At 69.8% G+C, this 55,505-nt stretch carries 55 protein-coding genes and 2 pseudogenes (1 of these 57 only partly in view); 36 read left to right on the forward strand and 21 right to left on the reverse strand.

Going from position 1 to position 55,505, the window contains the following annotated elements; all coding sequences use genetic code 11:
• From hisS to F4559_RS36675, 6 genes and pseudogenes are all read left to right on the forward strand, one after another.
• A protein-coding gene (gene hisS / locus F4559_RS04190) for a histidine--tRNA ligase (protein WP_184666254.1) crosses the window boundary here: on the forward strand, window positions 1-222 show its end. Its footprint begins 1,053 nt before the window's first position; only the last 222 of its 1,275 coding nucleotides appear in the window; its start codon lies beyond the left edge, outside the window; it ends in the stop codon at window positions 220-222.
• 74 nt (window positions 223-296) lie between these two features.
• Window positions 297-1,313, forward strand: a complete 1,017-nt coding sequence (locus tag F4559_RS04195; protein WP_184666255.1) for a polyprenyl synthetase family protein — start codon at window positions 297-299, stop codon at window positions 1,311-1,313.
• Window positions 1,314-1,891: 578 nt separating this feature from the next.
• Window positions 1,892-2,941 (forward strand): Imm1 family immunity protein, encoded by a 1,050-nt coding sequence (locus tag F4559_RS34290; RefSeq protein WP_221447136.1) that lies wholly within the window; start codon window positions 1,892-1,894, stop codon window positions 2,939-2,941.
• 105 nt (window positions 2,942-3,046) lie between these two features.
• On the forward strand, window positions 3,047-3,229 hold the full coding sequence (locus F4559_RS04205; protein ID WP_184666256.1) for a hypothetical protein: 183 nt from the start codon (window positions 3,047-3,049) through the stop codon (window positions 3,227-3,229).
• Window positions 3,229-3,774, forward strand: a complete 546-nt coding sequence (locus F4559_RS04210; protein ID WP_184666257.1) for a hypothetical protein — start codon at window positions 3,229-3,231, stop codon at window positions 3,772-3,774. Before F4559_RS04205 ends, F4559_RS04210 begins: the two co-directional genes overlap by 1 nt.
• Window positions 3,775-3,976: 202 nt before the next feature.
• Window positions 3,977-4,525: pseudogene (locus tag F4559_RS36675) on the forward strand (TniQ family protein); the annotation flags it as partial.
• Between the two features lie 550 nt (window positions 4,526-5,075).
• Here F4559_RS36675 and F4559_RS34780 read toward each other — a convergent pair.
• From F4559_RS34780 to F4559_RS04225, 3 genes are all read right to left on the reverse strand, one after another.
• Entirely contained in the window at window positions 5,076-5,696 is a 621-nt protein-coding gene (locus tag F4559_RS34780; RefSeq protein WP_246445074.1) for a hypothetical protein, read from the reverse strand.
• A 96-nt stretch (window positions 5,697-5,792) separates the two neighbouring features.
• Window positions 5,793-6,683 carry a phosphotransferase enzyme family protein gene (locus tag F4559_RS04220; protein ID WP_184666259.1) on the reverse strand — a complete coding sequence of 297 codons (891 nt, stop codon included), beginning with the start codon at window positions 6,681-6,683 and terminating at the stop codon, window positions 5,793-5,795.
• The gene (locus F4559_RS04225; protein ID WP_184666260.1) at window positions 6,680-7,993 is read right to left on the reverse strand and encodes a helix-turn-helix domain-containing protein; all 1,314 of its coding nucleotides are present in this window, start codon (window positions 7,991-7,993) and stop codon (window positions 6,680-6,682) included. The genes F4559_RS04220 and F4559_RS04225 overlap by 4 nt, the downstream gene beginning before the upstream one ends.
• A 165-nt stretch (window positions 7,994-8,158) precedes the next feature.
• Between F4559_RS04225 and F4559_RS04230 the strand changes: the two genes are divergently transcribed.
• The 6 genes from F4559_RS04230 (at window position 8,159) to fxlM (ending at window position 14,498) form a co-directional block, all read left to right on the forward strand.
• Window positions 8,159-8,305 carry a hypothetical protein gene (locus F4559_RS04230; protein ID WP_184666261.1) on the forward strand — a complete coding sequence of 49 codons (147 nt, stop codon included), beginning with the start codon at window positions 8,159-8,161 and terminating at the stop codon, window positions 8,303-8,305.
• 4 nt (window positions 8,306-8,309) lie between these two features.
• Complete coding sequence (locus F4559_RS04235; RefSeq protein ID WP_184666262.1) at window positions 8,310-8,537, forward strand: hypothetical protein; 228 nt, start codon at window positions 8,310-8,312, stop codon at window positions 8,535-8,537.
• A gap of 386 nt (window positions 8,538-8,923) precedes the next feature.
• Window positions 8,924-9,079 carry an FxLD family lanthipeptide gene (locus tag F4559_RS36200; protein ID WP_184666263.1) on the forward strand — a complete coding sequence of 52 codons (156 nt, stop codon included), beginning with the start codon at window positions 8,924-8,926 and terminating at the stop codon, window positions 9,077-9,079.
• Between the two features lie 58 nt (window positions 9,080-9,137).
• Complete coding sequence (locus F4559_RS04245) at window positions 9,138-12,107, forward strand: lantibiotic dehydratase (protein WP_184666264.1); 2,970 nt, start codon at window positions 9,138-9,140, stop codon at window positions 12,105-12,107.
• Window positions 12,104-13,243, forward strand: coding sequence for a lanthionine synthetase C family protein (locus F4559_RS04250; protein WP_184666265.1), 1,140 nt, complete (start codon window positions 12,104-12,106; stop codon window positions 13,241-13,243). Before F4559_RS04245 ends, F4559_RS04250 begins: the two co-directional genes overlap by 4 nt.
• Before the next feature lie 28 nt (window positions 13,244-13,271).
• Window positions 13,272-14,498, forward strand: coding sequence for a methyltransferase, FxLD system (gene fxlM / locus F4559_RS04255; protein WP_184666266.1), 1,227 nt, complete (start codon window positions 13,272-13,274; stop codon window positions 14,496-14,498).
• 201 nt (window positions 14,499-14,699) lie between these two features.
• On the opposite strand, the gene F4559_RS04260 is transcribed toward fxlM, so the two are convergent.
• Window positions 14,700-15,488, reverse strand: a complete 789-nt coding sequence (locus F4559_RS04260; RefSeq protein WP_184666267.1) for a hypothetical protein — start codon at window positions 15,486-15,488, stop codon at window positions 14,700-14,702.
• A gap of 95 nt (window positions 15,489-15,583) precedes the next feature.
• Here F4559_RS04260 and F4559_RS04265 point away from each other — a divergent pair, with 95 nt between their 5' ends.
• The 5 genes from F4559_RS04265 to F4559_RS04285 all read left to right on the forward strand — a co-directional run bounded on the left by F4559_RS04265 (window position 15,584) and on the right by F4559_RS04285 (window position 17,851).
• A complete protein-coding gene (locus F4559_RS04265) occupies window positions 15,584-15,790 on the forward strand; it encodes a hypothetical protein (protein WP_184666268.1) in 207 nt (68 codons plus the stop codon).
• Between the two features lie 493 nt (window positions 15,791-16,283).
• A complete protein-coding gene (locus F4559_RS04270) occupies window positions 16,284-16,526 on the forward strand; it encodes a hypothetical protein (protein ID WP_184666269.1) in 243 nt (80 codons plus the stop codon).
• A 2-nt stretch (window positions 16,527-16,528) separates the two neighbouring features.
• A complete protein-coding gene (locus F4559_RS04275; RefSeq protein ID WP_184666270.1) occupies window positions 16,529-16,933 on the forward strand; it encodes a hypothetical protein in 405 nt (134 codons plus the stop codon).
• A gap of 189 nt (window positions 16,934-17,122) precedes the next feature.
• The gene (locus F4559_RS04280; RefSeq protein WP_184666271.1) at window positions 17,123-17,314 is read left to right on the forward strand and encodes a hypothetical protein; all 192 of its coding nucleotides are present in this window, start codon (window positions 17,123-17,125) and stop codon (window positions 17,312-17,314) included.
• A gap of 48 nt (window positions 17,315-17,362) precedes the next feature.
• Window positions 17,363-17,851 carry an NUDIX hydrolase gene (locus F4559_RS04285; protein WP_184666272.1) on the forward strand — a complete coding sequence of 163 codons (489 nt, stop codon included), beginning with the start codon at window positions 17,363-17,365 and terminating at the stop codon, window positions 17,849-17,851.
• 19 nt (window positions 17,852-17,870) lie between these two features.
• Here F4559_RS04285 and F4559_RS04290 read toward each other — a convergent pair whose 3' ends face one another.
• The 4 genes from F4559_RS04290 to F4559_RS04310 form a co-directional block, all read right to left on the reverse strand.
• Window positions 17,871-18,380 (reverse strand): hypothetical protein, encoded by a 510-nt coding sequence (locus F4559_RS04290; RefSeq protein ID WP_184666273.1) that lies wholly within the window; start codon window positions 18,378-18,380, stop codon window positions 17,871-17,873.
• Between the two features lie 21 nt (window positions 18,381-18,401).
• Window positions 18,402-19,843, reverse strand: a protein-coding gene (locus F4559_RS04295) for an IS3 family transposase (protein WP_246445079.1) whose coding sequence is annotated in 2 segments (ribosomal slippage) — window positions 18,402-19,444 and window positions 19,444-19,843 — 1,443 coding nt in all. Because the reading frame shifts where the segments join, the coding sequence is not laid out codon by codon here.
• 355 nt (window positions 19,844-20,198) lie between these two features.
• On the reverse strand, window positions 20,199-22,433 hold the full coding sequence (locus F4559_RS04305) for an XRE family transcriptional regulator (protein ID WP_184666274.1): 2,235 nt from the start codon (window positions 22,431-22,433) through the stop codon (window positions 20,199-20,201).
• Window positions 22,434-22,580: 147 nt separating this feature from the next.
• On the reverse strand, window positions 22,581-23,801 hold the full coding sequence (locus F4559_RS04310; protein WP_312865473.1) for an FAD-binding protein: 1,221 nt from the start codon (window positions 23,799-23,801) through the stop codon (window positions 22,581-22,583).
• 186 nt (window positions 23,802-23,987) lie between these two features.
• On the opposite strand from F4559_RS04310, the gene F4559_RS36680 reads away from it, so the two are divergent.
• Window positions 23,988-24,278: a helix-turn-helix domain-containing protein gene (locus F4559_RS36680; protein ID WP_376774703.1), complete on the forward strand. Its 291-nt coding sequence runs from the start codon at window positions 23,988-23,990 to the stop codon at window positions 24,276-24,278.
• Here the strand turns inward: F4559_RS36680 and F4559_RS04320 are convergent.
• Window positions 24,233-24,793: a helix-turn-helix transcriptional regulator gene (locus tag F4559_RS04320; RefSeq protein WP_184666276.1), complete on the reverse strand. Its 561-nt coding sequence runs from the start codon at window positions 24,791-24,793 to the stop codon at window positions 24,233-24,235. The genes F4559_RS36680 and F4559_RS04320 overlap by 46 nt on opposite strands.
• A 195-nt stretch (window positions 24,794-24,988) precedes the next feature.
• Here F4559_RS04320 and F4559_RS04325 point away from each other — a divergent pair, with 195 nt between their 5' ends.
• The 10 genes from F4559_RS04325 to F4559_RS04370 all read left to right on the forward strand — a co-directional run bounded on the left by F4559_RS04325 (window position 24,989) and on the right by F4559_RS04370 (window position 34,841).
• The gene (locus F4559_RS04325; protein ID WP_184666277.1) at window positions 24,989-25,789 is read left to right on the forward strand and encodes a glutaminyl-peptide cyclotransferase; all 801 of its coding nucleotides are present in this window, start codon (window positions 24,989-24,991) and stop codon (window positions 25,787-25,789) included.
• Window positions 25,786-26,412: a C40 family peptidase gene (locus F4559_RS04330; RefSeq protein WP_184666278.1), complete on the forward strand. Its 627-nt coding sequence runs from the start codon at window positions 25,786-25,788 to the stop codon at window positions 26,410-26,412. The genes F4559_RS04325 and F4559_RS04330 overlap by 4 nt, the downstream gene beginning before the upstream one ends.
• Window positions 26,409-27,206, forward strand: a complete 798-nt coding sequence (locus F4559_RS04335) for a hypothetical protein (protein WP_184666279.1) — start codon at window positions 26,409-26,411, stop codon at window positions 27,204-27,206. Before F4559_RS04330 ends, F4559_RS04335 begins: the two co-directional genes overlap by 4 nt.
• A gap of 10 nt (window positions 27,207-27,216) precedes the next feature.
• A complete protein-coding gene (locus F4559_RS04340; protein WP_184666280.1) occupies window positions 27,217-27,516 on the forward strand; it encodes a hypothetical protein in 300 nt (99 codons plus the stop codon).
• Window positions 27,513-28,037: a hypothetical protein gene (locus tag F4559_RS04345; RefSeq protein WP_184666281.1), complete on the forward strand. Its 525-nt coding sequence runs from the start codon at window positions 27,513-27,515 to the stop codon at window positions 28,035-28,037. Before F4559_RS04340 ends, F4559_RS04345 begins: the two co-directional genes overlap by 4 nt.
• A complete protein-coding gene (locus F4559_RS04350; protein WP_184666282.1) occupies window positions 28,024-29,883 on the forward strand; it encodes a hypothetical protein in 1,860 nt (619 codons plus the stop codon). Before F4559_RS04345 ends, F4559_RS04350 begins: the two co-directional genes overlap by 14 nt.
• Entirely contained in the window at window positions 29,880-31,274 is a 1,395-nt protein-coding gene (locus tag F4559_RS36205) for an SCO6880 family protein (RefSeq protein WP_184666283.1), read from the forward strand. The genes F4559_RS04350 and F4559_RS36205 overlap by 4 nt, the downstream gene beginning before the upstream one ends.
• Window positions 31,275-31,339: 65 nt before the next feature.
• Entirely contained in the window at window positions 31,340-32,608 is a 1,269-nt protein-coding gene (locus F4559_RS04360) for a putative type IV secretion/conjugal transfer ATPase (protein WP_184666284.1), read from the forward strand.
• Window positions 32,605-34,323: a type IV secretory system conjugative DNA transfer family protein gene (locus F4559_RS04365; RefSeq protein ID WP_184666285.1), complete on the forward strand. Its 1,719-nt coding sequence runs from the start codon at window positions 32,605-32,607 to the stop codon at window positions 34,321-34,323. Before F4559_RS04360 ends, F4559_RS04365 begins: the two co-directional genes overlap by 4 nt.
• A complete protein-coding gene (locus tag F4559_RS04370; protein ID WP_184666286.1) occupies window positions 34,320-34,841 on the forward strand; it encodes a DUF4913 domain-containing protein in 522 nt (173 codons plus the stop codon). The genes F4559_RS04365 and F4559_RS04370 overlap by 4 nt, the downstream gene beginning before the upstream one ends.
• A 6-nt stretch (window positions 34,842-34,847) precedes the next feature.
• Here the strand turns inward: F4559_RS04370 and F4559_RS04375 are convergent, their stop codons facing one another.
• From F4559_RS04375 to F4559_RS04405, 7 genes are all read right to left on the reverse strand, one after another.
• The gene (locus tag F4559_RS04375; RefSeq protein ID WP_184666287.1) at window positions 34,848-35,180 is read right to left on the reverse strand and encodes a DUF6355 family natural product biosynthesis protein; all 333 of its coding nucleotides are present in this window, start codon (window positions 35,178-35,180) and stop codon (window positions 34,848-34,850) included.
• Window positions 35,181-35,464: 284 nt separating this feature from the next.
• Entirely contained in the window at window positions 35,465-35,860 is a 396-nt protein-coding gene (locus F4559_RS04380) for a hypothetical protein (RefSeq protein WP_184666288.1), read from the reverse strand.
• On the reverse strand, window positions 35,857-39,534 hold the full coding sequence (locus tag F4559_RS04385; protein ID WP_184666289.1) for a tetratricopeptide repeat protein: 3,678 nt from the start codon (window positions 39,532-39,534) through the stop codon (window positions 35,857-35,859). The genes F4559_RS04380 and F4559_RS04385 overlap by 4 nt, the downstream gene beginning before the upstream one ends.
• Before the next feature lie 193 nt (window positions 39,535-39,727).
• A complete protein-coding gene (locus tag F4559_RS04390) occupies window positions 39,728-39,919 on the reverse strand; it encodes a transcriptional regulator (RefSeq protein WP_221447137.1) in 192 nt (63 codons plus the stop codon).
• A gap of 26 nt (window positions 39,920-39,945) precedes the next feature.
• Entirely contained in the window at window positions 39,946-40,758 is an 813-nt protein-coding gene (locus F4559_RS04395; protein WP_184666291.1) for a hypothetical protein, read from the reverse strand.
• 402 nt (window positions 40,759-41,160) lie between these two features.
• Window positions 41,161-41,376 carry a hypothetical protein gene (locus F4559_RS04400; protein ID WP_184666292.1) on the reverse strand — a complete coding sequence of 72 codons (216 nt, stop codon included), beginning with the start codon at window positions 41,374-41,376 and terminating at the stop codon, window positions 41,161-41,163.
• A 97-nt stretch (window positions 41,377-41,473) separates the two neighbouring features.
• Window positions 41,474-41,845: a hypothetical protein gene (locus tag F4559_RS04405; protein WP_184666293.1), complete on the reverse strand. Its 372-nt coding sequence runs from the start codon at window positions 41,843-41,845 to the stop codon at window positions 41,474-41,476.
• Window positions 41,846-42,094: 249 nt separating this feature from the next.
• On the opposite strand from F4559_RS04405, the gene F4559_RS04410 reads away from it, so the two are divergent.
• The 7 genes and pseudogenes from F4559_RS04410 (at window position 42,095) to F4559_RS04440 (ending at window position 50,698) form a co-directional block, all read left to right on the forward strand.
• On the forward strand, window positions 42,095-42,937 hold the full coding sequence (locus F4559_RS04410; protein WP_184666294.1) for a helix-turn-helix domain-containing protein: 843 nt from the start codon (window positions 42,095-42,097) through the stop codon (window positions 42,935-42,937).
• Window positions 42,938-42,939: 2 nt separating this feature from the next.
• The gene (locus F4559_RS04415) at window positions 42,940-43,140 is read left to right on the forward strand and encodes a DUF397 domain-containing protein (protein WP_184666295.1); all 201 of its coding nucleotides are present in this window, start codon (window positions 42,940-42,942) and stop codon (window positions 43,138-43,140) included.
• Window positions 43,141-43,860: 720 nt separating this feature from the next.
• Window positions 43,861-44,304: a YbaB/EbfC family nucleoid-associated protein gene (locus tag F4559_RS04420; protein WP_184666296.1), complete on the forward strand. Its 444-nt coding sequence runs from the start codon at window positions 43,861-43,863 to the stop codon at window positions 44,302-44,304.
• A gap of 4 nt (window positions 44,305-44,308) precedes the next feature.
• The gene (locus F4559_RS04425; protein WP_184666297.1) at window positions 44,309-44,617 is read left to right on the forward strand and encodes a type VII secretion target; all 309 of its coding nucleotides are present in this window, start codon (window positions 44,309-44,311) and stop codon (window positions 44,615-44,617) included.
• Entirely contained in the window at window positions 44,614-49,092 is a 4,479-nt protein-coding gene (locus F4559_RS04430) for an RHS repeat-associated core domain-containing protein (RefSeq protein ID WP_184666298.1), read from the forward strand. Before F4559_RS04425 ends, F4559_RS04430 begins: the two co-directional genes overlap by 4 nt.
• Window positions 49,079-49,492 (forward strand): Imm32 family immunity protein, encoded by a 414-nt coding sequence (locus F4559_RS04435; RefSeq protein WP_184666299.1) that lies wholly within the window; start codon window positions 49,079-49,081, stop codon window positions 49,490-49,492. Before F4559_RS04430 ends, F4559_RS04435 begins: the two co-directional genes overlap by 14 nt.
• A 184-nt stretch (window positions 49,493-49,676) precedes the next feature.
• Window positions 49,677-50,698: pseudogene (locus F4559_RS04440) on the forward strand (IS5 family transposase).
• On the opposite strand, the gene F4559_RS04445 reads toward F4559_RS04440, so the two are convergent.
• Window positions 50,632-51,699 carry a hypothetical protein gene (locus tag F4559_RS04445; protein WP_184666300.1) on the reverse strand — a complete coding sequence of 356 codons (1,068 nt, stop codon included), beginning with the start codon at window positions 51,697-51,699 and terminating at the stop codon, window positions 50,632-50,634. The pseudogene F4559_RS04440 and the gene F4559_RS04445 overlap by 67 nt on opposite strands.
• Window positions 51,700-51,826: 127 nt before the next feature.
• Complete coding sequence (locus F4559_RS04450; RefSeq protein ID WP_184666301.1) at window positions 51,827-52,042, reverse strand: hypothetical protein; 216 nt, start codon at window positions 52,040-52,042, stop codon at window positions 51,827-51,829.
• Window positions 52,043-52,249: 207 nt separating this feature from the next.
• Here F4559_RS04450 and F4559_RS04455 point away from each other — a divergent pair, with 207 nt between their 5' ends.
• Window positions 52,250-52,912, forward strand: coding sequence for an HAD family hydrolase (locus F4559_RS04455; RefSeq protein WP_184666302.1), 663 nt, complete (start codon window positions 52,250-52,252; stop codon window positions 52,910-52,912).
• On the opposite strand, the gene F4559_RS04460 is transcribed toward F4559_RS04455, so the two are convergent.
• From F4559_RS04460 to F4559_RS04470, 3 genes are read right to left on the reverse strand one after another with little or no spacing between them, the layout of a single operon-like run.
• Window positions 52,904-54,331, reverse strand: coding sequence for a helix-turn-helix domain-containing protein (locus F4559_RS04460; RefSeq protein ID WP_486374938.1), 1,428 nt, complete (start codon window positions 54,329-54,331; stop codon window positions 52,904-52,906). The two genes, F4559_RS04455 and F4559_RS04460, sit on opposite strands and share 9 nt — an antisense overlap.
• A 2-nt stretch (window positions 54,332-54,333) precedes the next feature.
• The gene (locus F4559_RS04465; protein ID WP_184666304.1) at window positions 54,334-54,534 is read right to left on the reverse strand and encodes a DUF397 domain-containing protein; all 201 of its coding nucleotides are present in this window, start codon (window positions 54,532-54,534) and stop codon (window positions 54,334-54,336) included.
• Window positions 54,535-55,416 carry a helix-turn-helix domain-containing protein gene (locus tag F4559_RS04470; RefSeq protein WP_184666305.1) on the reverse strand — a complete coding sequence of 294 codons (882 nt, stop codon included), beginning with the start codon at window positions 55,414-55,416 and terminating at the stop codon, window positions 54,535-54,537.
• Window positions 55,417-55,505 lie beyond the last annotated feature (89 nt).

Below are 55,505 nucleotides of genomic sequence, written 5' to 3' on the forward strand. Positions count from 1 at the left end.
TCGGCGTTGGCGGTGCTGTTCGAGCCGGACGTGCCGATCTCGCACGCGTTGGAACGCGCGCGGCAATCGCGTGCCGAGGGCAGAGAGACCACGGTGGTCCGGCGCAGCGGAAAACTCCCCGCCCAACTCACCCGTCTCGAGGGGCAGGGGTTCACCGGGGTGGTCCATCTCAGGGACGCCGCGGCCGTCGAAGCGGAGCGTCCGTTGGGCGGGGTTCGTTAGATCCATCCGGGAGGCCGGCGGTGCCCGAGGCGTTCGACCGACTCAGCCCACGCTTGGCGGAGCTTTACTCTGCGGTGCTCGCCAGGGAGTTGGCGGACAGTCCCGAACTGGCGCCGCTGCACGACGCCTACACCGAGTACGCCCTGCGCGACCGGCACCTGCCGCGGCCTGTGCTGGCGTACTTCGGCTTCCACGCTTTCGCCGATGCGGTGGACTATTCCGACGTCGACCGCATCGGCGAGGCGTTGATCGTCCCGCAACTCCTGCGGGACGTGCTGGCCATCCACGACGACATCGTGGACGAGGACCTGGACAAGTTCGGTGCGCCACCACTGCCGGTGGCGCTGTCGGGTGCGGAAGGACGACTCACCCGACGGGGCAAGGACTTGGCGCTCTACTACGGGGACTTCCTGGTCGGCGTGCTCCACCGGGTGGCGTCGGGTGTTCCCGGTGAGGCCGGTCGTTCGTTGGTGCGGTTGATCGCGGACACGCTCTACGTGAATCAGCGCGGCCAACTCGCCGAACTGCTCGCCGAGACGAAGCCTCTGGCCGAGACCTCCGTCGACGACCTGCTGGTGATCGGGGAACGCAAAGCAGCGCACTACTGCTATTCGTTCCCGTTCCGCGTGGGAGCGGTGCTGGCCGGGCACGACGGGCGTCGGATCGAGCCGGTTTGCCGTGTACTGCTCAAGATCGGTACCGCGTCGCAGGTCGTGGACGACATCACCGGGACGTTCCCGGGAGTGGTCGACCACGACAAGGACACTCTCGGTGAGATCGCGAACCTCCGTCGCACTGTGCCCTTGGTCCTACTCGCGACGGGGCGGCATTCGGAGCGCGCGGCGGCGTTGCTCGCGGCTCCGACACCACTGCCGCCGGACGACGCCGCGAGGCTCCGGGAGGAATTGTGGTGCGGTGACGTGCCCGACCGGGCGTTGACGCTCGGGCGGGGATTGGTCGACGACATCACGACAGGACTGGCCCGGCTCGACCTGGGGCGCGCGGCGGCCCGCTACCTGGACGATCTTGTGGCGTACCGGCTGCGGGACAGCCTGGACAGGTTCGAACGCGCGATCGGTCGATCCCGTTGAGGGGAATCTCGTTTCGACAACATCTCGGGGTGATCTTAGCGCTGCTTTTGGTCGTCCTGTTCGGCTGTAGAAAGGCGCCGGAAGAAGGAGAGCCCGTTCCACCGCTCACCGGCCAGGTCTCCTCGTACGACTCGTATCCACCGAGCAGTCGGTGAGCTGGCCAGCGGACCGACTGTCGGCCTCCAACCCCGTTGCAGCGGTCGCGGATCACGAACCCACGTTGTTCCGCCACGTGCGGTCTACGCGACAGACCTTTGATGCGGATGTCCGTGCCTGATCCAGTGGAGGACTGATGCGTAGTTCGAGTGAACTTGTTGGTCGACCTGCGGCCTGTCAGTGCCTCGTCAGGTCTTTGACCTGGTCAAACGTGAGATTGCCGATCCGGCAATTGGGCATCGATGTGTCTTGAGTCACAACGTGATCCGCTTGGTTGATTATGGACTGCATGTGCAGTCAGCCTCTGCTCGTCGGGGGCGTGCTTCGTCAAGGAGCGTGCATGGGGCCAGGGGGTCTCTTTGTCTGTCCGCCGCATGGCGGCGCGTAGTTGGTCGCTGCGCGCCCTGAGTTGGTTCGTGTCGTTGGCGCTCGTCCTGGGGGCCTCGACGCTATTGTCGATCCGGTCGGCCGTGGCCGAGCCGGCGTGCACCACGGTCGAGCAGGACGCTGCCGTTGCCGTGGATGTGGCACGCCGTTGCGACGCCCGTGTCGAGATCGGGTCCGCCCGCACGGAGACGGCGCAGACCTTTGCCCGACCCGACGGCGGCTTCTCGACCGGGGAGTCCCCGACTCCCCGGTGGGCGCGGAAACCTGATGGTTCCTGGGCCGACGTCGACGTCACGTTGATGCCTTCGGCGGACGGCTCGATCTCACCGAAGGTGTCCGTGTTGCCGATTGTCTTCTCCGGCGGCGGCATGGGTCCCGTGGCGCTGGTCCGTGACAGCGACCGTGAGCTGGCGTTGACCTGGCCCGGTGGTGCTCTGCCGGAACCGGTGCTGTCCGGGGCGGACGACCTACCCCGAGGTGCTGCCCGGTGTCGATCTGCGATTCACCGCGTCAGTACCAGTTTGGTATGCGGGATCCGCGACCCCGATCGTTCTGAAAGGAGTGAGATGACGCCGATTCTCAATGTGGCCGTTCATGGCAAATATGAATACGCGGACTACTGGGGCGGAATGTCCGCGTTGATCACGGAGGTCGTCGAGAATTTGAAGTCCGAGCGAGTCGACATGCCGTGGATTGATCCCGGTGAACAGGCGTGCTTCATGTTCGCGGACGGTCGACACTTCGCCGATAATCGTGATTGGTGGCCTGACAACTACCTTTACGTGGCGGTCAACCGGTCGACCGGATATGGCGGTTTGACGTGGATGGCCGGTGGTGAACGCGCCCTCAACGGGAGTGATGGGATTTCGGATGGCATCTGGGTGAGTGATAACGCTTCGTTTCCGGATTTTGACCCGCGTGTGGTTTCCGATCCGGGATTTCCGCTCTTCTACGATCCGCGTAGTACGGTTCCGATTTCGCAGGTGCGCCTCGTTCTGGAGAATTTCTGCAGTGCCCGTACGGGGGATCGGCCTGACGGCATCGAATGGGTTCTCGGTGAATTGAACGGTCAGCGTGTAGAATAGAATCGCGCAACGATGTCGACCTCGAATATGCGAGGTTTCGCTGTTGTGCGAGCGCTGATGCGTTCTGCGGACGGGTAGGCCACTTGTTTGGCTCACTTACTGGCAGTGGGTGAAGACTTCGTGGAGGAAGGTTGGTACGTGTGGCGGGGGAGGCTGAATGTCGCGGGTAACGGTCAGGCGGGCTACTGGGGGGTCGACATTAACGGTAAGATTGGCCACTTCGGGCCTTTCGGTGGGAGTTTGCAGATCGGTATCGACGTGTTCGAGACAGCTGAAATCCGCTTCTGATGACACTTTTTGAAGATCTTTCCCCGCTTGACCTCCTCTCGCTGTCCCGTGCGTTGTTGTCGGAGGAATTTGCGGCTGCGGAGCTTACCCCTTTTGATTGGCTGGGCATCGTCGAAATGCTGGAGGGGAGTCTGGTCGATAAATGTCAAGATTTGACTCCGAGAGAGTGGTCCGTCTGCGTTCTGGCCCTTGCACGCTCCCATGCCTCGGCAGTTGATTCGGGAATTCTCGACGATCGTGAAGTACTCGTGCGCAGGTTGAATCTCGGCGCGGTCCTGACCCGCGGCGTCCCGGTCAGTCGCGAGTTCGAGATCCTGAACCCCGATGCTTTGATTGCCGAACTTTTCCGGAAATTGCCCATGACGATCGATGAAGCCAGGAGAATGTCGGCCGATTGGCGAAGTCTGGAAATTTCGCAGATTCGAGTACTGCGCTCTGTCAAGAATCTCGTGACGCCGGCTGTTCAGCTTGCACGCGTTGCTCCGGGTACTGCGTGGTTGCCGATGCTGCGGTTGTGGGCGGATATTCTGCCGGACTTGCCATGATGGCGGATAGGGATCAGAGCCCGTCCGCTCGTCGTGGTGATCAGGGTTGCTGGCCGTGTACGACGCGGGCACCTGTCGGGTGCCACTGAGGATTTCAGTACGGCACCACCACTTTTCAGTGGACATTGCAGTGGACGGCCAAGATTTCAGTACCCGGCGAGTCGCGACGAGCGGCTGACCCGGGCCGGGTATCTCTGCACCTGTGTTCGCCTGGCAACAGGACCGGCGTCGGCTTCACGAGGCCGCCGACCGGGCAGAGGCAGCTAAGGAGGTTCAGCGTGAACAGGAGGAGGCAGTCCGTGCGGCCTTGCCCCTGTGGGCTCGGGACGGGCGGCTGAGATCCGGGCGGTTGGCGTGCGTCCCGGTTCCACACGAAGGTGAGGCGTTCACTTCGTGGGTCGCTCGTTCGGCGGACACGCACATGATCGCGATCGACCGGATGTTGAGGAACCTGGGACTGCCGTCCTCGGTGTCCGCAGTACGTATGGGCGTGGAGCTGACCGCTGAGCGCTTGGAATCGGTGACGGCCGCGACCGGCCTCCAGGAGCAGCAGGTGCAGGCCATGCTGCTGACGAGCGCGGTGAAAACCCGTCGCCGCCTGCTGACCTGGAGCTGGAACCGGTCGAGTCGTCGTCCTCCGTGGCCGCTACGGGCGACCGGTTCGGCGGTATGCCCCGAGTGTGTCGCACAGGAGCCGACGATCTGGGAGCGGGACTGGAGGTTCCTGACCGTCGTTGCGTGCATCGAGCATCGGCTCTACCTGCACAGTTGGTGCCCTTCCTGTCGGGCACCCATCCAGATCGGCCACCAGTCGCGGTATCTGGACACCTGCGCGGTGCCGTCGGCCGACTTCGTACGGCGCCGATCGCTCGACGGAAGGTGGAGTCGACGGAACCCTCGGGTGAGGACTCGTAGTGTGGTCGGGTGCGGTGCGCGCTGGGACGAGTTGCCTCGCTACCCGGTCGCCAATGACCGGGTTCTGGCCTTGCAGGATGTGCTGACCGGGCGGTTGAGTGCGGCCGACCTGTCTCCTGGCTACGGATACGACCTGCACATGGCGCTGAGGCTGGCGGTGCAACTCGGTCAGCGTGGCACCGCAGGGTGTCGCGCCGACCGCGCACCTTTCCGAGGTGGACGGGACACCACAGTCCGCCGAGGCGGGTTGGCTGCCGTGGGGACGGGTCGACCGGCAGCGGCGGCGTTGGGAACTCCGGCGGAGAAACCTGCTGATGAGGCCGGTGTTCACGGTCGAACCAGGCGGTCGGGCATCACTGTGATGACCATCCTTCCGCCGGCCGCGGTCAGAGTTCGTCACCGCATCGGACGCAGAAGCCGAAGATGCCGTCGACGGCGACCCGTTGGCAGCCGACGCAGACTTCCCCGCCGCAGTGGTAGCAGGTCATGGAGGCGCTGTCGGCGAGATCGAAGTAGAGCCCCGGGTTCGCGCGTCGCATCGCCAGCTCGGTGGACTCGCAGGCGTCGGGGCAGCGGCCGTCCGGGCCCGCGTCGCGAAGAGGAGGGAACACGGTGCAGCGGGTGTAGCGGCTCAGGGGGGAGTGGTCGAGCTGGTCGGTGCAGCCGTTGGGACACGGCCAGTTCTGGGGTCGCAGGACGAGCGGGTCGCAGAGGTGGCACGAGCCGGCGGCCTGCCCGCGGCCGGGATGGGCCGGGCACTCCCGCTTGAGGGGGAAGTCCCGCCCGGAGGTGGGGCCGATGTAGCCCGGAGGGGTGTATCGGTACGCGCAGTTGTAGCAGTCGACCTGTTCGGCCCAGGCGGTTCCGTCGTCCGGGATCCTCGCCCGGTCGGGCCGGATAACGGACCCGCAGACTGTGGTGCGACCGTCGGTGCTGATGTGAATCCGGCCGCTGCGCCAGCGGACGAGGACGACGTCCGGCGGTCGTTGGTGTTCCTGGACTGCCATGTCGGACCTCGCTTCTTTCACGTGGCGATCAGACCACGGCCGACTCCGTGTGCGGGGTTGGTGCGCGTGTCTCGGTGGATCTGGCGTTGTCGGCGGTCATGGTGCCGGGGTCCAGGCCCAGGGGCGACTTCCCACGCGGTGGCGCAGGCAATCGACCCTCGATCGGGCTTCGTCGCGGGCGGCGGGGTGTTCGGTGGCCCGCTGGGCGAGGTAGCAGGTCATGCGGAGTTCGCGGATGTCGCGCAGCAGGGAGAACCCGGCCCAGGTAGTCACGTCGTGGCCGTAGCGGCGGCAGAAGTCGTGGTAGTCCGCGGCGGTGACCCACCCGAAGCTGGTGTGTTTGATCGCGGTGCTGACCAGGTCCCATTCGGGTGGTCCGACGGCGCAGCGTTCCAGGTCGAGCAACACGACCCGTCTGTCGGCGGTGGCGACGACGTTGCCGACCCAGGCATCGCCGTGCACCACGCGGGCCGGCAGCCCCGGAGGGAGGTCGAGGTAGCGGTCTTCGAGAGTGCGCAGGTGAGCGCGCAGCCAGTGCCGGTCCTGCGCGGGCAGGGTGAGGGCGGAATCGATCCGGTCGCGCAGCCGGACGAAGGGGTCCAGGTCCCCCAGCGGTAGGTCGTCGGGGACGGGCAGGTCGTGCAGGCGACGGATCGCCCCGGCGACTTCGGCGGGGGTGCCGTGGCGGTGCGGGGGAAGCTCTTCCCAGAACGTCGCCGCGCGGTCGCCGGACAGGATGGGCTGGGCCACGGAGTCGAGGGCGCGGACGGCGGGGACGTCGTGGTCGGCGAGCCAGCGGGCGATCCGGATCTCCTTCTCGGCTGCGTGGTGCTGGCCGGGACGGCTGATGCGGACGACGATGCCGCCGGGCAGGCGGTAGACCGCGTTCTCGCCCAACCGGACCGGTTCCGCTTCGGCGGGGTCGAGTCCGAGCCTCGCGCAGGCGTCGACGAGCGCGCGGCCGAGGTCGTCGGAAGTCGGGCTCACGAGGCCAGGACTGCGGCGGTGATCCGGTGTCTCAGCAGTCCGACTTCCGGGGTCGTCCGGTGCCGTAGGCCGTAGCGGGCGAGTTCGCGCAGGTCGTCGGCGGCGCGGCGGGATCGCAGGGCGCCGGCGGCGTCCAACGCCGAGGAGCCGATCGCGGCGGCCTCGCGGGGGTCGTCGGTGGCCATCGTCAGCGTGGCGAGCTTGATCCGCGACATGGTGCGGGACCGGGCGAAGGCGTCGGTGTGCCCGGCGACCGCGCTCGCCAGCCGTGCCGTGGCCTTGTCGGCGGAACGTCCGCCCACCGCGAGGTCGAACAGGGCGTGCCCGGTGTCCCCGTGGTGTTGGGCGGTGTCGTAGTAGGCCATCCACGGCGGGTCCTCGGCGGGGGCGGCGTGGGCGAAGTGGTCGTCGGCGGTTCCCACCGCGACCAGGGTGTCGCGCACGCGCCCCATCTTGGCCAGCGCACGGGCGTGTGCGGTGTGGAGCATCGCGCGTTCAGTGGGGGTGAGCCGGTCGGCGCGGACCAGGGCGTGTTCGGTCAGGGTCAGGCCCTCGTCGGGTTTGCCCAGCCAGATCGCCTGCCGGGCCATCGAGGACAGGATCTTGGCGCGCAGGTGCCAGTCGTCGGCCTCCTCCGCGCAGGCGAGCGCGAAGCCGAACACGCGACGGGCGTCGTCGTGGGCGTAGCCGTCGAAGGCCATGAACCCGCACGTGTGGGCGAGGTAGCCCACCGCGCTGTGCAGCGGGCCGTGCAGTCGTGCCGGGTAGGCGGTCTCCAACAGGCCGGCGGAGAAGCGGAGCTGGGCGAGCACGGCCTCGCGGGTCAGCCCGCCGCCGTAGGTGTGATCCCACCCGGCGAACACCCGGGCCGCGGTGTGGACCTGCTCGATCTCGGTCCGCCCGATCCGGGCGGGCACGGGAGTGGGCTCGTTGCCCTCCAGTAGCGCAGTCACCGGCGCCAGCGCGAGGGAACCGACTCCGAGGGCGGCGGTACGCAGGAACTGCTTGCGGTCCACGGTCGACAGCTTTACCACCGCCCGGCGGCGGTTGCCGAACCCCAACGCGGCGTCCGTCGGCGCACCCAGGACCGCGCGCAACGCTTCCCGGTACAGCGGGCCGGGCCACCGGATCACGCCGCGTTCGAGCTTGCCGACGTAGTTGGCGTCGATCTCCACGGTGGTGCCGTGCTGCCGCCAGACATGGGCGTTGACCAGCTCGGCGAGTTCCTGTCGAGACAGGCATTCGCCGGGATTGACCGGGGACTCGGTGCGTTCCCGCGCGGCCCGGAGTCGATCGTTCGCCGTGCGCATGGCCGACCCTTCCGGTGGTGTGACCGGCGCCATCGTGGCACAGGTCGTGGCCGCATCCGTACGGGTCGTGACGAGGGGAGGATCGCAACCCTCCCCGAACCCTCCCCTTGACCTCCCCGGAACCCTGGGCTGTCCGTGGGACGAATCGGGACGATCGTCGACGCCATGACCCGCATCGCGTTTCGGACCGGCGGAACCACCGCCGGACATCCCGGCGCGCCCACCGCTTCGTGCCCGACGGCGATGGTGCGTGTGTCCGACAACCCGTCCGAGGCCGGCGATCGCCTGCCGGTGCGCGGCGCCGCAGCGTGACCCGATGGACACCTCCCGCCGGATCGTCGCCGTCGTCGTCGCCGTCGACAGCCCTGCCGGGCGGGTCGTCGAGGCGATCGACGACCTGGCCGCCCACCTGCCCGGCACGGACCGACCGCAGGACTGCCCGCTGTGTTCCTGGCATCCACCGCCCACGTCTCGACCGTCCTCCCGGGTCGGGCCCGAGCGACGGACGGACCCCTGGTTCGCCGCCGGGTCCGCCGAGGGATGAGCGCCCGGTTTCCGCGGTGGAGATCGAGGTTGTCTTGGCGCCTCGACCGTCCGAGTCACCGACGACGGGCCTCCCGCGGCCGGTTCCGGCGGACCTGCGGCAGCCGCCGACCGGTCGACCGTCGCGGTGCCGGGGGCTTCATGACCGGGGAGGCGCGCCCCCGCATCCCGGCGCGTCTCCCCGGGACCCCTACGCGAACCTGCGCGGCCACCGCCGCCCGATCCCGGTTCGCCGCCGAATGCTCCGTCCGTGGGCACGGTGCCCGAACCGGCACCGGAGAGGAGTGCAGCGGGAACGATCACCACCACGACACCACGACGACCGGCGGGCCGATATACGGCCCCGCCACCGAACCGGCCTGTGCGGCCGACGAAGGAGTTGCACACGTGACCACCGCTGCAATCGACGCCCCCGCCACCGACGTGTTCGACCTGGACGTGCGGGTCGAGACCCGACGGGTGGAGACCGAGGCCGCCGCCTGCCAGACCGACGACGGATGCGGGCACACCTGCGAGCTGTCGGCCTGCCACTCGCAACGTTGACCAACCCCTCGGGACCGGGCGGCACGCCCGGTCCCGAGGACCGGGGGAGGAGGTGGGGATGCCCGCCGAAGACGACTACCGACACCACGGGACCGGTGTGCTGCGGGCGGCGGCACAGACCGTCGCCGTCGACCGCTGGCCCGATCCCGACGACGCGGACGACTGCCGATCGTGGCTGGCCGACGCCTGGACGCTGCCGGGCATCGCGGCGGCCGTCCGCCACGCCAGCCCCGTCCTGAGCCGACGCGTGGAGGCCATCCTGACCGCAGACACCGTCACCGCCCGGGACCTGAACCGGGCGACGTCTGCGGTGATCCGCTATGTGCTGCGCGCGGACGGCCGCTCGACCCCGTTCGGCACCTTCGCCGGGGTCGGCACGGTCTCGGTCGGCGACTCCGCCCACGTCGCCTGGCGCCCGGACCACCGCCCGGTCGTCCGCGCCGAGGCACGCTGGCTGCACGAAGTGGTACGTCGACTCGAACAGTGCCCGGAGCTGGTGGCCCGCCTGGACGTCACGGTCGACGACACGGCCGAGGTCCGCGCCGGACGGTGGATTTCCCCCGGTCCCGAGACCGTCAGCGTCCGCCTGACCTCCGCGGTCGAACTCGTGCGGGAACAGGCCCGCACGCCGGTGCGCTTCGGTGAACTGGCCGACGCGCTCCGACGTGCCTTCCCGACCGCCGGCGACCCGACCGGCGTGCTGTCGTCCTTGCTGCGCCACGGTTTCCTGCTGACCTCGCTGCGCGCCCCGGGCACGGTCACCGACCCGTTGGGCCACCTCGTGGACCGGTTGCGCCACGCCGACGCCGCCGGCTCGCCGATGGCGCGCCTGGCCGACGACCTGGTCCACATCCACCGGCAGATCCGCGCCCACAACGACGTGCCCGACGAACAGGCCCGCATCCGCCTGGCTGACCGGATGCGGCAGGTCGCCGACTCGGTGCGCACGCCGCTGTCGGTGGACCTGCGGTTGGACGCGCACGTGCGACTGCCGCACGCCGTCGCCGAGGAGATGTGCCGCGCCGCCGGGGTGCTGGCCCGGCTCGTCCGGCAGAACACCGGAAGCAGGGACTGGCGCGACTACTTCGCCGCGTTCGTCGAACGCCACGGAACAGGAACGCTCGTACCGGTGGCCGACGTCGTCGACCGGGACCACGGCATCGGGCTGCCCGGCGGCTATCCCGGCGGCGCCCCACAGTCCGGGCGGCACGTGTTCTCCGACCGCGACGCCCTGCTGCTGGCGGTGGCGACCGAAGCGACCGCCCGCGGCGACAGCGAGGTCAACCTGGACGACGCGTTGGTCGACCGGCTCGCCGCCGTGTGCGGGGGAAGGGAGGAGATCCCGCCCCACCTGGACCTGGGTGCCCAGGTCCACGCCACCGGACCCGACGCGCTCGACCGGGGCGAATTCACACTCACCGTCGCACCCGGCCGCGCCGCCGGCACCCTGACCTCCCGCTTCACCACCCTCCTCCCGGAGGCCGCACTCGACACGGTGTTCAGCGCGTTGCCGACCACCACCACCGACGCCGTCCCCGCGCAACTGTCGTTCACCCCGATCCACCCGTCGGCGGAGAACGTGTGCCGAGTGCCCGCCTACCTGCCGCAGCGGGTGTCGATCGGCGAGTACGCCGACGACGACGCGATCCGGCTGGACGACCTCGCGATCACCGCCGACCGGCACCGGCTGCACCTGGTCAGCCTGTCCCGGCGCAGGGTCGTGGAACCCCAGGTGCTGCACGCGCTGGCGCCCAAGCAGCAGCCGGTGGCCGCCCGCCTGGTCGGCGAGCTGGCCCGTGCGCTGGACCCGGGGTGGATCGGGTTCGACTGGGGACCGGTGGCCGAGACGCTGCCGTTCCGTCCGCGCGTGCGGTCGGGCCGCGCGATCCTGGCGGCGGCGAGCTGGCGGCTCACCGCGACGGACCTGCCCGAGGCACCCGACGCCCACGACGAGGCCCTGGCCCGCTGGCGGGCGACGTGGCGCTGCCCCGCACGCGTCCGACTCCGCGACTTCGACCAGTTGCTTCCCCTCGACCTCGACGTGCCGGCCCATCGGCGGATCGTGTACCGGCACCTGCGCCGCCACGACCACGCCGTGCTGCTCGAAGGCGTCGATCCGGCTGCCGACGGGTGGATCGGTGGCCACGCCCACAGCGTCGTGCTGCCGCTGACCACCACCAGGCCACCCGCACCGGCCGTGCCCGTGCACGCCCTGCCCGTCCTCACCGCCGGACACGGCCACCCGCCCGGCGCCCCCGGCTCGTCGTGGTTGTACGCCAAGCTGTTCGTACCGGCCGACCGGATGGACCACCTGCTCGCCCAGGAGTTCCCCGCACTGCTGGACGATCTCGCCGGCAGACCCTGGTGGTTCGTCCGCTACCCCCGCCCACGCGACGGCGAGGAACCGGACCACCTGCGGCTGCGAATCCGCGTCCACGACGACGCGACCGCGGTGTTCACCGCCGTCGCCGGGTGGGCCGCCGGGCTTCGCGCCCGAGGCCGGATCGGCCGGTTCGCCCTCGACACCTACTTCCCCGAGATCGGCCGCTACCACGCCATCACCGCCGCCGAGGACGTGTTCGCCACGGACTCCCGCGCGGTCCTCGCCGGGCTCGTCCACCCGCCCGACGACGACCTCGCGGCCACCGTGCCGACCGCGCTGACGATGTTCGACCTCGCCACAGCGTTCCTCGGCAGCCGCACCTCGGCAGCGGACTGGCTGCACCGGTCGAGTCCGGCCGCGTCGCCGGAACGCGCGGACGTCACCGCGATCACGCGCCTCGTCCGGGAAGGGCGCCCCGCCCCGGCCTCCCGGGACGTCACCGAAGCCCGCGAAGCACGGGCCGGGGCGCTCGCGCGCTACCGGCACGCCCTTCCCGAGACCGCCGACGTCGACGCGGTTCTGCACTCCCTGCTCCACATGCACCACAACCGCGCGCTCGGCGTCGACCGCGACCGCGAGGCGGTGTGCCTGAGACTGGCCCGGCAGGCAGCCGCCACCTGGCGCGCGACCGGGACGACGCGATGAGCGACCCGCACGCCTCCGTCGGGACGCGGGACACGCGGTGGGCGCAGTCGCTGGCCGACGGCGCGGCGGGCACCGCCCTGCTGCACCTGGAGCAGGGCGAGGAACCCCGCGCCCTGCTCCAGTCGATGGTCGCCGACCCGGTCCGGGCACACCCCGACCAGGCCACGCTGTTCGACGGCGCCCCCGCGGTGGCGTTCACCCTCGCCGCGACCCGGCACCACGGCCCCTTGGCCGTCCTCGACCGGCACGTGGACGCGATCACCCGGTCCCGCCTGGACGCGGCGCACCACCGGATCGACTCCGGCCGACTGCCCCACAAGCGGGAGTTCGACCTCGTCGCCGGCCTGACCGGACTGGGCGCCTACCTCCTCCGACGGCACACCCCCGACCGCCGGGACACGCCGTTGGCCGACGTGCTCGCCTACCTCGTGCGCCTGACCGAACCCCGCACGGACGGACTACCCGGCTGGTGGGCCGCCGACGGCCCCACCGGCCCCGGACCGGACTGGAGCGGCGGACACGGCAACCTCGGGATCGCGCACGGCATCGCCGGACCATTGGCGCTGCTCGCGCTCGCGATGCGCCGCAGCGTCACCGTGCCCGGCCAGGCCGAGGCCGTCGACCGGATCTGCCGGTGGCTGGACCTCTGGCGCTGCGGCACCGGGGACCGCGCGTGGTGGCCCGGCACCGTCACCCGCGCCGAACACACCGCTGGCACCGCACGCAACCACGGCCCGCATCGACCGAGCTGGTGCTACGGCACTCCCGGGCTGGCCCGCGCGCAACAACTCGCCGGCCTCGCACTCGACGACACCGCACGGTGGCGCTTCGCCGGGCGGGTCCTGGCGGAGTGCCTGTCCGACCAGACGCAGACGACCCGACTCGGTGACGTGTCGCTGTGCCACGGGTGGGCCGGGGTGCTGCACACTGCGTGGCGCGCGGGCGAGCACGACGAACGGGTACGAGATCATCTTCCCCGGCTCCGGGACACGCTCGCCGACCGGCTGCGCCACGACCGGCACCCACCGCACGGACTCCTGGTGGGGGAACCCGGCGCGCGGTTGGCGTTGCGCGCCGCCACCACCGACACCCCGCCCGGCACCCGCTGGGACGCCTGCCTGCTGCTCGACGACTGACCTCGCACCACCACACCGGAAGGACACGATGGACACCGACACCACCACCTCACCGGAGGCACGGCGCGCCGAGATGGTCGCCAAGGTCCGCAAGGCGGGGTACGCCCGACGCGCGGAGGTCGAACGGGTCCTGCTCGACACCCCGCGCCACGAGTTCGTGCCCGAGGCCGACCTCGACGCCGCCTACAACCCGTGGCAGGCGGTGATCACCCACCGGTTCTCCGACGGCCGGTCCCTGTCCTGCGCGTCCGCGCCGTTCGTGGTGGCGATGATGCTCGACCAGCTCGCCGTGAACCCCGGCGACACCGTCCTGGAGATCGGCGCCGGAACCGGCTACAACGCCTCCCTGCTCGCCCGCCTGACCGGCCGCGCGGACCTGGTCACCACGATCGACATCGACCCCGACGTCACCGACCAGGCCGTCCGCAACCTGACCGCCGCCGGACACGGCGACGTGCACGTGGTCACCGGCGACGGCACCGCGGGCCACGCCGACCGCGCCCCCTACGACCGGCTCATCGTCACCGTCTCCCCGTGGGACATCCCCGACCGGTGGTGGCGCCAACTCGCACCCGAGGCCCGACTGGTCGCCCCGCTGCGCTGGCGCGGCCAGTCCCGCGGCGTCGGCCTGCGCCACCTCGACGGACGCCTGGTGTCCGACTCGATGCACCTGAGCGGCTTCGTGTACCTGGTCACCGGGGACGAGGGCGAACGCGGCGCCCCCATCACCCCGGACGGGACGGTCAATCTCCACTGGGACACCGACCAGGCCGTCGACCCCGACCTGCTGCACGGCGTCCTCGACCTTCCCCGCGCCACCTCCTGGTCCGACGTCACGATCGCCGGCGACGAACCCCACGACGGGATCTGGCTGCGCCTGACCGTCACCGACCCCCGCGTGTGCCGCATCGACGCGCACCCCGACGTCGCACCCGAGGTGTGCGACCCGATCCAACGCTTCCGCGCCCCGACTCTGGTCGACGGATCGTCCCTGGCCTACCTCACGTCCCGACGTCGGGAGGAAGGCGACGACGTCCGCTGGGAACTCGGCGCGATCGGCCACGGCCCCGCCGCCGCCGAACTCGTCGAACGCCTGTGCGCCGAAGTCCGGGACTGGTCGGTCGAACGGGACGCTCGCAAGCCGACGCTCCTGATCTACCCGGCGGGCACGCCGGACGGCGACCTGGCCGACGGCACCGTCATCGACAAGACCCACAGCCGGTTCGTGCTGACCTACGACGAGGTGCCGGCCTGACACCACGCCGGTACGGGTGGGAGACCGTCCGGTGCCCCACCCGCACCGGCGTGGGTGCCGCAGGGTGAGCGGATTCCAGGCCGAGCCGGAGTGCACACCGTCACCGACAAGAGCGGTGTCCGACGGCCTCGCGGTGGTTCGTCGACCCGAAACCGGGCTCGGCGTCGAACCGGGGGTTCGCGCAATGTCCGATAGCGCGGATCAGGGCGTGGTCGGCCGCGTGTCTTGCCGCGTCCGTCGGTACAGATCCTTGGTCGCATCCACGAGGATGTCCCGCAACTCCAGGCTGGTGAGTTCTGCGATTTCCCACAACAGTTCCGTGTCGCTGAGCGTGTCGGCCGCACGCTGAGCCGGCTGCCCGGGTTCAGGCGCGGAGGTACAACCGCCGTGGCCTGCCCGACTATGCCGGGCCAGTTCCACCTCGACCCGGCGTTGCACCTCCTTCTCGATCGCGCCCTGGGAGTCCCGGTCTGCCGTGGCGACCAGGTCCGCGTATCGGCGCAGCCAGTCCCCGTCGGACGATTGCGTCGGGTCCAAGTGCACCGCGCGGTACCCCTGACCGGGATCGTCGGGATCGAAGACGACTGCGGATTCCATCGGTGGACGGCTGACGGTGGCCTTGCGGTAGCGCGACCCGAAATAGCGCAGAAGGTCGTTCTGCACGTCGTCCATCAGCTTGAGGTGCGCGAACAGCCTGTCCTCCACCGACCACGGAAGTGGCGTGGTCCCACGGCCCTCCCGACGCAGGCGCACCACGGCCATCTTCGTGCCCGCATAGTCCGTCGTCCGCTTCTCCGCCAGGCCACGCTCGACCAGGGTCCGCACCGCCCGTCTGGCCGAGTTCCACCGTGACATGTCCGCCTTTGTCGGCTCGCCGTCGTTCCAGGTCGGGTCCTGCCCGGCCAGGCTGCGCAGCAGCAACCACGCGTCCGGATGCTGCTCGTCGGCTTCGGTCAGCAGCCTCAGGACCCGACGCTGCTCGGTACCCAATCCCCGTCCCACGCGCCCGATCGTAAGTGTTCTCCGACACTGACATCCGGCCTCCGGATACGAACGCTTAGACCCCGGTGTGCAGCCTTCACGTCATGAACGACACGACCACCGCCGCGATCGCGGCGATGCTGATGGCCTTCGTCCTGGGGCTGGTCGGACTGCTGTCGACCCGACGGTCGACCACTGCCCGCCCCCGCCCACGACCTCGTGCCCGGAGGGTCAACTGGGGAACGGTGATCGTCGGGCTCGCGACTATCATCAGCACCGTGCTGGCCGCGGCGGCCTATCTCCGCGGCTGAACCCGGACCACGGGCGCACTCACGGCCGTCCTCCCGCCGCTGGCGGAGTGCTCGTGTTCGTCGTGCTCCGCACGACCAGGAGAGCGGCGTCGATGAACGACCACCACGGATGAGTCCTCGGCAACGGAAATCTTTGATGGCACCCGGCAGCTCCGGACGACCTGCCTACGGACGCGGCCTGGATGTGAGTCGACCTGGTGCCGCGCCGATCGCCCTGAGATCGGGTCCGCGTCCTCGCCGAACTGCACACGCACATGTTGCCCGGTGTCCTGGCCTTGCCCTCGGAAAGCTCCGCGAAGAAGTCCGCGAGGCAGTTCGGTTCGACCAACTGGAACAGGTCGGCAGGAACGCCGGTCCGGCGTCGTTCTCGGTGGCCCGGGGATCAGGTCGCCGTCGACTGCTTCGAGGTGGAGAAGCAGGTCGGATGCTTGGGGCAGGTGCGGAAACGACTGGGGCCACATGCGGACGTAGAGGCCGGTGGCGGTTCGCGTCAATGGCACGACCTGCCCGGCTCAACGCCGGCGCGGCACAGTTCGGCGGCGGTGGCCGAGCGGAGGCCTTCGACAACCTGCGGCACGCAGACATGTCCACAATGGACGATGATGCGGCGACGGACCTGTGGAATTCCGGCGGACGCCACGACTACGACCACATCCAGCGCACGACCGGGCGGTTCGGGAACGAGCACTACTTCCGGAATACGATCTACCACCTGTTCGCGAACACCAGGAGTTGACCATGCCCGACGATCGCATCGGTGAGTATCGGCTCAGGCGCCGGCATGCGGGCGTCGGCTACTTCGGCCAGGTCCGTGTCCGGTTGACGGCGGTGGGCGAGGGCACGTCGCCGGTCACGTGGGAGGTCGATCCCGACGACGGGTCCTCGCTCCAGCCCGGACCCGACCGCGAGTTCGTGGACGCGGCCGTCGCGGGCGCCGGGGACGGCCTCGACCTGGTGACCGGATGCGGCGTGGACCCCGCCGGCGCCGCCGTCGAGGTGGTCCACGCCCAACTCGACCTGACCGACATCGAGGTGTCCGCCGTCCGCACGGCGGCGGCGCTCGCGGTAGCGGACGCGTTCGGCGTGGCCGACCGGCTGCGACCGGTCTTCCGCCAGGGGTGGACCGTTGACGTCGCCTCTTGAGGTCCACACGATCCCTCGTGCCGTTTCGAGGGTTGGCACCGTCCGAGTGCTCTGATGATCTGCCGCCCGGTGGCCCGTTCCACGGGCCTGGCCGGAGGTCCTTCTCCTCCTGCCATTGGTCATTCCGACCGGGACGAATACAGTTGGGCCCGGCGTCCCGAGCTTGGCTATCGCTACGATCACGCACACGTGGACCCACGGCTCTTGGTCCACCTGACCGGATGCTCCTACCAGCACGAGACCCGCGAACCCGGCCCCGACGGCGACCGCCTGACGGATCACTCCGCGCTGGTCGTGCACCTGGCGATCGAGCCGGTGGACAGACTGCTAACCTCCGACCCCATCACGGTGGCCGCGCACGTCGAACCGACCCTGTTCTGACGCCGCCAGCCATCGGTCCGCAGTCCGGAATCCGAGGGATCTCGACGGATGGCCACTATCGGCACGGCGCCGCGTATCGGTGCTCGCGTGCTTTTGTTCGACGACGCTGATCGTGTTCTGCTCGTTCATGCCCGTGACCCCGATCAGCCTGACCAGCACTGGTGGGAGTTGCCCGGTGGAGGTCTGGACCCTGGCGAGTCGGCCGAGCAAGCTGCGGTGCGGGAGTTGCGTGAGGAGACCGGTATCGAGGTGGACGAGTTGGGTCCCTGTGTGTGGATCAGGGAGAGCCGCTTTCACTATCGGGGTCGGGACCATCACCGGCTCGACTACGCCTACCTGGCCTATGCGACTGGGGATTCCACGGGCGAGACCGAGTTGAGCGCGAACGAGCGTGTGGGTCTGGTCGAAGTGCGGTGGTGGACGGTCGGCGAGTTGCGGGCGACTGCGGACCGTCTGCTCCCTGCGTGTCTTCCCGGCCTGGTCGAGGACTTCGCCGTGGGAATGGTGCCTGCTGTTCCGCTGCTGTTGACGGTCTGAGTGTGGTGGTCACCGCCGTTCAGGCGGTGACGTCGGTCGCGTACCTGCACTTGGTCGGCTTGCCGTGGTGCAGTCCGGAGCACTCGACCGGTCCGAGGGTTCGGGTGGGGATGGACAGGGTGCGGCGATGGTGGGTTTCGAGATCGTCGATCCGGTCGCCGTCTACTGCTTCGAGGTGGGGAAGCAGGTCGGATGCGTGGGGTAGGTGTGGGAACGCCTGAGCCCACATGCGGAAGTAGAGACCGGTGGCGGCACGCGTCAGTGGAGCGATCTGGCTGGCTTCGCAGCTGGCGCAGCACAGTTCGGCGGCGGTGGCCGGGCGGGTATCGGTGCCGGCCGCGACGCGGTCGAGCAGGTCGCGGCAGTGTGAGCGGTGGACGAATTCCGTGGCCATGAGCGGGTGGGTCGGGGTCAGCAGGGCGAAGCTGTGGTGAAGGAGATCGGCCTTGGTCGGGTGGCGATGTGTCGCTTCGTCGATCTCGTCTTCGGCCCAGAGGAATTGAAGGCAGGTCGTGTCGGTAGTTGTCAAGTCAAGTGAGACACGTTGTGTCTATGGGGCCGGTTGTGGTTGGTCGAGGGGTTGGTTGATCCAGGCCACCTCGGGCAGCGCGGGTGGGCGGGGTCGGCGGGCGAATCGCTCCGGGTGTCGGGCGTGGGCGCGGTCGAGAGTGGCCTGGCGTTGATCGCGGATCCGTCCGGCCGTGCCGAAGTGCACCGAGGCCGGGGTGTGCATGCCGATGCCGGAGTGGCGGTGCTCGTGGTTGTAGGCCAGGAAGAATCCTTCGCAGAACAGGCGGGCGTCGGCGAGGGAGCCGAACCGGTCGGGGAAGTCGGGCATGTACTTCAGGGTCTTGAACTGCGCCTCGGAATAGGGGTTGTCGTTCGAGGTGCGGGGGCGGGAATGCGAACGCAGGACCCCGAGGTCGGTCAGGAGTTCGGAGACCGGTTTGGACACCATGGCGCCGCCTCTGTCGGCGTGGATCGTGTGCGGTTCGGTGCCGTTGCGGGCTATGGCCTCGGCGAGGAAGTCCTTCGCCAGGACGGCATCCTCGGCGGCGGCGACCAGCCAGCCGGTGACGTAGCGGGAGAAGATGTCCAGCACGACGTAGCACTTGTACCAGACGCCTTTGACCGGTCCTTTCAACGCGGTGATGTCCCAGGACCACACCTCGCCCGGGCCGCGGGCGGACAGCTCGGGCCGGGTCCGCGGCGGGTGGGTGGCGATCCGGCGGCGTTCGCGGACCTGGCCCTGGGCGCGGGCGATCCGGTACATCGTCGAGATCGAGCACCAGTAGCGGCCCTCGTCCAGTTCGCGCGCCCACATCTGCGGGATCGCCAGATCCCGGTAGGCCGGTGACGTCAGCACCTCCAGCACCCGGGCGCGCTCGTCGGCGTCCAGGGCCTGGGGTGGGGGTGTCCGCGCCGGCCGCGGCCCGTGCATCGGGCCTTTCCGGTTGGCGTGCCGGTAGTGCGTCGCCCGGGAGGTCCCGGTCAGCGTGCATGATTTCTTCACCGAGAGACCGGCCGCGCGCAGTTCGGTGAACGCGGTCGTCAGGATTTGCGAGGCGGCGTGTCGTCCTCCGCGCTCCCGGACAGTTCCTCCAAGAGCGCGTGTGCTTTTCCCATGATGTCCAGTGCCATTCGGGTCTTCGCGAGATCGGAGGCGAGTTTCTCGTTCTGGCGGCGCAGTCTCTCCAGTTCGATCTGTTCGGCGGATTTCCTCGCCGGTTTCGTCTGGGCGCCGGGCTCGGCGGGTTGGCCGGTCAGGCGTCCCGCGTCGCGTGCCCGGGTCCATTCGATGATGTGGGAGGAGTAGAGGCCCTCGCGTCGCAGGATCGCTCCCTTCTCCCCGGCGGGGGCGTTCTCGTACTCGGTGACCACGGCCAGTTTGTAGTCCGGGGTGAACACCCGGCGCGACGGACGCGGCGCCGGGTCGGCCTGGTCGTCGCGGGAGGGCCGGGACTGCTTGTCGGATGGCGAGGACACGGTCATCAGGATCTCCGATCCCGCCCTCGATCATGAACCCACCCTCACACAGGGTGTCTCACGTAAGTCTGACCAAGAGGGTGTCGAGGTCGGCCGCGTTGTGCAGCAGTAGAGCGGTGAGTGTACTTGAGGTGTTCTGAGTGGAAATGCGCATGAGCTGCTCCTGATCGCGCGGGGTGTGGGCACCACGCTTCGAGCAGGTCCCGCCTCGACGGGGCACGAGGTCGTCTGGGCAGGTGGAATCGTGACGGCTCGCGCCGTCGGGGCGGGGCATGCTGGTCTGGTGGTGCCGCAGACCGCGCGTCGGGTGAGTCCCGAGCCGCTTGGGTGGACGCTGTGGGTCCGGCTTGCCGGAGTCGGTCTATCGCCGGTACTCGGTGAGAGCGGCGAGTTGTGTCCGGATCGTGGCGGCGCGGGGGTCGTCGAGATGGTCGAACAGGGCGATGGCCTGGGTCCATGCCTCGTGGCAGCCGGGGTGGTCGTGGGTTTTCAGGCGTAGTTCTCCCAGGCGGTGGAGGATGTCGGCCTGGGTCCAGGGGTTGGCCGCGGTGAGGCTGGCGGTGTGGGCCTGTTGGAGGCGGGCCAGGGCGGTGGTGAGGTCGCCTTTGTCGTGGTGGATGGCGGCTATGTGTGCCCAGGTGCAGACGATGCTGTCGGTGTCGTTCGTGGTGGTGAAGGTGTCCAGTGCCTGGTGGAGGAGGGTGAGGGCGGCGTTGTGGTTGCCCAGGGCCCGTTGGACGTCGCCGCGGTAGGCGGTGGCGGTGGCTTTGGTCTTGTCGTCGCCGGTTTGTTCGCAGAGTCGTTGTGCGGTGGCGAAGTGGAGGTCGGCCATGGTGTGGTCGCCGGTGCGTGACGCGCATTTGCCCAGGCCGATGCGGCACCACTTCTGTTCGTCGAGGTTTCCGGTGTCCTCGTGGGATTCCAGGGCTTCGGCGTAGCGACGGCGGGCGTCGCCGGGGCGGTTGGAGGCGAAGTAGGCGTTGCCGAGGTTGCGCAGAATCCAGCCCGCTGCGTCCTGGTTGCCGACGCGGCGGGCCTCGTGCAGTGCGGTGGTGAGGGCGTCGAACCAGGTGGTCCAAGGGTTGCGCCAGTACAGGTGGTCGACGAGGACCTTGGGCAGGCCGAACGCGACCCGGTTGTGGCCGGTGCGGCTCGCGCACGCGGTGGCGGCGGCGAGATTGTCCATTTCGGACTCAAGCCAGTCGAGGGCTTCGGTGCGGGACATCGTCGGTGTGTCGTGGTTCTTCGGGTGCAGGGTTGTGCACGCGGTGGTGGCGCTGTCCAGATACCAGTCCAGGAGTCGGCGCTGGGCGCTCGTGGCCTCGGGTTCGTCGGTGGTGGCGCGTTCGGCGGCGTAGGCGCGCAGGAGGTCGTGGAAGCCGTAACGGCGGTAGGCGGTTTCGACGAGCAGGTGTGCGCGGACCAAGGCGTCGACGCCGAATTCGGCGTCGGCGGGTGAAAGGGCGGTCAGGGCGGCGGTGGCGTCGATGCCGAACTCGTGGCCGGGGTGCAGGCTCAGCAGGCGGAACAGGCGTGCGGCCGATGCGTCGAGGCGGTCGTAGGACCAGGAGAACACCGAGCGGACGGCGTCGGCGGGTTCCCCTACGGAAAGCACCGACAGGCGGCGGGTGTCGTCGGACAGTTCCGCGGCCAATGCCGTGAGAGTGAGGTGACGGCTCGCGGCGACGCGTTCGGCCGCGACGCGGATCGCGAGGGGTAGCGAGGAGCAGGAGTGTGCGATGCGCACGGCCGCGTCGGGTTCGGCGTGGACCCGGTCGGCGCCGGCGATCTCGGCGATGAGGTTGACGGCGTCGGGCTCGTCCAGGGGCGGGACGGTGACGCAGTGGGCGTCGTGGTGCACGGTCAGGCCGGGCAGGCGTTGGCGGCTGGTGGTGAGGACCAGGCAGTGGGTGCTCGCGGGGATCAACGGGCGGATCTGTTCGGTGCGGGCGACGTTGTCGACGACCAGCAGGGTTCGGGTGCCGTCGAGCAGGGTGCGCAGTAGTGCCGACCGGGCGTCGAGGCCGACGGGCATCGACGACTGGGGCGTGCCCAGTACCTGGAGGAGGTCGAACAGGGCCTGCTCGGCGTCGACCGGTTTTGGGTTGGGGGAGTGGCCGTGCATGTCCAGGTAGAGCACGCCGTCGGTGAAGCGGTGGGCGATGTGGTGGGCCCACGCGACGGCGACGGCGGTCTTGCCGACTCCGGCCGTGCCGTCCAATGCCACGACCTGGGCGGATGTTCGGGTGCTGTGGCTGTCGAGGAATCGGTCGAGGTTGTGGAGGAGTTCGTCGCGGCCGACGACGTGCGGGGCGGGTGGCAGTTGGCTTGGCCTGTGTCGGGTCGTGTCGGGGCGGGTGGTGTCGTCCAGCAGCGCCAGGAGTCGGCCGCCGGCGTCGAGTACGCCGTCCATGGTGCGCAGGTAGTTCTCGGTGGCGACCTTCCAGCCGCGTTCGACGTTGCTGATGTGGCTGATGCTGTAGTGGGAGCGTTCGGCCAACGCTTGCAGCGTCATGCGGCCCCGGAGTGAACGCAGCAGCTCGGCGATTTCCGGGTTGGGCTTGCGCGTGGTGCCGTCGTCGGCCCGGCCGCCCATGTGTCCCCCTGGTGCCTGGTCGGCTGCCGCGATCCCCCGATGCGGGCCCTGGCCACCTGCCGGTCGCCGACGCGCCGCCGATCCTCGCCCGGAGGACCGGACCGCGCTGGTCGTCGGCCGAATATTCGCTCGTTCGTGTGGGCCGGCTCAGGGGCGGGGGAGTTCGCCGAGGTAGGCGGTGCCGCCGAGGCTTTCCGCGTGGCGGGTGAGATCGCGGTTGTGGGCGGTCATGCGGTCGAGGTGTTCGGGGGTGGCGTGGGGCGCCGAGCGCAGGATCGCGAACAGGAACGCGATCGGGGTGTCGGGCAGGCGCAGGTTCGGAGTGGTGATCCGGGTGGTGACGATCGGGTAGATCAGTACGACGCCTGCTTGGCCGATGTCGGCTCGGGTGAGTTGGGTGAGGGCATGGGCGATGAAGGGTTCTGCCTGGTGGTCGGGGAGTAGGAGGTTGAGCCACGGGTGGGGTGCGTCCCAGTGGCCGAGCTCGCGGAGTAGGGCGACGTCGGGGGACAGGCGGTCGAGGAAGGCGCCGTAAGGGGTGTCGGTTGAGGTGTCGGTCCAGGTCGCGGTTTCGCAGACGTAGGTCCAGTGGCCGGTGTCGTCGAGTTTGGCCTGGCCTTCGACGTAGTCGAACCGGCCGCCGATCTGTTCGCGTTGGGTGGCGAGGAAGTCGGCCAGCTTGGTGTGGGTGGTCTTGCGGACCAGGGCGTGGCTGCGTGCGGGGACGAGCGGGAGGGTGGCGCGCAGGATGATGCCGTGGCGGCCCCGGCCCGCGCGGACGGCGTCGAACAGTGGGTCGCCGGGCGAGCAGGTGTGGCGGTCTCCGTCGGGGGTGAGGACGTCGAGGGCCAGGACGTTGTCGGTCTGCGCGCCGTGGCGGTGGGTGGCGCCGCCGAGTCCGCCGACGGACAGGGTTCCGCCGACTGAGGTTTCCAGGTAGTCGGTGAGCACGGGTGGGGTCAGGCCGTGGGGGAGCATGGCGGCGAGGACCTGGGACCAGCGGGCGCCGGCGCCGACGATGATCCGGTCGCCGTCGAGGGCGTGGACGGTGTCGAGGGCTCGTGTGTCGACGACGATGCCATCGAGTGATTGTGCTTGGCCTGCGGTGGAGTGGCCTTCGGCTTTCGCGACGACGCGGAGGTCGTGGCGGGTGGCGAAGCGGAGCAGGTCGGCGATCTCGTCCTCGGTTGTGGGGCGCAGGACGGCGTGTGGTCTGTTGTGGACGGTGTGGCCGAAGTCGGTCGCGGCCCACGTCAGCGCGTCCTCCGCAGTGGACAGCGTGGCAACCGGTATCGGGATGCTGCCTGGTGTGGGGGCCGTGGTGACGGCGCGTCGGGTCGGGTCGAAGTGGTGGTGGTCGACCGGCACCGGTCAGCTATAGCAGAGCCGGGGTCTGCCTCGGGGCATGTTCACCCGGCCGGTGGGCGGTGGGCGTGGGTGGTCGGCTATTCCGACTATTCCAACTATTCGAATAGGAATACCGGCTTCAGGAACAGTGATTTGTTTCCGACACTCGGTGTGTGGGCGTTGCCTGGACGCGTGTGGAGGTGGGACATGGATACCGGGTCCGTGGAGCGGGTGACGGTCGGGACGAGTGTATCCCGGAGCGAGCGTGAAGGGAACGAGCGTGGTGAGTATTTGGCTCGGGCCTTGCGGGTGTTGGAGGTGGTCGCGGCGGCTGATGAGCCCATGGCGTTGTCGGATGTCTGTCGGCGGTTGTCGTTGCCGATGACGACGGTGCACCGGTTGTTGGGGGCGTTGTGCCGCACGGGCGTGTTGCGCCGGGACGGGCGTCGGCGTTATTCGATGGGCGTGCGGATCGCCGTGGTCGGTGATCCTCGGTGAGTTCCCGTGGTGCGGGAATTGTGGAACGCGGCCTCGGCGAGTGCGGTGGTGACGCGGAGGGCGCGGGCCAGGCGGTGGGTGATCGCGGCGGGTAGGCGGCCGGTGCGTTCGTAGACGTCGACGGCCTGGTCGCCGATGTCGAGGTGGGCGGCGAGGATCGGGCCCTGTTCGGGACCGAGGCGGCCGTTTTCCCAGGCTGTGAGGCGGTGGAGCCTGATATGGAGGCGGTGTGCGAGTTCCTGGCGGGTCAGGGCCCGCAGGCTGCGCAGGTCGGTCAGGGTGGGTGGGGCGTCGAGCCTGCGTTGTAGTTGGGCGGGGTGCAGGCGGAGCTGGGCGGCGAGGCGTCGGAGTTCGGTGGCGCGGATCGGGGTTATGCCTTTCTCCCAGCGGTAGATCTGGTTGTCGTGCACGGCCAGGCGGCGGGCCAGTTCCACTTGGGTCAGGCGGTTGCGGCGTCGGTGGTGGGTGAGTGCCGCGGGGTCGAACAGCGGTACTTCCGGGATGTGTTTCGGCATGGCTTTCTCCCCGGCGGAATGGTGCTGGGTGTTCTTTCTGTCACGGTAGGACGGTCGCGCCGGGTTTTCCACTTTTTCGTTTTGCGGTAGTCGTCGTTCTTCCGGTTGGCGGAAGTTCCGGATTTTGGTGGTCGTGGGGAGTGTTTTCGACTGTTGCCGTGTGACGGTGGAATGCGCAGGAAAGGGGTGGTGTCGGTGAAATCGACGGTGAATGTCGTGGTGTCGGTCGGGGTGCTGGTGCTGGTCGTCTCGTGTGGGACGCCGGAGCGGACGGGCACGGCGTTGCCCGTGTCGGTGAGTACGCGGGTGTCGGCCGCGGCGGTCGGGCCGGTGTCGGTGCGGACGGTGGTGGTCGAGGCGGTGCCGTCGGACGGTGCCGACGTGCGGGGACTCGGCGTTGTCGGAGATTTCCTGGTGGAGGCCGTGGAGACCGGCGCCGGAGCGGTGGTGCGTGTGGTCGACGCGGCGGGAACCGTGGTGCGCGGTGTCGATGTCGCGCGGGCGGGCGCGGTGGCCGGGGTGCACGGCGGGCTGTGGCAGTTGGATTCCGCCGGCCGGGCCGCGATAGCGCGTGATCCGGAGACCTTGGTCGAGACGCGTCGGGTCGGCGTGGACGACGCCCGTGGCGGGTTGTGCTTCACCGGGCGGCACCTGGTGCACGCGTCCACGGCGGATCGGTTGGTGCTGCGTGATCCGGTGACGTTCGACGAGGTCGGCGCGGTCGTGCTGGGTGGGCATTGGTCGGCCGGGCGGCTTGTGGCCTCGGTGGCGTGTGCGGGTTCGCGGGCGTGGGTGCTGTTGGCCGGGTCGGACTGGGTCGTCGAAGTCGATCTGGACCGAAGCGCGGTTGTGGCGGTGGCGAGCCTGACGCGGGTGCGCGCCGACGATCCGGAAGTCGCCGGGGTGTTCGGCGCGATCACGGCCGTCGGTGACGGGCTGTGGGTGGCCGGGTCGTTCCGCCATCGCTTCCGGGTCCGGTTGGAGGGCGGACGATGAAGACCTTCGTCGTGGTGTCGGTGGCGTCCGTGGTGTTCACGGTCGCGGGTGGTGCGGCGGTGGTGCGGTGGGGAGGCCCGACCTGTCCGACGGGCGGGTGTCCGGCCCGGCCGGTGGTGCGGGGGACGACCGTCGCGTTGCCTGCGGCTGCGGGGGTGTCGGGGTCGGTGGTGGCGCCGTCGTCGCAGGTCGCGGTGGTGATCGCGGCGGCGTTGGAGTGGTTGGGCACGCCGTACGCGTGGGGTGGTGGTGACGCGGACGGGCCGACACTGGGGATTCGGGACCACGGTGTCGCGGACGCGCACGGCGACTTCGCGAAGGTCGGGTTCGATTGCAGCGGCCTGGTGCTGCACGCCTACGCGCGGGCCGGGGTGCGGTTGCCCCGGACCTCGGGTGAGCAGTTGGCCCAGGCGCGGGTGGTCGTGCCGTTCGACCGGGCGTTGCCGGGTGACCTGTTGTTCTGGGGCACGCACCACGTCGCGCTCTACCTGGGTGTCGTGGGCGGTGTCCACCGCATGGTCGAGGCGCCGCAGTCGGGCGAGGTCGTGACCGTCTCGGCGGTGCGGACGGGCGGGGACTTCCAGGGTGTGGCGGCGCGACCGTTGGCGGGAGACGGGTCGTGAACGGCCGTGCGGTGCCGCTTCCGCCCGGGGCGGTGTCGTTGCGCAAGGTCGTGACGTCGCCTCCGGTCGCGGGACGGGTGCGGCTCGACAAGGCCCCGGTGGCGCGGACTTCGTTGCGGGGCCGGGTGATCGCCGTGATCGGCTTGGCGGGCTCGGGTCGGTCGACGGTCGCGGCGCAGACGGCGGCGGCGTTCGCCGGGCAGGGCTTGGACGAGGTGGTGTCGGTGGACGCCTCGCCGTGGCCGGGGAGTTCGCGGTCGCCGGTCGATCCGGGTCGGGCGTGGGGCTGGCGGCGGCTCGCGGCGTTGCCGGACGGGAGCGGGCCGACGTGTGTCCCGGTGGTCCACGGGGTGTGGCGGTTGGGTGGTTGCGAGGCGTTCGACACGGTCGGGCCGTCGGAGGTGTTGAGGGTTCTGGACATGTGCCGTGAACGAATGGCCATTGTGGACTGTCCGGCGGGTGGTGCCGCGACGGCCAGGGCGTGTGTGGCGGTGGCGGACGCGGTGGTGGCGGTGTGCCGGGCCGATCCGGTGGACCTGCGGAACATGGCCCGACTGCTGGGGCTGCTGGCCGGGGATGCCCGGCGGGACTTGCCGGCTGTGGTCGCGGTGGTGGCGCATCGGCCTGGCCGGTGGCCTCGTGCCGCTGCGGTCGCGGAGGCGGGCGTGGCCGAGGTGGCGGGTGCGGTGGTGCGTATGCCGTTCCGCCGCGAGTTGAGCCGGACCGGGACGGTGGTCGGCCCGGCCTTGGCGGGTGTGGACGTGGCGGCGGCGGTGTCGCTGCTTCTCGGGTGAGGAGGACGTGATGACCATGTGGGTAAGCCAGCCGGGGCCGTTGGAGCCGATCGACATCACCGAGGGGCGCAACGCGCCCGGTCTGGCCGCGTTCGAGTCGATGGTGAACTCGATCGCGATGTACGTGCTGATCGGCGGCCTGGCCGCCGTGGTGATCGGGGTGGGGATCGCGGTCGTCGGGCCTCGGCTGGGGTTCCAGCACGCGCGCGGGGTCGGGATCGGCGGCGTGGTGGGCGGAGTATTCCTGGGCGCGGTGGTGGGGCTGGCGTCGGTGATGATCAATTTCGCGTACTCGATGTTCGCCGGGTGAGTCCGGTGGTCCGGGTCGTGGTCGTCTTGGTGGCGCTGGTGGTCGGTGTCCTTATAGGACAGATGTGGCCCGATGCGGAGCCGTGCGAACGGGAAGAGGCTGTGGCGGCGGCCCACTTGTCGGTGTTGCTGGCCCGCCGGGTCGACGGTGCCCACGCCGTCCGCGATGCCGTTCGTGAGCTGGGCGCCGAGGACGGCGTGGTCGAGGAGTTCGGGCGGTGGGCGGAACGGGAGACGTTTCGGCACGCGCTGTTCGGGCCGGTCGCGGTGCGGGTCGCCCGGCGGGACGGCGAGCGGGTGCTGGTCGAGGTGGCCGGGGTGTGGCTGCGGTCGGCGGACTCGGCCGCCGGGCCGGGTGAGGTCGCCGACGCGCTGTGGTCCTACTGGCTGGTGCGGCGGGACGGGCGGTGGCGGCCGTCGTCGGTGCCGGAGGTGGTCACTTCGGGTTCGGTGCTCCACCCGGCGTCGGCGTTCCTGCGGGCGCGGGACGGGTTCCGGGAGGTGCCGCGTGTGGCCTGCTAAAGCGCTGGTGGTGGTGTTGGGGCTGTTGGTCTCACCGCAGGCTCAGGCGGCACCGCAGCCCAGCGAGGGCATCGAGCTGGTGCGCGTCGGCGATCGTGACCATCCGCGGGTCAGGCTTGCCGACGGGCGGTGGTGGTACGTCGCGCCGGGCTGTCCGTGGCCGTCCTCGGAGATACCGCGCGACGCGGTGTGCGGCGGTGACCAGGTGTTGTTGCGTGACGACGCCGATCTGCGGTGCACGTTCGTGGTGACCCACCGGGCCGAGGTGACGCCGTCGCGGGTGACGTGGCGGTTCTGCCTGTCCCGGCCGCCGCTCTCGCCGGAGTTCCACTGGTCCGAGGAGCAGAACCGGGCACGGATCGCCCAACTGCGCACGGCGATCGGCGCGTGTGTCGGCACGGAGCAGGTCTGCCTGCCGATGCAGTGGTGGCCGCGCCGAAGCGACGGGGGCATCGACTGCGGGCGGATTCCGGCCGACCGGCTCGGGGACGCGTTGGCCGTGGTGCCCCACCGGGTCGGGATGGTGTGCGCGGTCCTGGACTCCTACCTGCTGGAACGTCCGCTCCCGGCCGTGACGGCGGCTGATTTGAACCTGGTGGGTCGGGCCGTGGCGGACGGGGTTCCGGTCGGTGGCGGCACGGCGGCCACGGTGGGCGGCGGTGTGCTCGGCGACAGCCTGGACGCGGCGTGTTCGATTCCCGCGCTGGTGGCGACGTTGGGCGGGTTGTGCGTGGGCGCGGTGGCTGTGGAGGCGGGCGCGTCGTTGTGGGGCGTGATGGATTGCGGTCGGGAGTTCGACAAGTGCCTGGCCGAGGCGGCGGCCCGGTCGATGCTCGCCGGTCTGGACCTGACGTTGGGCGCGTTGCGCAACCCGACCCCGGTGAAGTTCGACGATCCGGGGTTGCGGACGGTGCTGGGGGCGGCCGGGACGGTCAGCGCCTACCTGCTGTTGGCGTTGTTGTTGGTGAACGCGGTGATCGCCGTGGTGCGGATGCGGTTGCGGGAGTTGGCCGAGAGCGGGATCGGGTTGGTGCGGTGGGCGTTCGGGCTCGGCGCGGGGTTGGCGGTGGTGGCGTCGGCGGTGTTCGTGTCGGACCGGGTCGCGGACTGGTTGGCCGGGTCGACGGCGGGGACGGCCGAGGCGGTGTACGCGCGGTTCTTCGGGTTGATGCGGGTGTTGGCGGCGGGTGGGCCGGACGTGCAGTTCCACGGGTGGTTGTTGGTCATGGTCGTGTTCCTGCTGGGGGCGTTCTGCGCGGGCGTGGCCTATCTGCTGCTGGTGTTCCGGTCCGGGGCGATCGTGTTGGCGGTGACGTTGTTGGTGCTCCAGCTCGCGGGTGGTGCGGGGCCGGCGGTGACGCGGTCGTGGACGCGCAAGGGCTTGTCGGTGCTGTGGGCGTGTGTGGTGGCCAAGCCGGTGAGCGTGCTGGTGTTCCGGCTGGGGGAGACGTGGATCGGCGAGGGTCGTGGGGTGGGTGACCTGCTGGTCGGGGTGGGGATGCTGGGTGTGGCGTCGTTGGCGCCGTTCGTGGTGGTGAAGTGGTTCCCGCTCGACGGTGGCCGTGGTGGGTCGGGTCGGGGTTCGGTGCCGATGGTCGTGTCGTCGGGGTTGGCGATGGCGGGGTCGTGGGCCGCTCCGAGGTCGGCTTCTGTGCCGGACCGTGCGCCGGCGGTGTCGGTGCGGCCGTTGCCGGCCGTGGCGGCGGTGGGTGCGTTGGCCGCGATGGCGGTTCAGTCCACTGTGGATGGTGTGGTGTCGGGTGGTGCCGACGAGAGCCCGTTTCCGGATCAGGTGCCGTGGGTGCCGCCGCCGGTCGGGCCGACTTCGGGAGGTGGCCGGTGGTGAACGACGTGCGGGTGCGGTTCTCCAAGAGGCGCAGTGACGGCGTGCTGTGGGGGAAGTCCGCGAGTCAGTTGGTGTGCCTGGTGGTGGCCTTGTTCACCGCCGTGGCCGGTGCCTGGGTGGTGGCCGGTGTGTTGGTGGCTGTGGCGTTGGTGCCGGTGTGCGGACGTCCGCTGGTCGACTTCGCGCCGATCCTGCTCGCCCAGGTGGTGACGCGGGTGACCGGTGAGCACGAGTACCGGGGTGGCCCGTTCCGGCTGCTGCCCGGCGAGCCGGGGCTGGACGGGCCGCGGTTGCCCGGTGACCTGGCGCGGCTGCGGTTCGGCGCCTACTCGGTCGGGGATCGGGAACTCGGGGTGGTCTACGAAGGCGACGGGGGTGTGACGGCCGCGGTGGAGGTGCGGGCCGAGACGTTCGCGTTGTTGGACGCCGCCGATCGTGCCCGGCTGGTGATCGGGTTGGGCGCGGTGCTCAACGCGGTCTGCCGGGCCGACAGCCCGATCGTGCGCGTGCAGTTGCTGCACCGGGTCGTGCCCGACGCCGGAGGCGACATCCGTCGTGACTGGGAGATGCACGGCAACCGGGACAACCCGACCGCGTCGGCCGTGTACGAGGAGCTGCTGGACGACGGCGGGGTGCGGCACGAGTCGTTCCTGGTCCTGCGCCTGGACCCGCGACGGGCGGGCGCGCGGATCACGGCGGCTGGAGGCGGGGACGACGGCGCGGCGGCCGTCCTGTTCACCGAGGTCGTCCGCGTGGCGCGGGGTCTGCGGTCGGCCGGGTTGACCGTGTTGGGCTGGGTTCCGCCGCGTGGGTTGGGCTATCTCGTGCGGTCCGCCTTCGACCCGTCGGCGAAAGACGTCGATCCTGGGCTGTGCCACCCGATGGCCACGAGCACGAGCCGCAGCCACTACGCCACGGACGGCGCCGTGCACCGCACCTGGTGGATCGACGAGTGGCCCCGGACGGAAGCGGGTGTCCCGGCCGGGTTCCTCGAACCGGTGCTGCTGGGGTCGACGGCGCCGCGCACGGTGTCGTTGGTGCTGGAACCGTTGCCCGCGCGCAAAGCCCAGACGCGGATCGCGGTGGAGGCCGGGGCGGACGACGCGCGCGAGACGCTCAACCGGCGGATCGACCGCCGCACGACCCGGGCCGACCGGCGTGAGGCCGAGGACGTCCACCGCCGCGAGGCCGAACTCGTGGACGGGTTCGGGCACTTCCGGTTCCTGGGGTTCGTGTCCGTCACCGCACCTACGACCGCCGAGCTGGAGGTGCGGGCCGGGCTGGTGGAGGCGGCGTTGGACGAGGCCGCGGTCGAGCCCCGGGTGTTGTACTGGGAGCAGGACCAGGGCTTCTGGGCCGCCGCGCTGCCGTTCGCGCGGGGGTTGCGGTGATCGACCGGGTGCCGCGTCCGTGGTCGGGTCCGGCGGGACGGCGGGCGGGGCGCACGGTGCACCGGATGCGGTTGCCCGCGCACGTGGACTCGACGGCGCAGGTCCGGGGTGCGCTGCCGTGGCTGGCCGGGCCGGGGTTGCCGGCGGTGGGCACGGTCGTGGGACGGGAGCGGTTCTCCGGCGGGGTGTTCTGCTTCGACCCGTGGCGCCTGTACGCGCGGGGGCTGCTCCAGGACGCGGGGATCTTCGTCGCCGGGGTGATCGGGAGCGGGAAGTCGGCGTTGGCGAAGTCGTTGTGCCTGCGCGGGGTGGCGTTCGGGCGGCGGTTCGCGGTGCCCGGCGACATCCGGGGCGAGTGGGTGCCGGTGGTCGAGGCGTTGGGCGGGCGGGTGTTGCGGTTGGGGCCGGGGATGCCCGAGCGGCTCAACGCGTTGGCGTTGCCGCCCAAACCCGAGGGCATGACCGACGGGCAGTGGTGGCCTGTGGTGCGGACGCACTGGGAAGGGCTGTTGGAGGCGCTGATCAGGACGTTGTTGCCGGGGCAGCGGGCGTTGACGATGGACGAGCGGACCGCGTTGGAGACGGCGTTGACCGCAGCGTCCCGGTGGAGTGGTGATCTGGCGCGGGTGCGTCCGGTGCACCTGGGGTTGGTCGGCTCGTTGTTGTTGGACCCGACGCGGGAGATGGCCGCTGAGCATCGGGTAGGGCTCGGGGTGTTGCGGGAGCGGTTGCACGAGATCGGGTTGGCGGTGCGTGCCTTGACCCGCGGCGGTTTCGCCGGGTTGGTGGACGACGACCGGCCGGGCAACCAGATGGATTGGCGGGACACGGCGACGGTGGTGGACATCAGCCGGGTCAAGACCAGTGATCTGGCGGTGGCGTTGGTGATGGCCACGACCCAGTCGGTGATCGAGTTGGCGTTCGCGCACCGGCCTGGTCAGCGGTTCACCGTGTACGACGAGGCGTGGCGGTTGAGCGCGTTCCCGGCGTTGATGGCGCGGACCAACGCCGGGCAGAAGGTGTCGCGGGCGACGGGGAACGCGACGATCATCGTGTGCCACCGGGTGTCGGACCTGTTCGGGGGGACGGAGGAGTCGCGGCACTACGGGCAGGCGTTGTTGGCCGACTGCGGGACGCGGGTGCTGTATCGGCAGCGCGGGGACGTCGCTTCGCTGCGGTTGAGCGAGCGGCAGGCGTCCCTGTTGCCGTTGCTGGACAAGGGGACCGCGTTGTGGACGGTCGACGGGCGGCCGTTCCTCATCGACCACGTCGTCGCGCCCCGGGAGTGGCCGTTGATCGACACCGACCAGACCATGCTCGGGCGCACGCCGTGACGCCGCGCGACGACCTCGTGCGCCTGGTCGCGATGCTGTCCCTGGGTATCGGCGGGGTTTTCGGACTGGTTACCGGTGGTGCGCTGGCCGCGTTGCTGGGCGGTCACGGGTGGGTGTGGCGTGACGACGGGGCATTGGCTACGTTGCTGCGCGACCCCGACAACCCCGGTCGGGCGTTCGGGCATCCCGACACCGATCCCGTGCTGTGGTGGATCGTCGTCGGCGTCCTGGAGATCGTGGTCGCCGCACTGGTGACGTTGGGCGCGGCCCGGTTCCACGGCCAGGAATCACCCATGGCGACCCGTCGGCAACTGCGCCTCGCTCTCGGCGCCCGTGCTGCCCGACGCCGTGCCGGCCGCGCCCGCCCGTCGCTGGCCGGTACCGGACGCCTGCCGATGTCGGAGGTCGCGGTCGACCTGGGACGTGCCGCCGGCCTGAACCTGTTTGGCCAACACGAAGACGCCGAGCTGGTCATGGTCGGCACCCGCCAGGGCAAGACCAACCGGCGCATCATCCCCCGCGTCCTCGACGCCCCCGGCGCCGTCGTCACCACCTCCACCAAGGCCGACGTGCTCGCCGCCACGGTGGGCGTGCGCGAACAGGTCGGCCCGGTCCACGTGTTCGATCCCGAGGACGTCACCGGCTGGCCGGACACGTTGCGCTGGAGCCCGATCACCGGCTGCGAGAACCCCGACGAGGCCATCCGACGGGCCCGCGAACTCGTCGCCGCCCGACCCATGGACGGCACCGTCACCAACGCCGGGTTCTTCACCGACTCCGCGACCCGCGTCCTGCGCGCCTGGCTGCACGCCGCGGCCCTGGGCGGACGCACCATGCGCGACATCCTGACCTGGTCGGCCCAGTGGTCCGACGACGAACCGCTCGACCTGCTGCACCGCTCGCCGACCTCGGCGCACTGGGCGTCGACGCTGCGTGAGCTGACCACCAGCGCGGCGGGGGAGATGCTCGGCGGCATCGCGCAGACCCTGAACCTGGTCCTCGACCCGCTCAACTCCCCACGGCTGCTCGACGCGTGCTCACCGCCACGCGGCCGGGAGTTCGACGTGGACGCGTTCCTGCGTTCGCGCGGAACCCTCTACATCGTCAGCGAAGGCGGCGTCGGCTCGGCCGGGCCACTGGCGTCCGCGTTGGCTTTGCACGTCCACCACCGCGCCAAACGCCTCGCCGCCCGCCAACCCGACGGCCGCCTCGACCCGCCGTTGCGCTGCCCGTGGGACGAGATCGGCAACGTCGCCGCACCCGACAATCTCGGCCAACTCGTCTCCGACTCCGGCGGACGCGGCATCCACATGATCATCGCCTGTCACGGCCTGGGCCAGCTCGAACGCCGCTGGGGCCGTGAACAGACCCGGGAGATCTGGAACTCCGTCACCACGCGTCTGATCCTGGGTGGTGTCGCCGAAGCGGACACCCTGGAGGACCTGTCCCGGCTGGTCGGTGACGCCTATGTGCCTCGTACCAGCACGAGCACCGGCGAGTTCCGCCGTACCCGTTCCACCACCCACAACTGGGAACGGGCCCTGCGCGTGGACCAGCTCCGTACCCTGCCCGACGGCAAGGCGCTCCTGCTCTACCGCAATCTCCCGGCCACCACCGTGACGTTGACGGCCTGGTACGACCAACCTGACTCGAAACGCCTGCTCGCGCTCAAGGCCGACGCTGAGCACCGCATGGGCCGTCGAGCGGCGACATGACCAGTCCCGAACACCTGCGTGCCGACCTCGACCACTTGACCGGGATCGTCGAGCACCTTGTCGTTGTGGTGGAACGGTTTCGCTCGCATCCGCCGGGTTCCTGGTCCTGGCCCCACCTCGACGCGTCCCGCGCTGCCGATCTGTGGTCCGAGGTGGCCGACTTCGTCGACCACCTCAATACCCGCGAGGAACTCGGTCCCGGTGCCCGTATTCCGCCGTGTTGGTTCCTCCACGGCCGTGCTGTCGAAGACCTCACCGCCCTGCTCGCGGCGTGGCGCTACGCCTACCAGGCCACTACGCCCACGGCCGAGTTGATCGACTATCGCAACCGCCACCTGTGGCCGACCCTTGACCGGCTCACCGACCTCAACACCCCGTTGCGTCGTTGTGCCGACAAAGGCCGTCATACCCCGTGGCACGAACCGGACGACCACTTTCTTGCCGCCGACGGGTGTGCTTTCGACCGCGCGACCGAGCTGGCCCGTCACGCGGCGGCCGACGTCGCCGACCGCCGCTGACCCGTGTTAGGCGTCGGGTTGGCTGAGCGAACAGATCCGCCGATCGCCCAGGTCCAACAACGCGGGGGCGACGGGCACGTAGTAGGCGTTGACCACCTTCTCGTCCGCCCAGAACGGCACTGTCGCCCATGGCCCGACGCATCGCGTGTAGTGGCCACGTCCGTCGGTGTCGACCCGGACGAGCACGAACGATTCGGCGCAGTGCCGGTAGACGGCGGTCGCGCCGCCGTGGTGATCGGGATTGACGAACCCGAAGCCGCACAACGCCTTGGGCGTGGTCGGGGGGTTGAACGAGGTGAGTACGGACAGGATCGTGGCAGCAACGTGAGTGACAACCATGGATCGCCTCCGGAATGAATCGGTGACGATCCCACTATCGGCGGATCGGTGCCGCTCGACGATCTGCTTCGATTATTCGAATTCTGTGGAAGAACGGTTTTCCGATTGGCGGAACGAGTGCGGTGTTCTTCCGTGCGGTTGGTGCCACGTCGCTGTGGTCGATCGGCCGTCATTTGAAGGGCGGGGACATGTGGCCGTAGACCTGTCGGGTCAGGGTGCGATCGCCGTCGTGGGTGGTGTGACCCGCGCCCGCCCGCAAGCCTGAGACGGGCGCGGGGCGGCGTCTACGCGGGGTCGTCGCTTTCGGGAAGGTCAAGCAGTTGGTCGGGGTCGAGCGTCGAGAGGTCCTGTGGCCCGTCCTGGGTGTCCAGTTTCAGGGTGACGGAGTGGTCGTCTGCGATCTGTCGGGCTTTGTCGATGATGTCCTTCGCCCGTCGACGCTTGTGGATTCGGTCTGCCAGGTCGGTGACGGCCAAGGCTGCCGAGGGGATGGAGAGGACCAGCGCGGCCAGGGCGACGGGGTCGACGGACTTGTCGTCCTCACGGGTGGAATCACTGGTGCCGAGCGCCGTCGCGGGAACTTCGTGCAGGGTGAATCCCCAACTGTCGACCAGTTCTTGGAGGCTGTCCTTCGCTGGCGCGAGGTGGTTCGTGGCGCTGCTCTCGATGTAGATGATCATTCGTGCTCGTTTCCTTGATCGAGTCGATCGATGAGGCTGTTCAGCTGTTCGACGAGGGCCTGGTTCTCGATTTTCGTGGCAGCCTGCAGGCTTTCGTCGGCGATCTGGCGGGCTTGGACCGTCTCACCGGCGGCGGCGAGCAGTTGGGCGAGTGTCGTGCCCACCACGGCGATACCCTCGGCGCGTTGGAGACGACGGTTGATCGAGTACGACTCGATCAACCTGGGTGCGGCGGACTCGTGGTCCTGTTGACTCAGGTTGAGCCGGGCTAGGTCCCAGTTCGCTCCGGCGATACCGTCGAGATCTCCCAGGCGTGTGTGCACTTCCAATCGCTTGAGCTGGAGCCGGGTCGCTTCGTCGTAGTCGCCGCGTCGGAAGAGGATGTCGCCGATCTGGCCCCAGGTGACGGCGGTGGCGTGGGTGTCGCCGAGGCGTTCGTAGACGGGGAGTTCGATGTCGCGGCGGATGCGGAGGGCTTCGTCGTAGTCGCCGCGTTGGAAGAGGATGTCGCCGATCTGGCCCCAGGTGACGGCGGTGGCGTGGGTGTCGCCGAGGCGTTCGTAGACGGGGAGTTGGACTTCGCGGCGGATGCGGAGGGCTTCGTCGTAGTCGCCGCGTCGTTCGGCGATGTCGCCGATCTGGCCCCAGGTGACGGCGGTGGCGTGGGTGTCGCCGAGGCGTTCGTAGACGGGGAGTTCGATGTCGCGGCGGATGCGGAGGGCTTCGTCGTAGTCGCCGCGTCGGAAGAGGATGTCGCCGATCTGGCCCCAGGTGACGGCGGTGGCGTGGGTGTCGCCGAGGCGTTCGTAGACGGGGAGTTCGATGTCGCGGCGGATGCGGAGGGCTTCGTCGTAGTCGCCGCGTTGGAAGAGGATGTCGCCGAGGACTCCTGTGGCCGCTGCGGCTTCACCGTCGGATTCCTTGGCGGTGAACAGAGCGTGTGCCTGATGGATGAGTTGTTCGGCCTGACGCAGGTCGCCGGTCGTGAGAATGCGGCGGGCTCGTTCGGCGAGGACTCTGGCGCGTTCCAGGGGATCCTCGTGGTTCTCGGTGGCAGTTTGGCGGACGGCCCGATCCAGCAGGGCATGCCCCAGGGTTCCGTCGCCGCTGGTGAGTGCCGCGTCGGCGGTGACACGCAGAAGAAGTACGGGTACAGATCGGTGGTGCCGGTCGAGGAGGCTGATCGCGTCGTGCCCGAGCGTGGAGGCCTCGGCTGCGACGCCGGCGCGCAAGTGTGTGACGGCGCCGGCGGCGCACGTGGCGGTGACGCTCGGGTTGTCCGCCGCCAGCGAGAGTCGGGTGAGTTGCAGGTCCTGCTCCGTCGTCCGGCCCTGAGATTCGGTGTCCGGGGTCCATGCGGCCAGCAGCACTTCGACTGTGATGGCGGCCAGCGTGCTTCGTTCCGCCGTGGACAGCGGAGGAATTCGGCCGGCGGCCAAGGGATTGGCGGCCAAGGCCGTGCCTCCGGTGCCGTGCGGGTCGGGGTAGGGCTCCAGGAGGCCGAGGTCGCGCAGACGGGTCGGGGTACCGCCTACGTGATCGGCCAGGATTTCGACCACCGGTTCCGGGACGGGCAGGTCGAACAGCGTGACGGCCCGCAGCAGGGCTCTGGCGGGGGTGCCGGCCTCGTCGAGCAGGGCGTCCAGGGCGAGGTTCTCCAGGAACTCCCGGACTTCGCCGTCGCTGGGCAGATCCCCTTGGCGCAGGTAGTCCTCCATCTGCGACACGGCGGCTTCCGCGCGGGAAAGCGGGACCTGGTCGTTGTAGACCAAGCGCAGGCAGATCAGGTCCTGCAGGCCCGGGTTACCCCGGCTCGCCGTGACCGCTCGCTGTGCGAGGTCGGCACGTTTGTCCTGACGATCCGCGGGTGCGAGGGCTTGGTGGCGTCGATGCAGTTTGCGTTGCGCGACGGTGGACAAGGGTCGCAGTTGGATACGCTCAAGCGTGTTCTCCGCGCCGTCGAGGGTGAAGACGAACCGGCTCGTGAGCAGCAGACGACTGTCCGTCTCGGCCGGCTCGAAGGCCCGCAGCACCGCCGCCAGTACGAGGGCGTGCTCGGGCACGACCCGGTGCGGCCCTGCTGCGTTCGACGCGAGAATCTGTTCCAAGTCATCGATCACCAGCAGCAACGGCTTGTGCCCGTCGCCCGCCTGGGCGCACGGTCCGGACAGCAGGTCGATCAGGACCTCCCCGATCGCCTCCGGCCGGTCTCGCACCCGAGCGATCCCGGCGTCGATCAACTCCCGGGCCTTCTGGTCGGTGCGTACCGCATCCCGTATCGCGTTCAGGATGGCCGACGCGCCGTAGTCGCCGAATACCACGGCAACGGCGTAGTCGCCGGCCGTCCGGTCGACGATCCGGGCTGCCAGACTCGACTTGCCCAACCGGCCCTGGCCCTGCAGCAGCACCCCGGCGTGCTCACCGTCCCGTAGCGCCCGCAGCGCACGTCGCAACTCGTCGCGGCGGCCCACGAACATCTGTGCCTTGGCCACTGGAACCTGACTTTTCTGGTCCAGGAACCGTTTCGTGCCATGCACGGCTGACACCATCGACCGCTTGCGACGACCCGCCACCACCTGCCCGCCGCCCGCCTGACCCAGCCACAACCTGGCCATGTGCCAGTCCGCCCGCACTACAGGGTCGTCCGAGTCCAGCAACGCCCGCCGCGCGTCGCCCACTGCCACCGCCAGGTCCGTGCGGTTGGTCAACGCCCGATACAGGTGTTCGGCGAACTTGGTGGCGGCCCGATCGTTCACCGAGCCGTCCCACCCGATCACCGCGGGCACCCCGGCGCTGACCAGACTCGTCGACAGCGAGTGCGCCAGCAGCTCCGGCCGCCCTCCCGGGCCCGGTCCTCCCTTGCGTTCGGTGCCCGCGGGCAGGCGCGTGGAGTCATCGGCGCCGGTCGCGGTCAGACACGCCGACACGAACACCAACCGCGTGTCTTTCGGGAGATGGCCGACCAGTTCGGAGGCCGTCGTCGGCCGCGGCCCACCCGTGCTGTCCTCCATCAACAGCACTGGCTCCCCGCCCTTGCCGGGCCACGCGTTGAGGCCGTGGCACGACAGGTGCACGACCGGAAGCCCGGCGTCGGAGAGCCGTTCGCCCAGTTGCTCGGGATCGCCGGTGTCCTCGACCAGCAGATCGACGCGGGCATCACCCACCGCGTCCAGGATCGCTGTCTCCTCGGCCTCGAAGTCCAGTTCGTGCTGTCCCATCGGCGACGACGCCATGAAGGCCAGGCCCAACCGGAAACCGTCCGGGGTGGCAGGCTGTAACGGCGATCCTAGGCGCCGGGCCACGCAGAACCGGGTCAGCCCTTCGCCGGCAAGGAAACTCCCGTCCGGCCACGCCAACAACTCGAACGGAGCACGCAGAACCGCCCACGCGGTATGGGACGGCCACTGCGGGCCCCGCACCTCCAACACCTCCGGTGCCGTCGCCCGCTCCAGCCACGTCCGTAACTGTCCCTGTTGGCCGTCGAGCCAGCTGAACAGCTTTCGCCCCAATTCCAGCAGCACCGAGTCCGAGTTCGCGTGTACCGCCCGCACGTATTGCGCGGTCAACTGCTCCAGAAACTCGGTATCGGTACTCTCAAGTGCCCGCAGTGGTCCGATCCGTTCGTCACCCAGGACCAGTTCGAACCCCGAACCGTCCACGATCAGACCGGTCACGGCCCCTCCCCACACCCACCCGCGAACATCACCGGGAAGGCGGTCCGCGTCCCGGCACGACTGCCCAAAGATCGCAGACCTGATCCGGACGGTTACCGGACACTCCGGGACGGCACACACATTCCCTCAAACAGCCCAATCCGACCCTTGACGTTGTATAGCTGACCGTCGGATACGAGCACCCGCCCACAGATCACGGGACGCACTCGAAGAGGTCCTCGAAGGTCATGGGTGCGAAGGCGAGGAGTGCTCCTGCGATGAAGGCGGGGCCGGGATGGAGTTCTCCGGCGCGGACGCGGGTGACGGTGGAGCGGTTCACGCCCATGGCCTTGGAGGCCGAGTAGTCGGAGCGGTGGCCGGCCAGGCGTGTTGCCTTGTCGAACATGCCGGCGCGGAGTCTGATCCGAGCGCTCACAGTTGATCCTCCAGAGCGGCCCCGTGCGGACAGGTCAACAGGTCCAGGACGTCGGGGTTGTGGATGGTGCGCCCGTAGGGGCGGGGGTCGACTCGGGCGAGTCCGAGGGCGCGCAGGGCTGCGGTGGTGTTGTAGCCGGTCTTGGTGGTGAAGCCGTGGCGTGTGGCTAGGTCGGTGACGGTGACGGCGCCTCGGGTGAGCAGGTCGGTCCAGACGGCGCGGAGGTTGCGGGTTCGGGTGGCGGCGGGGTGGTCGTGCAGCCTGGTGAGGGTGTCGAGGAGGGCGATCTCGGCGTGGCAGGTGCGGGTGATGGCGTCGGCGATCCGGCCGACGGCGGCGAGCACGTCGGCCCGGCGTGGTCGGGTCGGGTCGGGCGTGCCCGTGTAGTGGGTGCTGAGCGGCAGCCAGGGCCTGGTCAGCCATCCGGCGCGGACCAGGGCGCCGGGCAGGGCCAGGCGCCGGGCGTGACCCTCGGCCGGCGGGGTGCGTACGTGCCGGGTCAGGACGTCGGCCAACGGCTCCGGGGCGGGTGTCGGTGTCGGGGTGTCGAGCAGGGCGAGCGTGGTGGCGAGGTGGCGGGCGAAGGCGGGTTCGCGCCACTGGCCCACCGGGCTCGTGGACAGGACGTGGTGGAACACCTCGATCAGTGCGAGGTGCACGCCGTCGAGGTGCGCCGACGCGCGGGTCTCGCGCAGCAGGGCGGTGCGGGCCCAGTCGTGGGCGAACGGGGAGGTGGTGACGCGGTGGTCGAGCCAGCGCAGCGCCTGTTCGGCTCGGCCCACGGCGTAGTGCGCCCACTCGGGTGGCATCGCCGATTCCCGTGCATCGTCTGCGGGGCGGGGGAGGGTGGGGATCTTGATCGGTGGGTGTCCGTCTGGGAGGGTTCGTCGGGCGAGGTCGCGGTAGTGGGCGGCGCCGAGCGGGCGCCCGGCGCGGGCCGCCAGTTCCGCGATGAGGAGGAACCGGCGGCCTGGGGCGTCGGTACCGGTCAGGGTGAAGGCGTGGTCGAGGGCGTGGTGCGGGCGTCCGGTCGCGAGGCAGCGTCCGATCTCCCGGAGAGTCCGGCTCTCGACACACATCATGTCGACTGTCCTTTCCGGACTTTTCCGGGGTGGGCGGGGAGTGCTTCGCGGGAGGAGTGTGGAGCACTCCCCGCCCGTCGGGAGGGCCGTCGGCGGTGTCGGCGCGGTCGCGCGACGGCCGGTGTCGGGTCAGGCGGTGGTCAACTGTTCGTCGGCGGTGAGTTCGTCGCGGGCGCGGACGAGGTGGCCGGTGAGGTCGACGAGTGCGGTTTTGGTGATCACGAGGTCCAGTGCACCGCCGCCGATCGTGAGGTGGGCCTCGTCTCCGACGACGTGGCAGGAGATCGGGGCCTCGCCTTCGATGCGGGCGAACGACGACGTGCTGAAACCGATGTGAGTGGACATTTGAGGTTCCCTTCCAGGTTGTGCTCGGGATGCGCGTCACCCCGAGTGGTCTTGTTCAGGGGGATGAAGTCGTTGTGCGCCAACGGCGTTATCGCGGTCAACGATCGGCAGTGCCGTCTCGGAGGGAGGGATCGGTCGGCCAGCAGGTCGGGCACCATTCCCACTCGGGTACGGAATGATCGGTGGCGATCGCCACCGCGCCGCACGCCGACAGGTGGAAGATCAGACCCTGGTGACGGATCGTTCGGCTGTCGGGATCGAGCCGGTGGATTCTGCGCTGGAAGACGCCCGAAGCCGTGGTGTGGTCTTCGCTGCCCCGGACTGGTGTGGTGCGTGTCCGGAGCCGGGAGCAGCCAAGTCGCCACCGCAGGGCGGTGCGGCTGTCTCGAAGATGGACGCGCACCTCGGCGTCTTGGGCGGCTTCCTCCCCGAACTCGGTTCCAGAGGCGGTTCGCGCCTGGGCCGTCACGGAACCGGTGTGCGTGCTCGGAGTTTGGGCCATGGCGTATCCCTCTCCGGTTTTGCGAGGTAGAGGTGGCCGGACCGGGATGGGGTGCCGATCGGGCAACTGCGGAGTGTGAGAGGGTTGCTACGGAAAGATACCGTCGTAGCCTCTCGATTGGAGAGGCTACTGTGGAGACATTACTGACGCCTAGTCGACCGATAGGGTGACTTGGGCAGATTGGACAGTTACGTGGCGCTGTCAACGACACCAACGGTGATCCGTCGGTACGTGGCGTTCGAGTTGAAGCGGCTACGTGAGGCGTCGGGCAAATCCCAGCAGGACGCGGCGACCCGGATCGACACGAGCAAGTCGCGCGTCACGCACCTGGAGTCCGGCCGCAACATGCCCAAGCTCCTGGACATCGAGGCACTGCTGGAGCTGTACGGCGTGCCGGAGATGACGGAGCAGTTCAAGGAGCTGATCGTCCAGGCCCGCGAGTCGGGACCGGTCTTCGACCTGGACTCGACGCTGAACCTGCTGCCCGGTTTCGACATGTACGTCGGTCTGGAGCAGGGCGCGAGCCGAATCTTCACCTACGACGCCGTGGTCGTGAAGGGCATCCTCCAATGCCGTCGCTACGCCGAGGCGACAATCCGCGGCCACCTCGGCGGGGCGGACCTCGCCGACGACCGCGTGCGGACTCTCGTCGATCTCAGGATGCGTCGGCAGACCGCGTTCGAACGCTCCGAGCACCCTCTGGAGGTCATGGCCGTCATCGGTGAAGGCGTGCTCCGTCAGCAGGTCGGAGGTGCCGACGTCGCTGCCGAGCAGCTTGAGTACCTGCTGACGCTCGCCGAGCGCGAAAACATCACGATCAGGGTGTTGCCGTTCAGCAGTGGAGCACATCCTGCGATGCAGGGACCGTTCACCCGCTTGGAGTTCCCCATCGAGCGCGATCCGGGTGTGGTGTATCTCGAAGACCTGTCAGGCGGCCGGTATCGGGACGACACTGAGGACATCGACCGGTACGCGCAGGTAGGCGCCCACCTCCTGGACGTGGCGTTGCCCGCGCGCAAGTCGCTGTCCGTGATCGACACCATCCGGAGGGAGCTATAACGATGAGCGACACGTGGACCTGGCGGAAGTCGAGCCGTTCCGTCGGCAACGGGGATTGCGTCGAGGTCGGCACCAGTGTCGACGCGGCGGCGATCGGTGTCAGGGACAGTAAGCGGGGCGACTCGGGTCCGGTGCTGCTGTTCTCCCATGACGGCATTGCGACGTTCTTCGCGAGCGCCAAGGCCGGCAAGTTCGACCACTGATCCGAGCATGCCCACGGCAGCCGACCGCCTGCCGAAGAACGATCGCGACCGCCGCTTGACTCTCGCCGGCCAGGCGGCGGGTCGCGATCGGGTACGCCGTCGTACAGCCGTCACGCGATCAGCAGGCAGCGGTCCCACGTGGTGTCGGCCTGGTGCGTGGCGATGGTGTGCAGCGCCAGTGCCAGGCCGGCGTCCCCGTCAAGAAGTCCTGGTCACGCCACCGCCGTGCACGAACACCACCGCACGTCCGGCACCCACCGGCGCGACCAACGTTCCGGCAAGCATCCGCCCATCCAGAGTGCGAACCGAGGCGGCGACACCGTCGACCGACACAACGGCTCCCTTCGATCAGGTAGCTCCATGGTTCCACGACCGGCGACTTGAGGATCGACGCGTTCGCCACGGTGCTCAACGCGCATCGGTCCGGCGACGGCCCGGACTCAGGGTTCTGTGCGTATCTGCTGCGCGTGTGGCGCGGCGGCATGTCCTGCCCAACCGATGTACCCGCCCCCACCCGGTTTCCGTCCACCGAAGTCATCGCACGTGGAACCCGGGAGGTCGTGCCAGAGCAAGTACCCCGCGCACCCCTGCGGTTGTCCGGAGTGCGCACGCCTACCCTCCACGATTGGGCCGATCCGGTCGTCTTGGGAGCGAATCCGCTCGATGCGTCGTCTCCGGCGCAGTACCTTGGCTCGATCCATGTCACCGGAGGGGGAACCGATGACCGATCCGCTGGCAGGCGTGCAGCGCTTGGTGGACGACTGGGAGCGCGACGCGGAGGAGAAGGCGGCCCGGTACGAGTCGATGCGGCAGGAGGTCGAGCGGATCTCCATCACCGCGTCGGCCGCGGGTGGCGCGGTGAGCGTGACGGTCGGCCCGAACGGCATCCCCAGCTCCGTGACCATGACCGACGGGGTGAGCCGGTTGCGTCCGGAGCAGATCGCCGCGGCGGTGATGGAGGCGATGGGCAAGGCGCAGGCCGGTTACCCGGCCGAGCTGGCGCGGATCGTCGGGGAGACGGTCGGCCGGACCCCGTCGGGGCAGCACATCGTGGCCGTGGCCGAGCGGAACTTCCCACAGCCGGAACCGACCGCGCCGACCACTCCGCCGCGTCGCCGACCGGGTGACGACGGGGACTTCTCCGACGAGGGCTACCTGAGGTGACGCGATGACCGGCGGGTTCGAGGCCGTCACCGGTGAGATCGGGGCGCTGGCCGGTCGGGTGGAGGGTCTGGCGGACCGGTTGCGCACGGCGGCGGACGCGGCGCGGACGGTGGCGATGGACGACTCCGCGTACGGCGTGGTGTGCCAACCGTTCGCGATGCTGTTGCAGCCGTTCGAGGACATGGGCGTGCAGGCGTTGGCCAAGGCGGCGGAGACGGTGTCGGACAACGCGGCGAAGCTGCGTGAGACCTCCCGGGCCTACGACGCGCGGGAGTCCGGTGAGTCGGCGCGGTTCGGCGGGGTGAACACGTGAACAACCCGCTGGTCGCGACGGCGAAGAGCGACACGACGGCGGTGACCGGCATCGGCATCGCCGAGTCCGCGAACGACCTGGCGCAGGGCATCTCCGACGGCAGCTGGGTCGCGGCCGGGTTGGGTGGTGTCGGTGTCGGTCTGGAAGTGTTGTCGATGGTGCTCGACCCGGTCGGCACCGTGGCCTCCTACGGTGTGGGTTGGCTGATCGAGCACGTGCAGCCGCTGAAGGAGGCGTTGGACTGGTTCGCCGGTGATCCGCCGGTGATCCGGTCGTTCAGCGAGACGTGGTCCAACGTCGCCGCCGAGGTCGCCCGCGTCGCCGAGGACCTCGCCGCCCAGGACGCACCCGGCTGGCGGGGCGAGGCGGCTGACGCCTACCGGGGCCACGCCGCCCAGACCGCCGACGCCATCGCCGGCGCCGCCACCCTGGCCGAGGGCGTGGGTGTCGGCGTGATGGTCATGGGCGAGGTCGTCGCCGCCGTCCGCGAGATCATCCGCGACCTGGTCGCCGAAGTGGTCGGCAAGCTGATCACCTGGGCGCTGGAGGCCGTCGCCACGCTCGGCCTGGCCACCCCGCTGATCGTCGCCCAGGCCACCTCGACCATCGCCCGCGTCTGCAACCGCATCGCCGACCTGGTCCGCAAACTGGTCAAGACCATCGGCAACGTCACCCCGCGCATCCGCAAGGTCCTCGACAAGCTCGGCGAGATCATGGAGAAGCTGGGCAAACTCGGCCGCCGCGCCGACGGTCCGAGCAGCCCCGGAACCACCAGCACATCCAGCGCACCCGACGCACCCACCGTGAAAGGACCCGACGGCACCACCACCCCGTCGAGCACAGCGGACACAACCTCGCCCTCAGGCACGACTTCACCCTCAGGCACCACCTCGACCTCCGGGACGACGTCGCCATCGAGCACAACGTCACCGGACACCGCGTCTTCGGGCATAACACCCGCCGGCACCGATGGCAACGGGTCGTCACCGTCAGGTTCCAGCAGGCCGCGCTCGAGCAGTTCCGACCGGCCGAGCCTGCGTGAGGACACGCCCAACCCGCGCGACCGGGCACAGCCACCCGAGGGGCGCTGCGAGGGCCGCGAGCCGATCGACCTCGCCTCCGGCGAGATGTACTTGGCGCAGATCGACGTCGACCTGCCCGGTGTGCTGTCTCTGTTGGTCGGACGGGTGCACGTGTCGTCCTACCGCGCCGGACGGCTGCTCGGCCCGTCGTGGGCCTCGACGCTGGACCAAAGACTGGAAGTGGACGACCACGGCGTGTACTTCGCCGACCCGGACGGCGTCGTGCTCGTCTACCCGCTCCCGCCGAGCAGCGGCGCCCCGGTGCTACCGGTGGAAGGCGCGCGTTGGTCGTTGGCGCGTACCGACTCCGGCTATGTGATCACCCAACCCAGGACCGGACGGTCGCTGCACTTCCCGGACGCGGCTCACGCACCGATCAGCGCGATCACCGACCGCAATGGCAACCGGATCGACTTCGAGTACACCGGGGCGGTGCCATCCCGGATCCGGCACAGCGGTGGCTACGACATCGTCGTGGACACCGAGAACGGCCACGTCACCGGACTGAGGCTGGTCAGCCCGGCGGGCGGCGAAATCACGCTGGTCTCCTACCGCTACGACGACAATCGGCTCACCGAGGTGCTGAACTCCTCCGGCGCGGCGCTGCGGTTCGAGTACGACCACGCGGGCCGGATCATCAGGTGGATCGATCGTAACGGGGAGTGGTACGGCTACGAGTACGACCACAACGGCCGTTGCGTGCGTACCACCGGCTCGGGTGGCGCGTTGACCGGCGAAGTGGAGTACAACCCAGCGGCCGGCGTCACCCGGGAGATCGACTCGCTCGGACACGTCACCCACCACCACTTCAACGACGTCGGCCAACTGGTGCGGCGGGTGGATCCCCTCGGCAACCAGACGCTGTTCCACTGGGACCGCTACGACCGGCTCGTGTCCACCACCGACGCGCTCGGCCTCACGACGTCGTATTTGCGTGACGACGACGGTGAGATCCTGGTGCTGACCCGGCCCGACGGCACGCAGCTGCTCGCCGAGTACAACGAGTTCGGCCAACCAACACGTCAGGTCGACCCCGACGGCGCCGTGTGGTTCAAGGAATACGACTCACGGGGCAACCTGGTCGCGGTGACGGACCCGAGCGGCGCAGTGACCCGCTACGAGTACAGCGAGAACGGTGGCCTTACCGCCGTGGTGGACGCGGCGGGCGGCACGCATCGGACGGAGGTGGACGCCGTCGGGCTCCCGATCGCCGTCAACGACGCCCGGGGCGCCACCACCCGCCACCTCCGCGACGCCATGGGACGCGTGCGGCAGATCCTCGACCCGACCGGCGGGATCACCGCGCTGTCGTGGACGGTCGAGGGCAAGCTCCTCGACCGGACCCACCCGGACGGGTCGAGCGAGTCGTGGCGCTATGACGCCGAGGGCAACGAGGTCGAGCACATCGACAGGGTCGGGCAGCGGACACGCGCACGCCCCACTCACTTCGACCTGCCTGCCGAGCGGATCCTGCCGGACGGCAGCACTCTCCAATTCGACTACGACACCGAGCTCAGACTGGTGTCGGTGACGGACCAGACCGGCTCGGTGTGGCGATACGAGTACGACGCCGCGGGCAGACTGGTGCGCGAGACGGGCTACGGCGGCCAAGCCGTCGAGTACGCACGTGACGCCGCCGGGCGGGTCGTGCGGCGGTCGCACGGACCGGACGACCACGTCGAGTTCGAACTCGACCCGCTGGGCCGGGTGCTCACCCGCTCGACACCGACCGGCACGTCCCGATTCCGGTACGACGAAGCCGGTCGAGTGGTGTGGGCGGCGAATGGGCACGCCGAAACCGTGTTCCGCCGCGACGCCCTGGGCCGGGTGGTCGAGGAGAGCACCAACGGACGCACGTTGGTGTCCCGGTACGACGCGGTCGGTCGGCGCGTGAGCCGAGTCACCCCCACCGGCGCCCGATCCGACTGGACGTACGATCCGTCGCACCTGCCGACGACCCTGCGTGGCGGCGTCCATACCGTGGAGTTCACCCACGACGCAGCAGGGCGTGAAGTAGGTCGTCGGTTCGGAAACGCCGTGCTGGCCCAGCGCTGGGACGCCGCCGGCAGGCTGGCCGACCAAGACATGTCCATTGTGGATGGTTCTGGCGCGAAGCGGCGGATCGCGCACCGCCGGTACCACTACCGCGCCGACGGCTACCTCACGGCGGTCGAGGAGCCCGCGGGCCTGAGGACATACGACCTCGACCCACTCGGCCGGGTCGTCTCCGTGCACGGCCCGCAGTGGTCCGAGCAGTACGTGTACGACCCAGCGGGCAACCTGACCCAGGTCGGGATCCCCGGTGCCGAGCCCGCCTCGTTCACCTACGAGGGAACGCTGTTGCGCCAGGCGGGACGGACCCGCTTCGACCACGACCGGCGCGGCCGGGTCGTGCGGCGGGTGCGGAGCAGACTCTCGCGCAAGCCGGACGTCTGGCACTACACCTGGGACGCCGATGACCGGCTGACCGAGGTCGTCACACCGGACCAAACGCGCTGGCGCTACACCTACGACGCGATGGGCAGGCGCATCGCCAAGCAGCGGACCGGTCCGGCGGGTGAGGTGTTGGAGCGGACGGAGTTCGTCTGGGACGGCACTGTGCTCGCCGAGCAGATCGAATCCCTTCAGGCGATGACCTGGGACCACGACACGACCGGGATGCGACCGGTGGCGCAGCGACTGCGGGTGCCCACCCACGACGCCGCATGGGTGGACCGCGAGTTCCACTCGATCGTCACCGACCTCGTGGGGACCCCGGCCGAACTCGTCGCGCCGAATGGTCACGTAGTGCGCCAGGAGCAGACCACACTGTGGGGTCGAACGGCGCACCCGGCCACGCCATTGCGATTCCCGGGCCAGTACCACGACCACGAGTCGGGCCTGCACTACAACTACTCGCGCTACTACGACCCGGAGATCGCGCGGTACGTCACCGACGACCCGCTGGGCATCCGCCCGTCCCCCAACCCCCGCGCCTACGTGCCGAACCCGACGCGGTTCATCGACCCCCTGGGCCTCTCGCCCGCGCCGGGCGGCTCGCACGCACTCGGCACCGGTTCGCACACCAACCCGCCGCCACCCCGGATCCCCGGCCCGATCTCGATGGACGAAGCGGTCGAACTGGGCGCCCGGCACGCCGGCGACAATGCCCGCGTCGTTCCGTCCGGCAGCGGCGGCTACCAGTTCATCGGCACCTCCACCGACAGCGCGGGCAACCGGATCGCCAGCGTGGCGCGCTTCGACATCAACCCGGCCAGCCCGCACGTGCAACAACTCGGGCCGCACCTCAACCTGGAGACCCAGGTCAACGGCAACCCGGTACGCTCTGGCCCGTACAACGACCCGCACATCCCGATCGACCCGTCCACGATCCGGCCGGGTGACATACCGTGAGAAGGCCATGATCGTCGCACTGTCCACGACCACGAACGAGGCGGCGCTGTCCGGGACGCCGCAGGAGTACGCCGAACTCGCGGCGGCGCTGGAACGCGGCCAAGGCCGGTTCGCACTGGTCACCACGGAGAACATCGCCCCCTACGGTGTGGCACTGGAGACGTTGTCCGTGGAGGCGGTGGACACGCCGACGGTCCGGATCACGGTCGATCGAACGGCGCTCGACCTGGCGATCCGCGGCCCGGTGCGGCACTTGGCCACGCTCAGCCGGATCGTCCTGGCCGGCGCGGATTCGGGCGACCCGAAGGGGCACGTGCACCTGGAAGGCTTCGAGGGGCACGACTTCCTTGCCGAGGACTCCTTCTCCCTGACCGTTCACGACGCGGTCGATCCGGCCTGACCGCATCTCGGACCGCTCACGTCGGTCCATGATCCTGTGCCGCTCGAGAAGTCATCGCAGCCTCGTAGCGCGAGGGCACCACCATCTTCGGGTGGATGACCGGGTCATCGTGCCCTAGGAGCTGTTTGAAGTTCGGATCTAGGTGGGCCCGGTGGTGTGCTGGTTGGGCTGGTAGAACACGGATGTGGCGCGTTTTGATCTGACCGATGCCGAGTGGGCGTTGATCGAGCCGCATATGCCGGTGGCGGCCACCGGGCCGTTGCCACGTCGGGTGCGGGAGCAGTTCAACGGGATCCTGTGGCGGTTCCGCACCGGGTCAGGCTGGCGTGACGTGCCCGAACGGTACGGTCCCTGGTCCACCGTCTACTCCCGGTTCAACACCTGGGCGAAGACCGGAGTGTTCCAGACGCTGATGGAGGCGCTGATCGCCGAGGCCGCCTCCCGCGGACAGGTCGACCTGGAACTGGTGAGCGTGGACTCCACGATCGTGCGGGCACACCACGAATCGGCCGGACTCGCGGTGACCGGGGAGACCCTTGACGCGCTGGAACAGGCGTTGACCGGGGAAAAAGGGGCTCCGTTGCCCGTCCAGCGGAGCGTGCTGCGGGTGGTGCGTCGCGGTCCGCGCCGGACACGACCGACGCGGGCACATCTGCCGGTCGGGACCGTGCCGCCCGTAGGCGCCGTCGGAAGGCGCGGGCTGCGGCGGCCGGGCTCGGCCGGTCCCGGGGCGGGCTGAGCAGCAAGGTCCACACCGCGGTCGACGCCGCCGGGCTGCCGTTGGCGTTCGTGCTCACCCCTGGCCAGGCCGGGGACAGCCCGCAATTCCGGACGGTGCTGGACCGGATCCGGGTTCCCGGCCCGGTCGGAAGGCCGCGCACCCGTCCGGACGCGGTGGCCGCGGACAAGGCGTACTCCTCCAAAGCCAACCGGGCCTACCTACGCCGCCGCCGGATCACGGCTGTGATCCCGGAGAAGACCGACCAGCGGGCCAACCGCAGGAACAAGGGCTCCGCCGGCGGGCGGCCTGTGTCCTTCGATCCCGTGCGCTACCGGCGGCGCAACACCGTCGAACGCCTCTTCCAGAAGATCAAGACATGGCGCGGACTGGCCACCCGCTACGACAAGACACCACAAAGCTACGAGGCCGGACTGCATCTACGAGGAGCCATCATGTGGTTGAAGACCCTTACCCCAACCACATGATCCCAACCCCAAACAGCTCCTAGGACGCTACGCCGACCAACCGCTGTCACGACGTCACCACCGATGCCGTCGCATCCAAGCAGGTCGAAGGCACGCACAGCGAAGCACCCGAAATGATCAGTGGTTATGGTCGCGGTCTGCAGCGACGTTGGTCGACGCGGAGTGATGATCAGTCGTGTGGCTTTGTTGATGACACTTGACCGCGTTTGCTGGTCGGTGGTGACGGCGTCGGCGATCCTGCCGACCTCGGCGAGCACGTCCTCCCGGGGCGATCGGGACAGGTCGGGAGTGCCGGGGTGGTGGGTGCTGAGCGGAAGCCAGGGCCGGGTCAGCAGCCGGGCCCGGACCAGGGCGACGGGCAGCGCCAGACGCAGGGCGTGCCCGTCGGCCGGCGGGGAGCGCACGTACCCGGTCAGGACGTCGAGCAACGGCTCCGCGGCGGGCGTCGGTGTCGGGGTGTCGAGCAGGGAGAGTGTGGCGGCCAGGTAAGGGGAGAAGGCGGGCTCACGCCACAGGCTCCCCGGACTCGTGGGCAGGACGTGCTGGAAGACCTCGATCAGCGCCAGGTGCACGCCGTCGAGGTGCGCCGACGCCCGGGTCTCGCGCAACAGGGTCGTGCGTGCCCAGTCATGGGTGAATGGAGAGGCCGTGACGCGGTGGTCGAGCCAGCGTAGCGCCTGTTCGGCACGCCCCACAGCGTAGTGCGCCCGCTCGGGTGGCATCGCGGACACCTGTACTTCCTTTACAGGGTAGGAAAAGGCGGGGATCTCGATCGGAGTGGGTGCGTCCGGGAAGGCACGACGGGCGAGGTCGCCGTAGTAGGCGGCGCCGACCGGACGCCCGGCGCGGGCCGCCAGCTCTGTGAGGAGCAGAAACCGGCGGCCTGGGGTGTGGGGTTCTGCGCTGAGCAGGGTGAAGGCGTGGTCGAGGGCGTGGTGCGGGCGTCCGGTCGCGAGGCAGCGTCCGATCTCCCGGAGGGTCCGGCTCTCGACGCGGGACATGTCGACTGTCCTTTCCGGACTTTCCTGGGTGGGCGGGGAGTGCTTCGCGGGAGGAGGTGGAGCACTCCCCTCCCTTCGGGAGGACCGTCGGCGGTGTCGGCGCGGTCGCGCGACGGCCGGCGTCGGATCAGGCGGTGGTCAGCTGCTCGTCGGCGGTCAGTTCGTCGCGGGCGCGGACGAGGTGGCCGGTGAGGTCGACGAGTGCGGTTTTGGTGATGACCAGGTCCAGGGCACCACCACCGATCGTGAGGTGGGCCTCGTCGCCGACGATGTGGCAGGAGATCGGCGCGTCACCTTCGATGCGGGCGAACGACGAGGTGCTGTAGCCGATGTGCGTGGACATGGAGGGGTTCCTTTCAAGTGTCGATCGACGTCCTGATGCGGCGAGTCGGGCGAATAACCCCGCCGATCGGGTGCCGGATGCCAGTCGACCAGTCCGCTGCGCACCGGAGTACCTGCCGGAAACCCTCCGTCCGACTGCCAGGTATCGGACGGCCATCGCCTGCTCGGGCAGGATGAGGGCGTAGGCGGCGGACTGGAGGCAGTGGACGTGACGCGGATCGAGGCGGTCTTCTTCGACGTGGGCGAGGTGCTCGTCGACGAGAGCCGCGAGTACGGCACGTGGGCGGACTGGCTCGGAGTGCCCCGGCACACGTTCTCGGCGGTCTTCGGCGCGGTCATCGCCAGCGGCGGGGACTACCGCGACACCTTCCGAGTGTTCAGGCCGGGATTCGACCTGGCCGCGGAACGCGAACGACGGGCCGAGGCGGGGCAGGCGGAGACGTTCGCCGAGGAGAACCTCTACCCGGACGCCCGTCCCTGCCTGGCCGCGCTACGCGACGCCGGTCTGCTGGTCGGGGTGGCGGGCAACCAGACCGCACGGGCCGAACTCGTGCTGCGTGGGCTGGACCTGCCGATCGACGTCCTGGGCACCTCCGACGGGTGGGGTGTGGAGAAGCCGTCGGTCGCGTTCTTCGAGCGGGTGGTGCGCGAGGCCGGGGTGCCCGCGTCGTCGATCCTCTACGTGGGTGACCGGCTGGACAACGACATCCGGCCCGCGCAGGAAGTCGGCGTGGTGACGGCGCTGCTGCGGCGCGGGCCGTGGGGACACATCCTGCGGGTGCCCGAGATCGAGGAACGGTGCCTGTTCCGGCTCGACGGCCTGGCCGAGCTGCCCGCGTTGGTGGCCGGGCACAACGAACGGTCAGCCTGACGTCGCGGCGCGGACGCGTTCGCGCAACAGGGCGGCGTAGGGCGTGCCGGCCAGGGCCTTGCCGACCTCGGGTGCGCGCTTCGCCGCCATGGCGTAGCCGTCCTGGCCGAGCAGATCGCACGCCTGGCCGAGCAGATCGCACGCCTGGCCGAGCAGATCGCACGCCTGGCCGAGCAGATCGCACGCCTGGCCGGCGGTGGTGTACGCCAGCTCGGCGTCGGTCGACGCCTGGGCGGCGGCGAGGTCGAACAGCACGACCGCGCGTTGTTTGCCGGCGGTGGGGGACAGTCGGTCGAGCGCGTTGCGCAGGCGTGGCGTGGCGTCGTGCGGTCGGCCCGCGAGCAGCAGGCTGTTGCCGGCGAACCCGTCGAGCCGTGCGCTGTCGTAGAAGTCCAGCCACAACGCGTCGGTGCCGATGGTCGTCAGGGCGTCCTCGGCGGCCCTGATCCGGGCCACGCTGTCGGCGGCCTGGCCGGTGCGTGCCGAGATCTCGCTGTCCACGCAGTGCAGCCACGACCGCAGCAGCGGCCCGCCGTCGTACCGGACGTGGGCGTGGGCGGCGGCGAGCAGGGCACGTGCCTCCGGTCCCCGTCCCGCGAAACCGGGCACGAACGCACGGTGCGCCAGCACGGCGGCGGCCAGGCCGTGGTCGCGTGAATGGTCGGCCGCGTCCTGCGCGAGCCGAAAGAACGACCCCGCCAGGTCCTCGCGGTCCAGGTCGAAGAACGCGAGACGGGCGGCCAGCAGTGCACTTTCCGCCACCGCCGCGGCCAGTCCGACGGAGGTCGTGGTTTTGAGCAGGTTCTCGCCGAACTGCGCGTGGGAGACCACAGCGGGCAGGAGATCGGCGGCGGGCCTGGTCCAGTAGAGGCTGCGGTGGGACGTGGCGATGGCCGCGAACGCGTCGACCGCGCGCGGGTCGAGCGTGCTGCCCGGCGTCCTGGTCAGCGCCTCGATGCTGTCAGGGAGCGCGAGTCCCTGGGTCAGCAGCGGGGTGAGGCTCGCCCCCAGCTGCCCGGTCAGGAACATCTTCCGGTTGAACTCGTTTCCGTTGCCCAGCAGCACCAGGGTCACCTTCCTCACGATCGCGTCGACGTCCTGCGCGGTCACGGCGGGCGGTTCGGCCGGGCGTCGGGGTCGCAACGCCAGCTCCTCCGAGGAAAGCAGACCCAAGTCACTGGCGGGAAGTCGGAACACCTGGACCAGGTGCTTCTGGTAGCGGGGTTCGGGTTTCCGGTCACCCGACTCCCACCGGCGGACGACCTCGGCGGTGAGCCCCGGCTCGGGCTCCCCGGCCTGGCCCATGCTCCGCTTGATCCTGGTCACCACCTCGTCGCGACTCCACCCCCGTTGAAGCCGTTCCCACGTGAGCCGGGTGTTGGGCGGGTGCTTCGGCGGCGCACTGCGACGCGACCCCATGCCTATCGCCCGACCTGGGCGTCACCGGACTTGATCGTGCTCAGGAACCCGGCCCAGCCGCGTCGTGACAGCACGAGGACGCCTTCGTCGGGGGCCTTGCTGTCCCGAAGACCGACGCCGTCGCCGCCGAAACCGACCTCCACGCAGTCGTTGTCCGGCGGACCGCTGTAGGAGGACTTGCGCCACGCGGTGAAGGTGCTCATCTACTTGGTACTTCCCTTCGTCGCAGACCCTGCTGCGAGATCGAGCAGCAGTCGCCTGCTCTGTTCGGGTCCGAGGGCGGTGGCCCGCTGGTAGTCCCAGCGGGTCAGGTAGCGGACGGTGCGTTTGCTGTGGTCGACGTACTCGCCGCCCTCGTCGTGCTCCAGGTAGATGATGTCCACGGTCGGCGTCGTGTCGTAGCCGAAGATCGAGTAGGGGCGGCCCTGCCCCATGTAGAAGCCGACGTCGAACGGCACCACCTGGAACTCCACGTTCGGCCGGTCGAGGACGTGGTCCACGAGGTGTCGCACCTGCTCGCGCAGCACGGCCGGGTCCGAGGCCCGGCGCAACGCCGCCTCGTCGACGATGAACCAGAACCGCTGGTGGAGGTTGTCGAGCACCCGCTGCCGGGCCAGGCGGTTGGTGACGCTCGCGTCGGCGTGCTCGCGGCTCAGCGACGGCCGCCACGCACGCAGGTTCATCCGCATGTACGCCTCGGTCTGGAGCAGGCCGGGCACGAACATGGCCTGGTACGACGAGTAGCGGTCACAGCTCGGCTCCATGTCGACCAACAACCGCAGGTGCTCGGGGAACCGCGTGCTGAACGCGCCCTTCTTCCGCCGGTTGTCGCTCTCGGCCTGAAGCGCCCGCGCGTAGTCCCGATCGCTGTCGGCGGCCCCGAACCGGTCGAGCAGGACATCCAGCTCCGGCAGGGAGATCCCGCTGCCGCCCTCGACGTGGGAGATCTTCTTCTGGGTGCAGCCGAGCGCGCCCGCCGCGTCCTCCTGGGTGCGGCCCGCGTTCTCGCGCAGCCGGGCGAGCTGCCTGCCGAGCACGACCTTCATGACGGCCGGCGGCAACTGCAACCTGGGCTGCTCGGTCATGGCTTCCTTCGCGGGCGTCGGGAGTCCCGGCCACCGGCGCTATGTGCCGGTTCACCTGTTTGATTAGACCATAACCTGTCTACTCGGGT

The sequence above is a fragment of the Saccharothrix violaceirubra genome, assembly GCF_014203755.1.
GTDB classification, from domain to species: domain Bacteria; phylum Actinomycetota; class Actinomycetes; order Mycobacteriales; family Pseudonocardiaceae; genus Actinosynnema; species Actinosynnema violaceirubrum.

What these genes read in the sequence shown, in the direction of transcription:
- F4559_RS04225 (WP_184666260.1), bottom strand. Translation starts at nt 7,993, where the DNA reads ATGCGCACGGCGAACGATCGACTCCGGGCCGCGCGGGAACGCACCGAG.
- F4559_RS36680 (WP_376774703.1), top strand. Translation starts at nt 23,988, where the DNA reads ATGGATACCGGGTCCGTGGAGCGGGTGACGGTCGGGACGAGTGTATCC.
- F4559_RS04285 (WP_184666272.1), top strand. Translation starts at nt 17,363, where the DNA reads ATGGCCACTATCGGCACGGCGCCGCGTATCGGTGCTCGCGTGCTTTTG.
- F4559_RS04395 (WP_184666291.1), bottom strand. Translation starts at nt 40,758, where the DNA reads ATGCCACCCGAGTGGGCGCACTACGCCGTGGGCCGAGCCGAACAGGCG.
- F4559_RS04380 (WP_184666288.1), bottom strand. Translation starts at nt 35,860, where the DNA reads ATGATCATCTACATCGAGAGCAGCGCCACGAACCACCTCGCGCCAGCG.
- F4559_RS04250 (WP_184666265.1), top strand. Translation starts at nt 12,104, where the DNA reads ATGAGCGACCCGCACGCCTCCGTCGGGACGCGGGACACGCGGTGGGCG.
- F4559_RS04210 (WP_184666257.1), top strand. Translation starts at nt 3,229, where the DNA reads ATGACACTTTTTGAAGATCTTTCCCCGCTTGACCTCCTCTCGCTGTCC.
- fxlM (WP_184666266.1), top strand. Translation starts at nt 13,272, where the DNA reads ATGGACACCGACACCACCACCTCACCGGAGGCACGGCGCGCCGAGATG.
- F4559_RS04470 (WP_184666305.1), bottom strand. Translation starts at nt 55,416, where the DNA reads ATGACCGAGCAGCCCAGGTTGCAGTTGCCGCCGGCCGTCATGAAGGTC.
- F4559_RS04265 (WP_184666268.1), top strand. Translation starts at nt 15,584, where the DNA reads ATGAACGACACGACCACCGCCGCGATCGCGGCGATGCTGATGGCCTTC.
- F4559_RS04415 (WP_184666295.1), top strand. Translation starts at nt 42,940, where the DNA reads ATGAGCGACACGTGGACCTGGCGGAAGTCGAGCCGTTCCGTCGGCAAC.
- F4559_RS04450 (WP_184666301.1), bottom strand. Translation starts at nt 52,042, where the DNA reads ATGTCCACGCACATCGGCTACAGCACCTCGTCGTTCGCCCGCATCGAA.
- F4559_RS04425 (WP_184666297.1), top strand. Translation starts at nt 44,309, where the DNA reads ATGACCGGCGGGTTCGAGGCCGTCACCGGTGAGATCGGGGCGCTGGCC.
- F4559_RS04370 (WP_184666286.1), top strand. Translation starts at nt 34,320, where the DNA reads ATGACCAGTCCCGAACACCTGCGTGCCGACCTCGACCACTTGACCGGG.
- F4559_RS04375 (WP_184666287.1), bottom strand. Translation starts at nt 35,180, where the DNA reads ATGGTTGTCACTCACGTTGCTGCCACGATCCTGTCCGTACTCACCTCG.
- F4559_RS04465 (WP_184666304.1), bottom strand. Translation starts at nt 54,534, where the DNA reads ATGAGCACCTTCACCGCGTGGCGCAAGTCCTCCTACAGCGGTCCGCCG.
- F4559_RS04330 (WP_184666278.1), top strand. Translation starts at nt 25,786, where the DNA reads ATGAAGACCTTCGTCGTGGTGTCGGTGGCGTCCGTGGTGTTCACGGTC.
- F4559_RS04235 (WP_184666262.1), top strand. Translation starts at nt 8,310, where the DNA reads ATGGACACCTCCCGCCGGATCGTCGCCGTCGTCGTCGCCGTCGACAGC.
- F4559_RS04230 (WP_184666261.1), top strand. Translation starts at nt 8,159, where the DNA reads ATGACCCGCATCGCGTTTCGGACCGGCGGAACCACCGCCGGACATCCC.
- F4559_RS04320 (WP_184666276.1), bottom strand. Translation starts at nt 24,793, where the DNA reads ATGCCGAAACACATCCCGGAAGTACCGCTGTTCGACCCCGCGGCACTC.
- F4559_RS34780 (WP_246445074.1), bottom strand. Translation starts at nt 5,696, where the DNA reads ATGGCAGTCCAGGAACACCAACGACCGCCGGACGTCGTCCTCGTCCGC.
- F4559_RS04245 (WP_184666264.1), top strand. Translation starts at nt 9,138, where the DNA reads ATGCCCGCCGAAGACGACTACCGACACCACGGGACCGGTGTGCTGCGG.
- F4559_RS04400 (WP_184666292.1), bottom strand. Translation starts at nt 41,376, where the DNA reads ATGTCCACTCACATCGGTTTCAGCACGTCGTCGTTCGCCCGCATCGAA.
- F4559_RS04340 (WP_184666280.1), top strand. Translation starts at nt 27,217, where the DNA reads ATGACCATGTGGGTAAGCCAGCCGGGGCCGTTGGAGCCGATCGACATC.
- F4559_RS04390 (WP_221447137.1), bottom strand. Translation starts at nt 39,919, where the DNA reads ATGTTCGACAAGGCAACACGCCTGGCCGGCCACCGCTCCGACTACTCG.
- F4559_RS04445 (WP_184666300.1), bottom strand. Translation starts at nt 51,699, where the DNA reads ATGTCCCGCGTCGAGAGCCGGACCCTCCGGGAGATCGGACGCTGCCTC.
- F4559_RS04305 (WP_184666274.1), bottom strand. Translation starts at nt 22,433, where the DNA reads ATGGGCGGCCGGGCCGACGACGGCACCACGCGCAAGCCCAACCCGGAA.
- F4559_RS04420 (WP_184666296.1), top strand. Translation starts at nt 43,861, where the DNA reads ATGACCGATCCGCTGGCAGGCGTGCAGCGCTTGGTGGACGACTGGGAG.
- F4559_RS04460 (WP_486374938.1), bottom strand. Translation starts at nt 54,331, where the DNA reads ATGGGGTCGCGTCGCAGTGCGCCGCCGAAGCACCCGCCCAACACCCGG.
- F4559_RS04360 (WP_184666284.1), top strand. Translation starts at nt 31,340, where the DNA reads ATGCGGTTGCCCGCGCACGTGGACTCGACGGCGCAGGTCCGGGGTGCG.
- F4559_RS04275 (WP_184666270.1), top strand. Translation starts at nt 16,529, where the DNA reads ATGCCCGACGATCGCATCGGTGAGTATCGGCTCAGGCGCCGGCATGCG.
- F4559_RS04270 (WP_184666269.1), top strand. Translation starts at nt 16,284, where the DNA reads ATGGCACGACCTGCCCGGCTCAACGCCGGCGCGGCACAGTTCGGCGGC.